This is a genomic window from Phenylobacterium sp., assembly GCF_016124325.1.
Classification (GTDB): Bacteria; Pseudomonadota; Alphaproteobacteria; order Caulobacterales; family Caulobacteraceae; genus Phenylobacterium.
The window spans coordinates 1-56029 of sequence record NZ_WGNY01000024.1 but is presented as its reverse complement, the minus strand read 5'-3'; the positions used below and the strand labels follow the sequence as shown (position 1 = coordinate 56029).

General features: G+C 69.3%; 56 protein-coding genes (1 of these 56 cut by a window edge). 43 read left to right on the top strand and 13 right to left on the bottom strand.

Annotated features, from left to right (window positions below):
* The 7 genes from GC203_RS15045 to GC203_RS15015 all read left to right on the top strand — a co-directional run.
* Positions 1-2255, top strand: the 3' portion of a protein-coding gene (locus tag GC203_RS15045) for a CoA transferase (RefSeq protein WP_293456020.1). The gene continues 37 nt to the left of window position 1, outside the view; the window shows 2255 of its 2292 coding nt (coding positions 38-2292); its start codon lies off the left edge, out of view; it ends in the stop codon at positions 2253-2255.
* A 37-nt stretch (positions 2256-2292) separates the two neighbouring features.
* The gene (gene mce, locus GC203_RS15040) at positions 2293-2715 is read left to right on the top strand and encodes a methylmalonyl-CoA epimerase (RefSeq protein WP_293456018.1); all 423 of its coding nucleotides are present in this window, start codon (positions 2293-2295) and stop codon (positions 2713-2715) included.
* Positions 2715-2978, top strand: coding sequence for a DUF1467 family protein (locus GC203_RS15035; RefSeq protein ID WP_293456015.1), 264 nt, complete (start codon positions 2715-2717; stop codon positions 2976-2978). The genes mce and GC203_RS15035 overlap by 1 nt, the downstream gene beginning before the upstream one ends.
* 90 nt (positions 2979-3068) lie before the next feature.
* Positions 3069-4385, top strand: coding sequence for a proline--tRNA ligase (gene proS / locus GC203_RS15030; RefSeq protein WP_293456012.1), 1317 nt, complete (start codon positions 3069-3071; stop codon positions 4383-4385).
* 56 nt (positions 4386-4441) lie between these two features.
* Positions 4442-5677 carry a lipoprotein-releasing ABC transporter permease subunit gene (locus tag GC203_RS15025; protein ID WP_293456043.1) on the top strand — a complete coding sequence of 412 codons (1236 nt, stop codon included), beginning with the start codon at positions 4442-4444 and terminating at the stop codon, positions 5675-5677.
* Positions 5670-6359 carry an ABC transporter ATP-binding protein gene (locus tag GC203_RS15020; RefSeq protein WP_293456009.1) on the top strand — a complete coding sequence of 230 codons (690 nt, stop codon included), beginning with the start codon at positions 5670-5672 and terminating at the stop codon, positions 6357-6359. The genes GC203_RS15025 and GC203_RS15020 overlap by 8 nt, the downstream gene beginning before the upstream one ends.
* A gap of 110 nt (positions 6360-6469) precedes the next feature.
* The gene (locus GC203_RS15015) at positions 6470-7453 is read left to right on the top strand and encodes an NADP-dependent oxidoreductase (RefSeq protein ID WP_293456006.1); all 984 of its coding nucleotides are present in this window, start codon (positions 6470-6472) and stop codon (positions 7451-7453) included.
* Here GC203_RS15015 and GC203_RS15010 read toward each other — a convergent pair.
* The gene (locus GC203_RS15010; RefSeq protein WP_293456003.1) at positions 7437-8234 is read right to left on the bottom strand and encodes a class I SAM-dependent methyltransferase; all 798 of its coding nucleotides are present in this window, start codon (positions 8232-8234) and stop codon (positions 7437-7439) included. The two genes, GC203_RS15015 and GC203_RS15010, sit on opposite strands and share 17 nt — an antisense overlap.
* A 116-nt stretch (positions 8235-8350) precedes the next feature.
* Here GC203_RS15010 and sidA point away from each other — a divergent pair, with 116 nt between their 5' ends.
* From sidA to lpxB, 18 genes are all read left to right on the top strand, one after another.
* Positions 8351-8440: a cell division inhibitor SidA gene (sidA, locus tag GC203_RS23940; protein WP_366501884.1), complete on the top strand. Its 90-nt coding sequence runs from the start codon at positions 8351-8353 to the stop codon at positions 8438-8440.
* Between the two features lie 26 nt (positions 8441-8466).
* Positions 8467-11895 carry a DNA polymerase III subunit alpha gene (dnaE, locus tag GC203_RS15005; RefSeq protein WP_293456000.1) on the top strand — a complete coding sequence of 1143 codons (3429 nt, stop codon included), beginning with the start codon at positions 8467-8469 and terminating at the stop codon, positions 11893-11895.
* A gap of 97 nt (positions 11896-11992) precedes the next feature.
* A complete protein-coding gene (locus tag GC203_RS15000; RefSeq protein ID WP_293455997.1) occupies positions 11993-12277 on the top strand; it encodes a hypothetical protein in 285 nt (94 codons plus the stop codon).
* A 177-nt stretch (positions 12278-12454) separates the two neighbouring features.
* Positions 12455-13309 carry a 30S ribosomal protein S2 gene (rpsB, locus tag GC203_RS14995; protein WP_293455994.1) on the top strand — a complete coding sequence of 285 codons (855 nt, stop codon included), beginning with the start codon at positions 12455-12457 and terminating at the stop codon, positions 13307-13309.
* A 96-nt stretch (positions 13310-13405) separates the two neighbouring features.
* On the top strand, positions 13406-14344 hold the full coding sequence (gene tsf / locus GC203_RS14990; RefSeq protein WP_293455992.1) for a translation elongation factor Ts: 939 nt from the start codon (positions 13406-13408) through the stop codon (positions 14342-14344).
* Between the two features lie 89 nt (positions 14345-14433).
* Positions 14434-15153, top strand: a complete 720-nt coding sequence (pyrH, locus tag GC203_RS14985) for a UMP kinase (RefSeq protein ID WP_293455990.1) — start codon at positions 14434-14436, stop codon at positions 15151-15153.
* Positions 15154-15248: 95 nt separating this feature from the next.
* Entirely contained in the window at positions 15249-15815 is a 567-nt protein-coding gene (frr, locus tag GC203_RS14980; RefSeq protein ID WP_293455987.1) for a ribosome recycling factor, read from the top strand.
* Between the two features lie 25 nt (positions 15816-15840).
* Positions 15841-16611: a polyprenyl diphosphate synthase gene (gene uppS / locus GC203_RS14975; protein WP_293455984.1), complete on the top strand. Its 771-nt coding sequence runs from the start codon at positions 15841-15843 to the stop codon at positions 16609-16611.
* Entirely contained in the window at positions 16589-17416 is an 828-nt protein-coding gene (locus GC203_RS14970; protein WP_293455981.1) for a phosphatidate cytidylyltransferase, read from the top strand. Before uppS ends, GC203_RS14970 begins: the two co-directional genes overlap by 23 nt.
* Positions 17404-18600, top strand: a complete 1197-nt coding sequence (gene dxr, locus GC203_RS14965) for a 1-deoxy-D-xylulose-5-phosphate reductoisomerase (RefSeq protein WP_293455978.1) — start codon at positions 17404-17406, stop codon at positions 18598-18600. Before GC203_RS14970 ends, dxr begins: the two co-directional genes overlap by 13 nt.
* A 65-nt stretch (positions 18601-18665) precedes the next feature.
* Positions 18666-19832, top strand: a complete 1167-nt coding sequence (locus tag GC203_RS14960; protein WP_293455975.1) for a M50 family metallopeptidase — start codon at positions 18666-18668, stop codon at positions 19830-19832.
* Between the two features lie 28 nt (positions 19833-19860).
* The gene (bamA, locus tag GC203_RS14955) at positions 19861-22305 is read left to right on the top strand and encodes an outer membrane protein assembly factor BamA (protein WP_293455972.1); all 2445 of its coding nucleotides are present in this window, start codon (positions 19861-19863) and stop codon (positions 22303-22305) included.
* A 6-nt stretch (positions 22306-22311) separates the two neighbouring features.
* Positions 22312-22947, top strand: coding sequence for an OmpH family outer membrane protein (locus GC203_RS14950; RefSeq protein WP_293455969.1), 636 nt, complete (start codon positions 22312-22314; stop codon positions 22945-22947).
* Positions 22948-22985: 38 nt separating this feature from the next.
* Positions 22986-24002, top strand: coding sequence for a UDP-3-O-(3-hydroxymyristoyl)glucosamine N-acyltransferase (lpxD, locus tag GC203_RS14945; protein WP_293455968.1), 1017 nt, complete (start codon positions 22986-22988; stop codon positions 24000-24002).
* Positions 23999-24469 (top strand): 3-hydroxyacyl-ACP dehydratase FabZ, encoded by a 471-nt coding sequence (fabZ, locus tag GC203_RS14940; protein ID WP_293455966.1) that lies wholly within the window; start codon positions 23999-24001, stop codon positions 24467-24469. Before lpxD ends, fabZ begins: the two co-directional genes overlap by 4 nt.
* 4 nt (positions 24470-24473) lie before the next feature.
* On the top strand, positions 24474-25283 hold the full coding sequence (gene lpxA, locus GC203_RS14935; RefSeq protein WP_293455964.1) for an acyl-ACP--UDP-N-acetylglucosamine O-acyltransferase: 810 nt from the start codon (positions 24474-24476) through the stop codon (positions 25281-25283).
* Positions 25283-26122 (top strand): UDP-2,3-diacylglucosamine diphosphatase LpxI, encoded by an 840-nt coding sequence (gene lpxI / locus GC203_RS14930; RefSeq protein WP_293455962.1) that lies wholly within the window; start codon positions 25283-25285, stop codon positions 26120-26122. Before lpxA ends, lpxI begins: the two co-directional genes overlap by 1 nt.
* Complete coding sequence (gene lpxB, locus GC203_RS14925; RefSeq protein WP_293455959.1) at positions 26119-27282, top strand: lipid-A-disaccharide synthase; 1164 nt, start codon at positions 26119-26121, stop codon at positions 27280-27282. Before lpxI ends, lpxB begins: the two co-directional genes overlap by 4 nt.
* Here the strand turns inward: lpxB and gltA are convergent.
* On the bottom strand, positions 27279-28559 hold the full coding sequence (gltA, locus tag GC203_RS14920) for a citrate synthase (protein WP_293455957.1): 1281 nt from the start codon (positions 28557-28559) through the stop codon (positions 27279-27281). The two genes, lpxB and gltA, sit on opposite strands and share 4 nt — an antisense overlap.
* Before the next feature lie 51 nt (positions 28560-28610).
* Positions 28611-30020, bottom strand: coding sequence for a glutamate--tRNA ligase (gene gltX, locus GC203_RS14915; RefSeq protein ID WP_293455955.1), 1410 nt, complete (start codon positions 30018-30020; stop codon positions 28611-28613).
* 151 nt (positions 30021-30171) lie between these two features.
* On the opposite strand from gltX, the gene GC203_RS14910 reads away from it, so the two are divergent.
* Complete coding sequence (locus GC203_RS14910) at positions 30172-32208, top strand: ComEC/Rec2 family competence protein (RefSeq protein WP_293455953.1); 2037 nt, start codon at positions 30172-30174, stop codon at positions 32206-32208.
* Positions 32208-32495 (top strand): hypothetical protein, encoded by a 288-nt coding sequence (locus tag GC203_RS14905; protein ID WP_293455950.1) that lies wholly within the window; start codon positions 32208-32210, stop codon positions 32493-32495. Before GC203_RS14910 ends, GC203_RS14905 begins: the two co-directional genes overlap by 1 nt.
* Here GC203_RS14905 and lexA read toward each other — a convergent pair.
* Positions 32476-33165, bottom strand: a complete 690-nt coding sequence (gene lexA / locus GC203_RS14900; protein WP_293455948.1) for a transcriptional repressor LexA — start codon at positions 33163-33165, stop codon at positions 32476-32478. The genes GC203_RS14905 and lexA overlap by 20 nt on opposite strands.
* A 254-nt stretch (positions 33166-33419) precedes the next feature.
* Here lexA and GC203_RS14895 point away from each other — a divergent pair, with 254 nt between their 5' ends.
* Positions 33420-35522, top strand: a complete 2103-nt coding sequence (locus GC203_RS14895) for a DNA/RNA non-specific endonuclease (protein WP_293455946.1) — start codon at positions 33420-33422, stop codon at positions 35520-35522.
* 6 nt (positions 35523-35528) lie between these two features.
* Here the strand turns inward: GC203_RS14895 and trpC are convergent, their stop codons facing one another.
* The 3 genes from trpC to GC203_RS14880 are packed head-to-tail and all read right to left on the bottom strand — an operon-like array spanning position 35529 to position 37918.
* A complete protein-coding gene (trpC, locus tag GC203_RS14890) occupies positions 35529-36305 on the bottom strand; it encodes an indole-3-glycerol phosphate synthase TrpC (RefSeq protein ID WP_293455944.1) in 777 nt (258 codons plus the stop codon).
* Positions 36302-37315 carry an anthranilate phosphoribosyltransferase gene (trpD, locus tag GC203_RS14885; protein WP_293455941.1) on the bottom strand — a complete coding sequence of 338 codons (1014 nt, stop codon included), beginning with the start codon at positions 37313-37315 and terminating at the stop codon, positions 36302-36304. Before trpD ends, trpC begins: the two co-directional genes overlap by 4 nt.
* A gap of 12 nt (positions 37316-37327) precedes the next feature.
* Positions 37328-37918 (bottom strand): aminodeoxychorismate/anthranilate synthase component II, encoded by a 591-nt coding sequence (locus tag GC203_RS14880; RefSeq protein WP_293455939.1) that lies wholly within the window; start codon positions 37916-37918, stop codon positions 37328-37330.
* An 84-nt stretch (positions 37919-38002) separates the two neighbouring features.
* On the opposite strand from GC203_RS14880, the gene GC203_RS14875 reads away from it, so the two are divergent.
* A complete protein-coding gene (locus GC203_RS14875) occupies positions 38003-38170 on the top strand; it encodes a hypothetical protein (RefSeq protein WP_293455936.1) in 168 nt (55 codons plus the stop codon).
* A gap of 101 nt (positions 38171-38271) precedes the next feature.
* Complete coding sequence (locus GC203_RS14870) at positions 38272-39120, top strand: SDR family NAD(P)-dependent oxidoreductase (protein WP_293455933.1); 849 nt, start codon at positions 38272-38274, stop codon at positions 39118-39120.
* Between the two features lie 111 nt (positions 39121-39231).
* Here the strand turns inward: GC203_RS14870 and trpE are convergent, their stop codons facing one another.
* Together trpE and GC203_RS14860 are read right to left on the bottom strand one after the other, a co-directional pair.
* Positions 39232-40767 (bottom strand): anthranilate synthase component I, encoded by a 1536-nt coding sequence (gene trpE, locus GC203_RS14865; protein WP_293455930.1) that lies wholly within the window; start codon positions 40765-40767, stop codon positions 39232-39234.
* A complete protein-coding gene (locus tag GC203_RS14860) occupies positions 40764-42692 on the bottom strand; it encodes a peptidylprolyl isomerase (protein WP_293455927.1) in 1929 nt (642 codons plus the stop codon). The genes trpE and GC203_RS14860 overlap by 4 nt, the downstream gene beginning before the upstream one ends.
* 128 nt (positions 42693-42820) lie before the next feature.
* Between GC203_RS14860 and tpiA the strand changes: the two genes are divergently transcribed.
* Complete coding sequence (gene tpiA, locus GC203_RS14855) at positions 42821-43564, top strand: triose-phosphate isomerase (RefSeq protein ID WP_293455924.1); 744 nt, start codon at positions 42821-42823, stop codon at positions 43562-43564.
* Here the strand turns inward: tpiA and GC203_RS14850 are convergent.
* Both GC203_RS14850 and GC203_RS14845 read right to left on the bottom strand, forming a co-directional pair.
* Positions 43561-43974, bottom strand: a complete 414-nt coding sequence (locus tag GC203_RS14850; protein ID WP_293455922.1) for a VOC family protein — start codon at positions 43972-43974, stop codon at positions 43561-43563. The two genes, tpiA and GC203_RS14850, sit on opposite strands and share 4 nt — an antisense overlap.
* Positions 43975-43998: 24 nt before the next feature.
* Positions 43999-44538 (bottom strand): GNAT family N-acetyltransferase, encoded by a 540-nt coding sequence (locus GC203_RS14845; RefSeq protein WP_293455919.1) that lies wholly within the window; start codon positions 44536-44538, stop codon positions 43999-44001.
* Positions 44539-44687: 149 nt separating this feature from the next.
* Here GC203_RS14845 and secG point away from each other — a divergent pair, with 149 nt between their 5' ends.
* The 3 genes from secG to GC203_RS14830 all read left to right on the top strand — a co-directional run bounded on the left by secG (position 44688) and on the right by GC203_RS14830 (position 47164).
* A complete protein-coding gene (gene secG / locus GC203_RS14840) occupies positions 44688-45125 on the top strand; it encodes a preprotein translocase subunit SecG (protein ID WP_293455916.1) in 438 nt (145 codons plus the stop codon).
* 62 nt (positions 45126-45187) lie between these two features.
* Positions 45188-46825 carry a CTP synthase gene (locus GC203_RS14835; RefSeq protein WP_293455914.1) on the top strand — a complete coding sequence of 546 codons (1638 nt, stop codon included), beginning with the start codon at positions 45188-45190 and terminating at the stop codon, positions 46823-46825.
* A 9-nt stretch (positions 46826-46834) separates the two neighbouring features.
* Complete coding sequence (locus GC203_RS14830) at positions 46835-47164, top strand: MmcQ/YjbR family DNA-binding protein (RefSeq protein ID WP_293455911.1); 330 nt, start codon at positions 46835-46837, stop codon at positions 47162-47164.
* Here the strand turns inward: GC203_RS14830 and GC203_RS14825 are convergent.
* On the bottom strand, positions 47154-47564 hold the full coding sequence (locus tag GC203_RS14825) for an MAPEG family protein (protein ID WP_293455908.1): 411 nt from the start codon (positions 47562-47564) through the stop codon (positions 47154-47156). The genes GC203_RS14830 and GC203_RS14825 overlap by 11 nt on opposite strands.
* A gap of 145 nt (positions 47565-47709) precedes the next feature.
* Between GC203_RS14825 and rpmF the strand changes: the two genes are divergently transcribed.
* The 3 genes from rpmF (at position 47710) to GC203_RS14810 (ending at position 49858) form a co-directional block, all read left to right on the top strand.
* Positions 47710-47892: a 50S ribosomal protein L32 gene (gene rpmF, locus GC203_RS14820; protein ID WP_293455905.1), complete on the top strand. Its 183-nt coding sequence runs from the start codon at positions 47710-47712 to the stop codon at positions 47890-47892.
* 78 nt (positions 47893-47970) lie between these two features.
* Positions 47971-48372: a nuclear transport factor 2 family protein gene (locus GC203_RS14815; protein WP_293455902.1), complete on the top strand. Its 402-nt coding sequence runs from the start codon at positions 47971-47973 to the stop codon at positions 48370-48372.
* 64 nt (positions 48373-48436) lie between these two features.
* On the top strand, positions 48437-49858 hold the full coding sequence (locus GC203_RS14810; protein ID WP_293455899.1) for an alkaline phosphatase PhoX: 1422 nt from the start codon (positions 48437-48439) through the stop codon (positions 49856-49858).
* A 1-nt stretch (position 49859) separates the two neighbouring features.
* Here the strand turns inward: GC203_RS14810 and GC203_RS14805 are convergent, their stop codons facing one another.
* Positions 49860-50633: an enoyl-CoA hydratase gene (locus tag GC203_RS14805; protein WP_293455896.1), complete on the bottom strand. Its 774-nt coding sequence runs from the start codon at positions 50631-50633 to the stop codon at positions 49860-49862.
* Positions 50634-50734: 101 nt separating this feature from the next.
* On the opposite strand from GC203_RS14805, the gene eno reads away from it, so the two are divergent.
* From eno to GC203_RS14775, 6 genes are all read left to right on the top strand, one after another.
* Complete coding sequence (gene eno, locus GC203_RS14800) at positions 50735-52018, top strand: phosphopyruvate hydratase (RefSeq protein ID WP_293455894.1); 1284 nt, start codon at positions 50735-50737, stop codon at positions 52016-52018.
* A 73-nt stretch (positions 52019-52091) separates the two neighbouring features.
* The gene (locus GC203_RS14795) at positions 52092-52388 is read left to right on the top strand and encodes a septum formation initiator family protein (protein ID WP_293455891.1); all 297 of its coding nucleotides are present in this window, start codon (positions 52092-52094) and stop codon (positions 52386-52388) included.
* Between the two features lie 47 nt (positions 52389-52435).
* Positions 52436-53479, top strand: coding sequence for a pyruvate dehydrogenase (acetyl-transferring) E1 component subunit alpha (gene pdhA / locus GC203_RS14790; protein ID WP_293455889.1), 1044 nt, complete (start codon positions 52436-52438; stop codon positions 53477-53479).
* Positions 53476-54855 carry a pyruvate dehydrogenase complex E1 component subunit beta gene (locus GC203_RS14785; RefSeq protein ID WP_293455887.1) on the top strand — a complete coding sequence of 460 codons (1380 nt, stop codon included), beginning with the start codon at positions 53476-53478 and terminating at the stop codon, positions 54853-54855. The genes pdhA and GC203_RS14785 overlap by 4 nt, the downstream gene beginning before the upstream one ends.
* The gene (locus GC203_RS14780) at positions 54852-55256 is read left to right on the top strand and encodes a GFA family protein (RefSeq protein WP_293455884.1); all 405 of its coding nucleotides are present in this window, start codon (positions 54852-54854) and stop codon (positions 55254-55256) included. The genes GC203_RS14785 and GC203_RS14780 overlap by 4 nt, the downstream gene beginning before the upstream one ends.
* The coding region (locus GC203_RS14775; protein ID WP_293455881.1) for a biotin/lipoyl-containing protein at positions 55253-56029 on the top strand (777 nt) is incomplete at its 3' end. The genes GC203_RS14780 and GC203_RS14775, both read left to right, overlap by 4 nt.

Below are 56029 nucleotides of genomic sequence, written 5' to 3'. Positions count from 1 at the left end.
GTCAGGGCGTCGCCGGCCCGATGGCCGCCATGCTGCTGGGCGACTTCGAGGCCGAGGTCGTCAAGGTCGAGCCGCCCGGCGGCGACCGTCTGAAGGACCACCCCGGCTACCTGGCGTGGAACCGCAACAAGCAGGTGGTCACCCTCGATCTGGATGCGCCGGACGGCCTGGCGGCCGCGAAACGCCTGATCGCCGGCGCTGACGTGGCGATCTTCGATCATGCGCCGGGCCGACTGGAGGCGATGGGCCTCGACGGCGCGACGCTGAGCGCCGAACACCCTGGCCTCGTCCACGCCTGGATGCCGCCCTATGGCACGAGCGGGCGATGGAGCCAGCTTCCGCCGCATCACAGCCTGCTCTCGGCGATCTCCACCTCCGCCTTCCGCCAGGGCGCGGATTCCGATGCGCCGATCCATCTGGTCCTGCCGCTGCTCTGGTACGGCCAGGCGGTCATGGGCGCCGCGGCGATCGGCGCGGCGCTCTACGAACGCTCGACCAGTGGCCGCGGACAGCCCGTCGTCGTCAGCGGCCTGCACGGGGCGTCGGAGGTGAATGGCCTCGCCAAGGCCTTCAACAACCCGCCGATCCCGCGCGGCATCCCCCAGGGGGCCAACCCGCGCTATCGCCTCTATCAGTGCGCGGACGGCGAGTGGTTCTTCCTCGGCACCCTGTTCACCAACTTCTACCGCAAGGCCTTCGAGGTCCTGGGCCTCGACGACGCCTTCGACGCCCTCGAAACCGACATGCTGGCGGCGCGCGACCTGCTGATCGAGATGTTCGCCACCCGCACGCGAGACGAATGGCTGGAGGCGCTGCAGGCCAACGACGTGCCTTGCGCGCCGGTGCGCCATCGCGAGGCCTGGTTCGCGGGCGAGCCGGTGGCGGCGGGCGGGATGCGTCTGTCGTTCGGCCACCCGCACCTCGGCCGTGTCGACATGCCGGCGCCGCCGGCCCTGCTGCGAAACGATCCACCGTCGGTCCGCGGCCTTCCGGAGGCGGCGGCGTCGCCGCCGGAGTGGGAGGCTCGGCCCGCGCGGGCCGAGGGGCCGTCGGCGAACGGCGGGCCGCTCGCGGGCGTGCGCGTGCTGAACCTCGGCACGGTGATCGCCGGGGCCTATGCGGGGGGCATCCTGGCCGACCTGGGCGCCGAGGTGATCAAGGTGGAGCCGCCCGAGGCCGACCCATTCCGCTCGGACCTCGCCGGGTTCCAGACCTACAACCGCGGCGGCCGAGGGCTGGGGCTCGACCTGCGCAAGCCCGGCGCGCGCGAACTGTTCCTGGAGATGGCCAAGCAGGCCGACGTGGTCATCGACAACTACCGCTGGGGCGTCCGGAGCCGCCTGGGGATCGACTACGAAGCCCTTCGTGCGGTGAACCCGCGGATCATCTCGTGCTCGGTCAACGCCTACGGCGAGAAGGGTGAGCGCGCGCCACTGCCTGGGTTCGATCCGCTCATGCAGGCCGAGGGTGGCATGATGGCGGCCCAGGGTGGGGAGGGGCCGCCCATCCTCTACACGATCCCGGTCAACGACGTGGCGACGGCGGGCGTGGTGACCGCCTCGGTGATCGCAGCCTTGAACGCTCGCGAGCGGACGGGCGAGGGCCAGGAGATCGTCACCAGCCTGCTGGCGCAGAGCCTGCTGTTCCAACTGGGCGAGATGGTCACCTACGAGGACCGCCCGCCGAACGACGTCGGCGGGGTCGATTGCCTGGGCGTGCGGGCGCTGCACCGATATTACGCCTGCGCCGACGGATGGCTGGGGATCGTCTGCGAAACCGAGGCCGAGGCCGCCGGGCTCGGTCGCGCCCTGGGGATCGATCTGGGCGAACGCGCGCTGCTTGCGCCGCGTGTCGGCGACCTTGCCGAGCGGCTCGAGGCGGCGTTCGCCGGCCTCGGGCGCGACGCGGCGCTGGACGCCCTGTTGGCCGAGGGCGTCGCCGCCGCCCCGGCGCTTCGGGGACCGGAGGCCCTCGACGATCCGTGGCTCAACGAGAACGACTTCTTCCAGCACTGGGAACATCGACGCATCGGGCCGATCGTCGGGCCGCGGGCCTATGCGGATTTCCGGCGCACGGCTGGCGCCTTCACCCGCCCGACGCCGGACGTGGGCGAACACACGGCCGAGGTGCTGGCCGACTTTGGCGTCACGCCGGAACGGATCGCCGACTTCCTCGCCAGAGGTGTCGTCTTCGCGTCGGACGGCATGGGCGGCGTGGCGCGTGCGCCTGAGCCGCAGTCCAGTTCCGCAGCGTGATCTCGCGCTTCGGCGCGGGCGGGCGTATACCGCGCCCATGATCGGCAAGTTGAACCATGTGGGGGTGGCGACGCCCTCGATCGAGCAGTCCGTGGCGCTCTACCGCGACGTCCTGGGCGCGACGAAGATCGGCGAGAAGTTCGCCATGCCCGAGCAGGGGGTGTGGGTCTGTTTCGTCGACGTCCCGAACAGCCAGATCGAACTGATCGAACCCTACGGCGACGCCTCACCGCTGACGAATTTCCTTGAGAAGAACCCGGCCGGCGGCCAGCACCACATCTGCTTCGAGGTCGAAAACATCGAGGCCGCCCGCGACGACCTAGTGGCGAAGGGGGCGACCGTGCTCAATGGCGGCAAGCCGCGCATCGGGGCCCACGGCGTGCCGGTGATCTTCGTCCACCCGAAGAACATGGGCGGGGTGCTGGTAGAACTGATGGAAACGCCGAAAGGAGCCCACTGATGGGTATCGGCACGTCGATCGCGGTCTATTTCGTCGTCTGGTGGACCGTGCTGTTCGCCGTCCTGCCGATCGGCGTGGTCAGCCATGCCGAGGCCGGCATCGACAAGGGCGACGGCGGCGATCCCGGCGCGCCGGTGGACCCGAAGCTCAAGCGAAAGTTCATCACCACCACCTGGGTGTCGGCGATCATCTTCGCGGTGATCTGGCTGGTGGTGTTCCTGGGCTGGGTGCCGCTGCCGCAGGTGCCGGGCGGCCCGCAGTAGGCTCCGGGAACCGGCGCCCGCGCCTCATCGTTGCCAAGGTTCTCGCGCCAAGGGTATCAGGGCGCCTTCGCCACCACTGACGGAATCCCTATGCGCCTTTCGCGATACTTCATGCCCACGCTTCGCGAGGCGCCCGCCGACGCGCAGATCGTGTCGCACCAGCTCATGCTGCGCGCCGGCCTGATCCGCCAGGAGGCCGCGGGGATCTACGCCTGGCTGCCGCTGGGCCTGAAGGTGCTGAAGAAGATCGAGCAGATCGTGCGCGAGGAGATGAACCGCGCCGGCGCGGTCGAGATCCTGATGCCCACGCTGCAACTCGCCGACCTGTGGCGCGAGAGCGGCCGGTACGACGACTACGGCGAGGAGATGCTGCGCATCACCGACCGCCACAAGCGCGACCTCCTGTACGGTCCCACGGCGGAGGAGGTCGTGACCGACATCTTCCGTAGCTACGTCAAGTCGTACAAGGACTTGCCGAAGAATCTTTACAACATCCAGTGGAAGTTCCGCGACGAGCGCCGCCCCCGCTTCGGGGTCATGCGCGGGCGCGAGTTCCTGATGAAGGACGCCTATTCGTTCGACGTCGACGAGGCTGGCGCGCGCCGCTCGTACAACCGGATGTTCCTGGCCTACCTCAACGTCTATGCGCGGCTGGGCCTCAAGGCGATCCCCGTGAAGGCCGATCCCGGCCCCATCGGCGGCGACATGAGCCACGAGTTCATGATCCTGGCCGACACCGGCGAGAGCCAGGTGTTCGCTCACCGCGACCTCGTGGAGATGGGCGCGCCCGGTCCCGACATCGACTGGGAGGGCGACCTGGAGCCCGAGGTGTCGCGCCGCACCAGCCTCTACGCGGCCTCGGACGAGATGCACGACGCGGCCCGCTTCGAGGCGATGCCCGAGGACAAGCGGATGACGGCCCGAGGCATTGAGGTCGGCCACATCTTCTATTTTGGCGAGAAGTACTCGAGGCCGATGAAGGCAAATGTGACGGGCCCTGACGGCAAGGATGGGCCCGTGCAGATGGGCTCGTACGGCGTGGGCGTCTCGCGCCTGGCCGGCGCGATCATCGAGGCCAGCCACGACGACGCCGGCATCATCTGGCCCGACAGCGTGGCGCCCTTCGGCGCGGCGGTGCTCAACCTGCGGCCCGGCGACGCCGGCTGCGATGAGGTCTCGGAGAAGGCCTACCGGGCGCTGGGCGAGCTAGGCCTGGATCCGCTGTACGACGACCGCGACGACCGTCCGGGCGCCAAGTTCGCCGCCACCGATCTCGTGGGCATCCCCTGGCAGGTCATCGTCGGGCCCAAGGGCGTGGCCGACGGCGTGGTGGAGCTGAAACGCCGCGCCGGCGGCGAGCGCCAGACCGTGCCGCTCGAGGCCGCGCTCAAGGCCATCGCCGGGTGAGCGAGGCGCAAGCCGTCACCGGCCGCCGCGCGCCGCCCTTCGGTCTCTGGGAGCGGATGCTCGCCATCCGCTACCTGCGGCCCAAGCGCAGCGAGGGCTGGGTCGCCCTGATCGCCGCCATCGCCTATGTCGGCATCGCGCTCGCGGTCGCCGTACTGATCATCGTCATGTCGGTGATGAACGGCTTCCGCACCGAACTGCTCGGCCGGATCCTTGGATTCCAGGGCCACATCTTCGTCTCGGGCGGCGTGCTGGACGGGCCGGAGCGCGACCTCGCCGCCAAGCGCATCCTGAAGGTTCCGGGCGTCATCCAGGCCGCGCCGATCATCGAGGCCCAGGCCATCGCGATCGGCCCTAGCCAGATCACGGGCGCCATCGTGCGCGGGATCAGTCCGGCGGACCTGAAGGGCACGCCCCTGGTGGCCGACAACGTGTCGGCGGGCGACCTCAAGGGCTATGGCGTGGGCGAGTACGGCGGCGACACCGTGGTGGTCGGACAACGGCTGGCGGAGTCCCTCGGTCTCCGCGTCGGCGACGTCATCACCCTGATCTCCCCCTCCGGCGGCGCAACGGCTTTCGGCGGCACGCCGCTGCAGAAGGCCTACACGGTCGGAGCCACCTTCTCGGTGGGGATGAGCCAGTACGACCAGGCCTACATCTACATGCCCCTAGCTCAGGCCCAGCTCTTCTTCGGGCGGGAGGACACCGCCGACGCCATCGAGGTGCGGGTGAAGGATCCCGACCGGGCCCCGGCCATGAGGGCCGCTATCGCCAAGGCCGCAGGGCCCGCCGCCCTCGTCACCGACTGGACGCAGCGCGACGCCTCCTTCTGGGGCGCCCTGAAGGTCGAGCGCAACGTCATGCGACTGATCCTCATGCTCCTGGTGGTGATCGCCGCGCTCAACGTGATCTCGGGCCTCGTCATGCTCGTGAAGAACAAGGGCCGCGACATCGCCATCCTGCGCACCATCGGGGCCGGGCAGGGCGCGATCATGCGCATCTTCTTCATGGCGGGCGCCAGCGTGGGCGCGCTGGGCACGCTCACCGGCCTGATCCTGGGCGCACTGTTCTGCATCTACATCAGCCCCATCCAGGACCTTGTGGAGTGGGTGACGGGCCAGGCGGTGTTCTCGTCCGACGTCTACTACCTGTCCCACATCCCGGCGAAGATCGACTGGGTGGAGGTGGCCGGCATCCTGGCCTGGTCGCTGGGGATGAGTTTCGCCGCGACGCTCCTGCCGGCCTGGCAGGCCTCGCGCGTCGATCCGGTCGAGGCGCTGCGCTATGAGTGAGCCCGTCCTCGCGATCCGGGGCCTGGAGCGCACCTACGTCACCGCGGCCGGCGCGCTGACCGTGCTGAAGGGCGTCGACCTGACGCTGAACCCCGGCGAGATCGTGGGTTTGGTCGGCCCCTCGGGATCGGGCAAGTCGAGCCTGCTGCACGCCGCGGGCCTGCTGGAGCATCCGAACGCCGGGCGCATCTCGATCCTCGGGACCGACTGCTCCGGCCTGCCCGAGCGCGAACGCACCCGCGTGCGGCTGGCGAAGATCGGCTTCGTCTACCAGTTCCACCACCTGCTGCCCGAGTTCTCGGCCCTCGACAACGTGGCGATCCCGCTGATGATCGCCGGCGCCTCCCGCAAGGCCGCCGAGGCGCGCGCCCGCGACCTGCTGGGCGAACTGGGCCTCAAGGACCGCACGCATCACCAGCCGGCCCAGCTCTCGGGCGGCGAGCAGCAGCGGGTGGCCGTGGCGCGCGCCCTGGCTAATTCGCCGCGCCTGCTGCTGGCCGACGAGCCGACGGGCAACTTGGACCCGCAGACCTCAGGCGCCGTGTTCGACAGCCTCTATGCCCTGGCGCGCAGCCAGGGCGTCGCCGCCCTGGTCGCCACCCACAACTTCGAGCTCGCCCGCCATATGGATCGGGTGCTGGCGCTGAAGGACGGCGGTCTCGAACCCTGGACGCCCGAGTAGGCCACCGGGACTGCCCCATGCCGGCGTGACGGCGGCGGACGCCTCCGATAGCCTTCGCCCCGCGCGCCGGCGCCAGCCGCGCGGCCAACGAGAACAGTAGGGGAGGCATCATGCCCGTCAGCCGGGAAATTCATCTTGTCGCGCGTCCGGACGGAATGCCGACGCCCGACAACTTCCAGCTGGTCGAGACGCAGGTCCCGGACGCTGGCGACGGCCAGGTGCTGGTCGAGAACCTCTACATGTCGGTCGATCCGGCGATGCGGCCGAGGCTCACCGCCGGCCAGGCCCTGAACGAGGCGATGACGGGCGGGGCGCTGGGCCGGGTGGTCCAGTCGAAGCATCCCGACTTCGCCGTCGGCGACCTCGTCTCGAACCGGATGGGCTTCCGGGAATTCTTCGTCTCGGACGGCAAGGGCCTGACCCGGCTCTCTCCTGCCGACGGCCTGCCCTTGACCGTCCACATGCACGCGCTCGGCGGCACCGGATTCACTGCCTACGGCGGCCTGCTGCATATCGGCCAGCTGAAGGACGGCGAGCAGGTGTTCGTCTCCACCGCGGCGGGCGCCGTGGGCTCGGTGGCCGCCCAGATCGCCAAGATCAAGGGCTGCTACGTGGTGGGCTCGACGGGCTCCGAGGACAAGGCCGCCTGGCTGCGCGACGAGGTCGGGCTGGATGCGGTGATCGACTACAAGGCCCAGCCGATCCGCAAGGCGCTGGAGGCCGCGACGCCCAAGGGCCTGGACGTCTATTTCGACAACGTCGGCGGCGACCACCTGGAGGCGGCGCTGCGGCGCATGAACACGCTGGGGCGCATCCCGGTGTGCGGCTTCATCTCGGGCTACAATTCCGGCCACTCGCCGGTGTCGAACCTGTCGAACATCATCTATGCGCGGGTGATGCTGAGGGGCTTCGTGGCCACCGACTTCATGCACCTCTACGGCGACTTCCAGCGCGACATGGCCGGCTGGCTCCGCGACGGGAAGGTCAAGTACCAGGAGACGATCATGGAGGGGATCGCCGCCGCGCCCGCGGCCCTGATCGGCCTGATGCAGGGCAAGAACTCCGGGAAGATGCTGGTCAGGCTCGCGGCGTAGCCCGCGGCCGGCCCCACATGAGATGGGTGGTCACGTCGAAGGCGAGCATGCCGTCGACGGAATGAGGCTCCAGCATTCGACGCAGGTCGTCGTCGAAGGCCCGGGCGGCCTCCATGCCCATCTTGGCGCGCGACCAGGTGGCGCGCGAGTGCTCGCCTTCGATGAAGTCGGCCAGGGGCATGCAATGGCCATGCGTGAACGTCTCGCGGCCTTCGATGTCGATCCAGGCCTCGTGGGCGTTCATCCGCGCGACAAACTCCGGGTGGTTGAACTGGAAGCCCAACTGTTCGATCCACCGCCTGACCAGCGCCCCGTAGTCGCCAAGCCAGGGCGCGGCTGAGGGACCGTCGCCCCCGACCGCCGCCACGCGGCCGTCGCGGCCGGCGCCAATGCGCATGCGCGGGAAGACGACGTCGTGTCGTAGCCAGTGAAGGCTCGCGCCCCCCACGGCCAGATCGAATGGCAGGGTCAGGTCCGCGTCCTCGGCCGCCGCATGCAGCCAACGGATGTTCCGGTGGCCTCCGTCGTCCAGCGCCTGGGCGAGGGAGATCATCGGCCCCGAAGGATCGATCGCGGTGACGGTGTCGAACGTGTCCGCCAGTCCTGTCGCCAACTTTCCGGGGCCGCAGCCCAGGTCCACGGCGTGGCCGTGTCGGGGGGCGATCTCGGCGAGGCGGAGGTAGAGCGCCTCGGGATAGGGCGGCCGATGGACGTAAGCGCGCGCGACATCGGGGTCGGCGAACTCGTCGCCGGTGTTCTCGACGGGGCCGGGCCGGGGCATGGGCCGCACGCTGCCTCGGAATGGCCCGCTTGACGAGGAGAACAAAACCGGAATAAGAACGAAAACGGAACGCATTCGCGGCTGTCCACAGCCGCCCCACAGAAAGGACGCCGTAGATGGTTCGCTTGGCCCGGGAATCGCTGGCCTTTGTGTCGGTGGCGAGTTTTGTCTGGATGGTCTGTTCGGTGGCCGGCCTCGTGAGCTGACCGCCGTGCGAATGGGGGAGGCGGCATTGGCGGAGGGCGCAGACGAAGGGTTCGTCCACCTCCGGGTCCGCTCCGCCTATTCGCTCCTCGAAGGCGCCATCAAGGCCGACAAGATCGGCGCCCTGGCCAAGGCGGGCGGCATGCCGGCGGTGGCCATAGCCGACCGCGCCAACCTCTTCGGCGCCCTGGAGTTCTCGGTCGCCACCAAGGGCGAAGGCGTGCAGCCGATCATCGGTTGCGCCCTGCCGGTGAGCGGCGTGGGCGAGCGGCTTTCCGAGCGATGGGCCAAGACGCCCACGATCACGCTGCTGGCCCAGAGCGAGCGGGGCTATCTGAATCTCTGCGAGCTTTCGTCGGCCGCGTTCCTCGAGGTGGACGCCAGCGAGGAGCCGCATGTGGCGTGGGAGAAGGTCCGCGCGCATTCCGAGGGGCTGATCCTGCTCTCCGGCGGGCCGGACGGGCCTGTCGACCATCTGTTCGCGGCGGGCAAGGCCGACGAGGGCCGCGCGGCGTTGGCTGAGATGAAGGCGGCGTTCGGCGACCGCTTCTACGTCGAGCTGCAACGTCACGAGACGGCGGCCGAGGCGGCCGCCGAGGGCGGGCTGGTGGCCTTCGCCTACGACGAGGACGTGCCCCTCGTCGCCACCAACGACGTCTACTTCAAGGACGCCAAGACCTATCAGGCGCACGACGTGCTGCTGTGCATCGCCGATGGAACCTTCGTGGGCCAGGATGAGCGGCGGCGGGTGACGGCCGAGCACGGCTTCAAGAGCGCGGGCGAGATGCGGGCCCTGTTCGCCGACCTGCCCGAGGCCTGCGACAACACCCTCGATATCGCCCGGCGCTGCGCCTTCATGGTCTCCAAGCGCGACCCGCTGCTGCCCAGGTTCACGGACGGCGAGATTTCCGAGGCCGAGGAGCTGGCGCGCCAGGCGCGCGAGGGGCTGAAGCAGCGGATGGCCGCGGGCCGCGCCAACGTGCGGCCGGTCGAGGAGTACGAGGCTCGGCTGGAGCGCGAACTCCAGGTGATCACCCAGATGGGGTTCCCGGGCTACTTCCTGATCGTGTCGGACTTCATCAAGTGGGCGAAGGCGCGGGGTATCCCGGTGGGACCCGGCCGCGGTTCGGGCGCCGGCTCGCTGGTGGCCTATTCGCTGACGATCACCGATCTGGATCCCCTGCGCTACGGCCTGCTGTTCGAGCGCTTCCTGAACCCCGAGCGGGTGTCGATGCCGGACTTCGACATCGACTTCTGCCAGGAGCGCCGCGAAGAGGTCATCACCTACGTCCAGCAACGGTACGGCCGCGAGAAGGTGGCCCAGATCATCACCTTCGGCACCTTGCAGGCGCGCGCGGTGCTGCGCGACGTGGGCCGGGTGATGCAGCTTCCGCTGGGCCAGGTGGACCGGCTGGCCAAGATGGTGCCGGCCAACCCCGCCAATCCGGTCACCCTGGCCCAGGCCATCGACATCGAGCCCCGGCTGAAGGACGAGCGGGACCGCGACGAGGCGGTGGCCCGCCTGCTCGACGTGGCCCTTCAGCTCGAAGGTCTCTACCGCAACGCCTCGACCCACGCCGCCGGCGTGGTGATCGGCGACCGGCCGCTCACCCAGCTCACCCCGCTCTACCGCGATCCGCGCTCGGAGCTGCCGGCCACACAGTTCAACATGAAGTGGGTGGAGAGCGCCGGCCTGGTGAAGTTCGACTTCCTGGGCCTGAAGACCCTGACCGTCATCGACCGGGCGGTGAAATACCTGGAGCAGCGCGGGGCGGCCGTCGACATGGCCGCGCTGCCGCAGGACGACCAGGCCACCTACGACCTGATGAGCAATGCGCTCACCATCGGGGTCTTCCAGCTGGAAGGGCAGGGGATGCGCGACACCCTGCGCCAGCTCCGCCCCGGCTCGATCGAGGACGTCACCGCCGTCGGCGCGCTCTACCGCCCGGGCCCGATGGACAACATCCCGGCCTTCATCGACTGCAAGTTCGGCCGCAAGCCCATCGACACCCTGCACCCCAGCCTGGAGGGGGTGCTGAAGGAGACCTACGGCATCATCGTCTACCAGGAGCAGGTGATGCAGATCGCCCAGATCCTGGCGGGCTACAGCCTGGGCGAGGCCGACCTTCTGCGCCGGGCCATGGGCAAGAAGAAGAAGGAGGAGATGGAGCAGCAGCGCGCCCGCTTCATCTCGGGCGCCGCGGCCAAGGGCGTCTCGGCCGAACAGGCCGGAGCGATCTTCGATCTGGTCGACAAGTTCGCGGGCTACGGTTTCAACAAGTCGCACGCGGCGGCCTATGCCGTCGTCAGCTACCAGACGGCCTGGCTGAAGGCGAACGCGCCCGTCGAGTTCTTCGCCGCGTCGATGAGCCTCGATATCGCCAACACCGACAAGCTCTCGGTCTTCTACCAGGACGCCAAGCGCTTCAACGTGAAGATCCGCCCGCCGTGCGTGAACCGCTCGGGCGCCGACTTCGAGGTGGAGAACGGCGAGGTGCTCTATGCGCTCGGCGCGATCCGCAACGTGGGCCTGCAGGCGATGCAGCATGTGGCCCAGGTGCGCCGCGAGGGCGGGCCTTTCGTCGACATCTTCGACTTCGTCGAGCGCGTGGATCCCAAGCACGTCAACAAGCGCACCTTCGAGACCATGGCGCGCGCCGGCGCGTTCGACGCGATCCATCCCAACCGGGCGCTGCTGGTGACGGCGGCCGACACCCTGATCGGCTACGCCCAGAGCGTGGCGGCCGACCGGGAGTCGTCGCAGGCTTCGCTATTTGGCGGCGACCAGGCCGAGGCGGCCCGCCCGCGGCTGCCGGCGACCGAGGCGTGGACCCCGGCCGAGCGGCTGGACGAGGAGCTGGCGGCCGTCGGCTTCTACCTCTCGGGCCATCCGCTGGAGGACATGGTCGAGGCGTTGCGGCGGCGGCGCACCGACCTGCTCACCGACGCCATCGCGCGCGCCAGCGCCGGGGCCGAGGCGCTGCGCATGGCGGGCGTCGTGCGGCGCAAGCAGGAGCGGCCGTCGCGATCGGGCGAGAAGTTCGCCTTCGTCACCTTCTCCGACCCCACCGGCGAGTACGAGGTGCTGTTTCCGCCGGAAGCGCTGCGCAAGTGCCGCGACCTGCTGGAGCCGGGCCGGGCGGTGGCGATCAAGGTCCGCGCCAAGGCTAGCGACGGCGAGGTCCGCTTCTTCGGCGACGACGTGGAACCAGTCGAGAAGGCGGTCGAGAACGTGGTGGCCGGCCTGCGGGTGCACGTCACGCCCAGCGCCGAGATCGAGGCGCTGAAGCGGCGGCTGGGCGTATCGAACGGGCGGGGCGGAGAGGTGGTCCTGACGGCCCAGCTCGGTGGCGGCCGCGAGGTGGAGCTGAGGCTGCCCGGCCGCTACGCGCTGGATGGCGCCGTGCGCGGGGCGATCAAGACGGCGCCTGGGGTGGTGTTCGTCGAGGACCTGTAGGCCTTGGCGCTTGATTTTCACGCCTGGGGACGGTCGTAGTGGGCCGGCAACCGGAAGGCAGATGGTGATGATCCGGCAATCGGCGCTTGTTGTCGCATTGAGCGTGGCCCTCGGCGGCGGCGCGGCGGCCCAGACCTATGGCGCGGGCTCGCCGACGGCGAAGTCCTGGGCGCGCGCCTACGGGACGCCGGCCCCGGCCGGCGCGACTCCGGCGCGACCGCCATCGCCGTCGCAACCGGCCGGAACCCCGGCGTTCAAGCCCTACCAGGGGCCGTCGACCTACGAGCACAAGGCCGGGCAGGCGCCCTATCAGGCGGGCCCCAAGCTGAAGCCCTACGGGACCAGCGTGTTCGGCCCCGAAGGCGAGAAGAAGAAGCGCTGAGCCGGCCGGCTCGGGCCGGCCGCTTGATTTTCCGACGCTTTGCGCCTACATGCGCCGCTCCAATCCACACGTGGGCGTGCGGCTCGGCGGGGAGACATCCCGTCCTGTCCGTTCCGGTCCTCCTTCGGGAGGGTTTGCCTGCGGCGGTCCAACCGGAAGAAAGACGAGATACAGACGATGGCTCTGCCTGATTTTTCTATGCGCCAGCTGCTGGAAGCCGGCGCGCACTTCGGCCACCAGACGCACCGGTGGAACCCGAAGATGGACAAGTACATCTTCGGTTCGCGTTCCAACATCCACATCATCGACCTGTCGCAGTCGATTCCGCTGCTGCACCAGGCCCTGGTGAAGGTGCGTGAAGTCGCCGCGGGCGGCGGCCGCATCCTGTTCGTCGGCACCAAGCGCCAGGCGTCGGATCCGATCGCCACGGCCGCGAAGCGCTGCGCGCAGTACTACGTGAACCACCGCTGGCTGGGCGGCACGCTCACCAACTGGCGCACCGTGTCGGGCTCGATCGCCCGCCTGCGCGAACTGGACAACGTGGTTGCCGGCGAGGGCCAGGGCCGTTCGAAGAAGGAGCTGCTGCAGCTGACCCGCGAACGCGACAAGCTGGAGCTGTCCCTGGGCGGCATCAAGGACATGGGCGGCATCCCCGACCTGATGTTCGTGATCGACACCAACAAGGAAGCGATCGCGATCCAGGAAGCGCGCAAGCTCAACATCCCGGTCATCGCCATCCTCGACACCAATTCGAACCCGGACGGCATCACCTATCCGATCCCGGGCAACGATGACGCGGCGCGCGCCATCCAGCTCTACTGCGACCTGATGGCCGACTCGATCCTGGACGGCCTGGCCGCCGGCCAAGTGGCCGCGGGCGTCGACCTGGGGGCTTCGGAAGCTCCGGTCGAACCGGCGCTCGCGCGCGAACTCGCGCCGGAGCCTGCCGCCGAGCCGGATACCACCGCCGCGGAGGTCCAGACGACCGAAGCCGGCGCCGACGCGGCCAACCAGGAAGAACAAGCCGGCTGATCGCCTCCGCGCGATAGGCCGACTGACACAAAACCCTGACGGCGGGCCCTCATACGGGGTCCGTCACGATGCAAGAGATTCCAAGAGGAGCTGACCATGGCGGAAATCACCGCTGCGCTGGTCAAAGACCTGCGCGAACGTTCCGGCGCCGGCATGATGGACTGCAAGAAGGCGCTGCAGGAAAACGGCGGCGACGTGGAAGCGTCGATCGACTGGCTGCGGACCAAGGGCCTGGCCAAGGCGGCCAAGAAGGCCGACCGCGCCGCGGCCGAAGGGCTGGTGGCCGGCAAGATCTCGGCCGACGGCAAGACCGGCGTGCTGGTCGAGTTCAACGCCGAAACCGACTTTGTGGCCAAGAACGACCAGTTCCAGGCGGCGGCGCGTGAGTTCGCCGACGTGGCGCTGAGCGTCGACGGCGACGTCGAGGCGATCCGCAACGCCAAGACCGCCAAGGGCGAAACGGTCCAGGACACGATCACCAACCTGATCGCGACGATCGGCGAGAACATGCAGCTGCGCCGTTCGGCCAAGCTGTCGGTGGCCGAGGGCGCGGTCGCGCTCTACCTGCACAACAAGCAGGGCGACGACGTCGCCAAGCTGGCGGTGCTGGTGGCGCTGGAAGGCGCGGGCGACCAGGCCGCGCTGGCCGAGGTGGCGCGCCGGATCGCTCTGCACGTGGCCGGCACGCCGACCCCGCCGCTGGCGCTGACGAGCGACGAACTCGACCCCGAGGTCGTGGCCAAGGAGCGTGAGATCCAGACCCAGACCGCGATGGAATCGGGCAAGCCCCGCGAAATCGCCGAGAAGATGGTCGAGGGCCGGATCCGCAAGTGGCAGGAGGAAGTCGTCCTCCTGAAGCAGCCCTTCGTCATGAACCCCGATCAGACGATCGAGCAGCTCGTGGCCGAGACCGCCAAGCAAGCGGGCTCTTCGGTGACGCTGAAGGGCTTCGTGCGCTTCGCCCTCGGCGAGGGCGTCGAGAAGAAGACGGACGACTTCGCCGCCGAAGTCGCCTCGATGACCGGCCAGGCCTGATCGGCCGAAACCTTGAGGGCGCGACGCGCGTTCGACGCGCGCCGCGCCCTTGTTGTATCTAAGCGCAGCCAAAGAGAGCTCGAACGCCCATGCCCGACGCACAGCCGCGCTACAAACGCATCCTCCTGAAGCTTTCGGGGGAGGCGGGGGTCGGCGGCGACGGTTTCGGCATCGATCCGGTGACCCTGGCGGCCGTGGCCGACGAGATCGCCCAGGTCACGCGGGAGGGCATCCAGGTTTGCGTGGTGGTCGGCGGCGGTAACATCTTCCGCGGCGCCGCCCTGGCCGAGGCGGGCATGGAGCGCGCCAGCGCCGACTACATGGGCATGCTGGCCACGGTGATGAACGCGCTGGCCCTGCAGGCCGCGCTGGAGAAGATCGGCGTCTTCACCCGCGTGCAGTCGGCGATCCCGATGGATGCGGTCTGCGAGCCCTACATCCGCCGCCGCGCGCTGCGCCACCTGGAAAAAGGTCGCGTCGTGATCTTTGCGGCCGGCGTCGGCGCGCCGTTCTTTACGACCGACTCGGGCGCGGCGCTGCGGGCCGCCGAGATGGGCTGCGAGGCGCTGTTCAAGGGCACCAGCGTCGACGGCGTCTATACCGCCGACCCGAAGAAGGACCCGGACGCCAAGCGCTACGAAACTCTGAGCTATCACGAGGTCTTGTCGCAGAATCTTAAGGTGATGGACGCCTCGGCCGTCAGCCTTATGCGCGAGAACCACATCCCGATCGTGGTGTTCAACATTCGCGAGCGGGGCAACCTCTTGAAGGTGCTACAAGGCGAAGGGGTGTTCACCACCATCGCCTGAGCGCGGGAACGGCGCCGGATCCACATCCGAGGCGGTAGGCATTTCGCCGTAGCGCGCTAGAGTTCAGCCACAAGACCCAGGACGGAGACGCCGCAATGGCCACGACCGAGAAGCCCGTGCTTTCGAAATACAAGGACCGCATGGACAAGGCCGTCTCGGCGTTGAAGGACGAGTTCGGCTCGCTGCGCACGGGCCGGGCGTCGGCCACCCTGCTCGACCAGATCCACGTGGACGCCTACGGCTCGCAGGTGCCGATCAACCAGGTGGGGGCCGTCAGCGTGCCGGAGCCGCGGATGATCGTCGTCAACGTCTGGGACAGGGGCGTCGTGGTCTCGGTGGAGAAGGCGATCCGCGCGTCCGACCTGGGGCTGAACCCGGTCGTGGACGGCCAGACCCTGCGCATCCCGATCCCGCCGCTCACCGAGGAGCGCCGCAAGGACCTCGCCAAGCTCGCCGGCAAATACGCCGAGCAACAGCGGATCGCCGTGCGCAACGTCCGCCGCGACGCCAACGAGGACTGCCGCAAGGCGCAGAAGGACGGCGTCATCAGCCAGGACGAGGAGAAGCGGATGGAAACCGAGGTCCAGAAGCTGACCGACGAGGCCGTCAAGCGCATCGACGAAGCCTTGAAAACCAAAGAACAAGAGATCATGCACGTCTGATCCCGCTCAGGACTCGTTGATCCGCATGGCCGCCGCCGAGACACCGCCGTACGCGGGCGCCCCAGGAGAGCCGGGGCGGCCTCTCCACGTGGCGATCGTCATGGACGGCAACGGCCGTTGGGCGAAACGCCGAGGCCTGCCGCGGACTCTGGGGCATCGCGCCGGGGTCGAAGCGTTGAAGCGCACGGTGGCCGCCGCGCCCGATCTCGGCGTCGGCTGGCTCACCATCTTCGGCTTCTCGACCGAGAACTGGAGCCGCCCGGCGGCGGAAGTGGCGGAGCTGATGGCGCTGCCGAAGCGGTACTTCGAGACCGACATCGCCCGTTTGGAACGGGAAGGCGTCAGGGTGCGGGTGATCGGACGCCGCGAGGGGCTCTCCGCCGACCTCGTCCGCATCATCGAGGACGCCGAGGCGCGGACGGCGAACAACACCCGTTTCCACCTCACCATCGCCTTCAACTACGGCGGCCAGGCCGATATCGCCGCGGCCGCGCGGCGGTTCGCCGAAGAGGTCGCCGCGGGACGCCGCAGCCCCGACGACCTCGACGAGGCCGCGTTCGGCGGTTTCCTCGCCACGGCGGGCGCGCCGCCGCCCGACCTGATCATCCGGCCGTCGGGCGAGCAGCGGCTGTCGAACTTCCTGCTCTGGGAAGCGGCCTACGCCGAGCTCGTCTTCCAGGACATCATGTGGCCCGACTACGGCGAGGAGCCCCTGCGCGCGGCGCTCGCCGAATTCGCCACCCGTGATCGACGCTATGGCGCAATCGTGGCCGATGACGTCCTCGCCGCCGGCTAAGCGGTTCGACTGGACAAACCTCGGCCTGCGCGTGGCGTCGGCCGTGGTGATCGCGCCCGCGGTCCTGGCGGCCGTGTGGTTCGGCGGCTGGGGCTATCTGGTGCTGATCGCCATCGGCGTGGCGCTGCTGGCGATCGAATGGGGCGGGATGAGCGCGCCGGGCTCCCCGACGCGTGTCGCCGCCGTGGTCGCCGCTGCCGTGCTGGTCGCGGTGTTCATCGCCTATCGGGGCGACTTCATCTGGGCCTGGGGCGCGATCGTCCTGGCGGCTGCGGGCGCCGCCGTGGTGGCCCGCGGCGTGGCCGAGCGACCGGCCGACGCGGCCTATGGCGTCTTCTACGTCGCGCCGGCCGCGGTCTGCCTCGTCTGGCTGCGCGCGACCAACCAGGGCGCCTGGTGGACGCTGATGCTGCTGGCGGCCACCTGGGCGGCCGACATCGGCGCCTTCGCGGTTGGCAGCGTGCTGAAGGGCCCCAAGCTGTGGCCGCGTTTTTCGCCGAACAAGACGTGGTCGGGGTTCATCGGCGGTCTGGCGGCGGCCATGGGGGCCGGCGTGCTCATGGCCGCCTTGCCCTATTTCCAGCTCAACGCCTGGGCGGCCGCCGCCGTCGGCCTTGCCGTCGGGCTGGCCACCATGGCGGGCGACCTCTGGGAATCGGCGCTCAAGCGGCGGTTCGGGGTCAAGGATTCCGGCGATCTCATCCCCGGCCACGGCGGGCTGCTCGACCGCGTGGACGGCCTGATGTTTGCCGTGGTGGTCATGGCGGTCGTACGGTTGGCGAACCACTGGGGATGGGGACATTGAGTCTGCCACGCAAGGTCAGCGTCCTGGGGTCGACCGGCTCCATCGGCGTATCCACTCTCGACCTGTTCGCCCAGGCGGGGGTCGAGGTCGAGATCGTCGGGCTCACGGCCGGCCGGAACGTCGCGCGCCTGGCCGAGCAGGCGATCCGCTGGCGCCCCAAGGTGGCGGTGATCGAGGACGAGACCGCGCTGCCCGAGCTGCGGGACCGCCTGAAGGGCACGGGGATCGAGGCCGCGGCGGGCGCCGAGGCCGTACGGGACGTGGCCGCGGCCGACGCCCAGTGGGTGATGTCGGCCATCGTCGGCTTCGCCGGCCTCGCGCCCACCCTGGCCGCGGCGAAGGCGGGCGCGGTGATCGCGCTGGCCAACAAGGAAAGCCTGGTCTGCGCCGGGCCGTCGCTGCTGCGGACCGCCAAGCTGGCGGGCGGCGCCGTCGTGCCGGTCGACTCGGAACACTCGGCGATCTTCCAGGTGCTGGATCCGGCGATCGCCGATTCGGTCTCGCGCCTGATCCTCACGTCGTCCGGAGGCCCGTTCCGCGACGCGACGCGGGCCCAGATGGCCGCGGCGACGCCCGATCAGGCCCTGGCGCACCCGAACTTCTCGATGGGCGCCAAGATTTCGATCGATTCCGCCACCATGATGAACAAGGGCCTGGAGGTGATCGAGGCCGCCTACCTGTTCTCCATGCCTCCCGAGCGGATCGAAGTTCTGGTTCACCCGCAGCAGATCATCCATTCCCTGGTCGAATACGCCGACGGCTCGACGCTGGCCCAGCTCGGCCCGCCCGACATGCGCCCGCCGATCGCCTGCGCGTTTGCGTGGCCCGACCGCCTGCCGTGGCCGGCGCCGAAGCTCGATCTGGTGACCGCCGGCCCGCTGACGTTCCAGCATCCGGATCCCGACAAGTTCCCGGCCCTGGCCATCGCCAAGCAGGCGTTGGCGGCGGGCGGCCAGGCTCCCGCGGTGATGAACGCCGCCAACGAGCGCGCCGTGGCGGCCTTCCTTGACCGAAGGATCGCCTTCCTGGATATCCCGAACGTCGTGGCGGAGACCCTCGAACGCGTGGACAGTGGCTCCACGCGGTCCTGGCGCGACGACGACGCGGTCGAACGCGCCCGTGGCGCCGACGCCGAAGCCCGCCGGGTCGCCGACGATGTCGTCGCCGGCGTGTTTGCGGCCTGATGGAGTAGACCCGCCAGATGCAGATTCTGCAGACCATCCTGCTCTATCTGATCCCGTTCATCATCGTGATCGGCGTGGTGATCACGATCCATGAGCTGGGCCACTTCCTCGCCGCCCGGGCGCTGGGCACCAAGGTCGACCGGTTCGCGATCGGCTTCGGGCGGCCCCTGGCCCACTGGACCGACAAGCTCGGCACGCATTGGCGGATCGGCTGGATTCCGATCGGGGGTTATGTGCGTTTCGCCGGCGATGACAACGCCGCGAGCATCCCGGACGCCGACGACCTGGCCGCGATGCGGCGGCAGTTGGTCGAGGAGGGGAGGGCCGCCGAGATCGGCAGCTATTTCCACTTCAAACCGATCTGGCAGCGGGCGATCATCGTGGCCGCGGGCCCCTTCGCCAACTTCCTGCTCGCCATAGCGATCTTCGCGGCCCTGCTGTTCGCCTTCGGCGAGCCGATCAGTTCGACCCGCATCGACGCCGTTACGGCGGGCAGCCCTGCCGCGCAGGCCGGTTTCCGCAAGGACGACGTCATCCTGAAGGTGGATGGCAAGTCGATCCGCAGCTTCGATGAACTCACCGAGAAGGTGATCCTCAGCTCCGACACGCCGATGACCTTCCTGGTCAAGCGCGGCGACGGTGAGATCACGCTGACGGCGACGCCGCGCCGGGGGGTCGTCTACGACAAGCTGGGCCGGCCCCAGAAACTCGGCAAGCTCGGCCTGGGCCATGTCACCCGACCCGACGAGATCACGATCCGCCGCTACAATCTCCCGGAAGCGATCGTCGGCGGCGCGCAGCGGACCGTCTCCACGATCTCGACCACGCTGGTCTACATCGGACGCATGATCGAGGGGCGGGAGCGGGCCGACCAGCTCGCCGGGCCGCTCGGCATGGCCCAGCTCTCCGGCGACCTAGCCCGGCACGCCGCAGACGTCTCGCCCGACCTCGCCACCTTCGTAGTCAATGGCCTGCTGACCCTGTTCGAGCTGATCGGGGTTATCTCGGTGGGCATCGGCTTCATGAACCTGTTGCCCGTCCCGGTGCTGGATGGCGGGCATCTCCTTTTCTACGGCTATGAAGCCGTGGCCCGCCGCCCTCTTGCCGCCAAGGTTCAAGCGGCAGGGTACCGCGTGGGTCTTGCGCTCGTTCTCGGATTGATGTTGTTCGCCACCTGGAACGATTTGCAGCGCCTCCGTGTGTTCAATCTGTTCGGCCGCCTATTCTCGTAGGCTGTTCGTCCCTCCAACGGCTGATTCGATGTACAAGACCCGCGCCACAAGCGCCGCGCTCGCCTCCGGCCTTGCCCTTCTGCTGGGCACGACCGCTCTCGTCGCGCCTGGTGTCGCCGCGGCCCAGCAGGCCGAGAGCGGCGGCCAGGTTCAGCGCATCCTCGTTCAGGGCAACGAGCGGATCGAGCAGTCGACGGTCGTTTCGTACCTGCCGATCCAGCCTGGCGACACGGTCGACCCGGCCAAGATCGACCTGGCGTTGAAGGCGCTGTTCCGCACCGACCTGTTCTCGGACGTGAAGATCGACTTCCGCAGCGGCGACCTGATCGTCACCGTGGTCGAGAATCCGATCATCAACCGCGTCATCTTCGAGGGGAACCACGGCCTCAAGGAAGACAAGCTGCGCGACGAGGTGACGGTGCGCCCGCGCGGCATCTTCACCCGCGCCAAGGCCCAGTCCGACGTGCAGCGGATCGTGGAGCTCTATCGCCGCTCGGGCCGCATCTCCGCCACGGTGACGCCGCAGATCATCGAACTGCCCCAGAAGCGCGTCGATCTGATCTTCAAGATCGACGAAGGGCCGAAGAGCGGCATCCTTTCGGTCAACTTCCTGGGCAACAAGGCGTTTTCCGATAACGACCTGCGCGACGTGGTCGTGACCGAGGAGAGCCACTGGTACAAATTCTTCTCGTCGCAGAACGCCAACTACGATCCCGACCGGCTCGAATACGACAAGGAACAGCTGCGTAAGCACTACCGCAACCGCGGCTACTACGACTTCCGGGTCTCGTCGGCCGTCGCCGAACTGGCGCCCGACAAGAACGGCTTCGTTGTCACCTACACGGTCGACGAGGGCCCCAAGTACAAGTTCGGCAAGATCGCGGTCGAGACCGAGCTCCAGAAGCTGGACAAGAACGTTCTGGAGGCCCTGGTCCCGATCCGTTCGGGCCAAGTCTACCAGGACGAGGCGATCGAGCAGGCGACCGACGCCCTGACCTTCGCGGCCGGCGCCGCGGGCTTCGCCTTCGTGGATGTCCGACCGCGCTACACGCCCGACCGCGAGAAGGGCACCGTCGACGTGACCTTCCAGGTCCGCGAGGGGCCGCGGGTCTACGTCGATCGCATCGACATCGTCGGGAACAGCCAGACGCTGGACTATGTCATCCGCCGCGAGATGAGCGTGGTCGAAGGCGACGCCTACAATCGCGCCCTCGTCGACCGTTCGAAGCGGCAGATCCGCGCGTTGGGCTTCTTCAAGGACGTGGACATCGCCGAGACGCCAGGCTCGGCGCCCGACCGGACGTCGCTGCAGGTGAGGGTCGAGGAGCAGCCCACGGGCGAGCTTTCGTTCAGCGCCGGCTACTCGTCCGTCGACCAGCTGGTGCTGGACCTGGGCGTCACCCAGCGCAACTTCCGAGGCCGGGGTCAGGACGTCCGCGCCCGCGTGTCGGTCGGCTCGCTCCGCCAGCAGCTCGACTTCTCGTTCACCGAGCCGCGCTTCCTGGGCCGCGACGTGGCCGCCGGCGTCGACGTCTATGGCTACAAGTACGACCTGTCGGATTACTCGGCCTACAAGACGACCACCCTCGGCTTCACGCTGCGCGCGAACTTCCCGCTCAGCATCGATAGCCGCGGCGCCGTCCGCTACACCCTGCGGAATGACGAGGTGAAGATCGACAGCTTCTACTGCGATCCCACCACGGGGCTCGTGCTGTCGTCGGCGATCTGCGATCAGGTCGGCACGTTCGTGACCTCTCAAATCGGCTACGGCCTGCGCCTCGACCGCCGCAACGACTACCTCAATCCGACGCGCGGCTACTACGTCGACTTCAACCAGGACGTCGCTGGCCTCGGCGGCGACGTGAACTACGTCCGCACCGACCTGGAGGCCGGCTGGTTCCACGGCTTCACCAAGGACTTCATCCTCTCGCTGGTGGGATCCGGCGGCTACGTCACCGGCTGGGCCGGCGACTCGGTGCGCATCAACGACCGCTACTACAAGGGCGGCCTGACGTTCCGCGGCTTCGAGACCGCCGGCATCGGTCCGCGCGACCTCAGCCTGACGCGCGCCGACGCCCTGGGCGGCAAGGCCTACGCCATCGGTACGGTCGAATTGACGGTTCCGACCTTCCTGCCCGAGCAGTACGGCATCAAGGCCGCGCTGTTCTCCGACTTCGGCACCCTGGGTCTGCTCGACAAGAAGGATCGCAACTATCGCGTCGGCGACGTGGATTGCCTAGCGCCGACGATCGCCGATCCGACGGATCCGACAAAGACGATTCCCAACTACGCGACCCCCGGAACGCGCAACACGTGCATCCGCGACAACCTGGGTCTGCGGGCGTCCGCCGGCCTCAGCATCTTCTGGAAGTCGCCGATGGGCCCCATCCGATTCGACTTCAGCCGTGTTTTGGCCAAGGAAAGCTACGACAAGACCGAGACTTTCCGGTTCTCCACTTCAACCAGGTTCTAGGAAGACATGACCTTCAAAACTCTCGCGGCCGCGGGCTGCGCTGCGGCCATTTCCGTTTCCGCAGCCGGCGTCGCCGTCGCCCAGGCTCCGGCTCCCGCCCAGACGAACGTTCCGCAGGTGATCCACGGGCCGCCGATCGCGGGTCTTTGCGTGGTGTCGGTGGACGCGGCCATCCTGAATTCCGCCGTCGGCAAGAACGCCAACATGCGTCTGCAGCAGATCGCCCAGCAGGTGCAGGCCGAGCTGAGCGGTGAACAGGCGGCGATCGAGAACGACGACAAGCAGCTCTCCGCCCAGCGCGCCACGCTCGACCAGAACACCTTCGAGCAACGCGCCGCGGCGCTGCAGGTCCGAGCCAACGCCCTCCAGCGGAAGGCCGAGCTTCGCCGCCGCGAACTGGAAGCCACGCAGCAGAAGGTGCGGCAGCGCCTCGGCCAGGAAGTCGAACCGCTGCTGCAGCAGGTCTACCAGTCCAAGCAATGCTCGGTGCTGCTCGACGGCAGCGTGGTGTTCGCCAATCCGGCGATGGACGTGACGGGCCAACTCGTCACCTCGCTGAACGCGAAGGTCACGCAGTTCCCGATCGAGCGTGAGCGGCTGGATCAGGCCGCGCCGGCCGCCCCCGCGGCCGCCCGGAAGTAAGCCGACGCGATACGGGGCCACGGCGGCGGGGACGGACGATGCCCGATCCGCGTTTCTTTGAGGATTTGGGGCCGGTTCGCCTGGGCGAGCTGGCCGCTGCCGTCGGCGCCGAGCCGGGGCGGGCGGACGCTGCCGAGCGCCTCGTCGGCGGTGTGGCGGTGCTCGCCCACGCGGGGCCCGACCACGTCACCTTCCTCGCTGATCGGCGATACGCCGCCGAACTCCGGTCCAGCCGGGCCGGGGCCTGCTTCCTGCCAGCGGGTGCCGCCGATCTGGCGCCCCCGGGATGCGTGGCGCTCGTCTGCGCCAATCCTCAGGCGGCCTATGCGCTGGCGGCCGCCCGGCTCCACCGTCCCCGGGCGGCGGGGACCGTCGCGATCGCCGACGACGCCGTGATCGAGGCCGATGTCGTCCTGGGACCAGGGGGGGTCGTGGGGCCCGCGGCGCAGATCGGCCGCGGAACCCGGGTCGGCGCGAACACGGTGATTGGTCCGGGCGTGGCGGTCGGACGCGATTGCGACATCGCCGCCAATGTCACTCTGGGCTTCGCCCTCATCGGCGACCGCGTGCGGATCTCGGCCGGCGCCGTCGTCGGCGAGGCGGGATTCGGCGCCACGGTCGGGCCCAAGGGCCTCATCGACATCCCGCAGCTCGGGCGCGTGATCATCCAGGACGGCGTGTCCGTGGGCGCAAACACGACCATCGACCGCGGCGCCTTCGATGACACGGTGATCGGCGAAAACACCAAGATCGACAACCTCGTGCAGATCGCCCACAACGTGCGCGTGGGCCGCAATTGCGTGATGGCCGCACATACCGGCATCTCCGGCAGCGTGGCGATCGGCGACGGCGCTCAGTTCGGCGGCCGCGCCGGCGTGGCCGACCACGTCACCATCGGGACAGGCGCGCGCGTGGGCGCGGCGGCCGGGGTGATGAAGGACATTCCGCCGGGCGAAACCTGGGGCGGCATGCCGGCCCGGCCGATTCGGCATTGGCTGAAGGAGACCGCGTGGCTCGCGCGCATGGCGGGCCGGCGGGGCGGGGGAGACGGATGAGTCGCAAGGCGCCCGGGGCCGAGAGCCCTACCGAGATCGACATCACCGAGGTGCTGGCGCGGATTCCGCACCGCTTCCCGTTCCTGCTGGTGGACCGCTGCGAGGAGTACAAGCCCTCGGAATCGATCGTCGGCATCAAGTGCGTGACGGTGAACGAGCCCTTCTTCCAAGGCCATTTCCCCGACTATCCGGTGATGCCGGGCGTGCTGCTGATCGAGGCCATGGCCCAGACGGGCGCCGTCCTGATGTCGAAGTCGCTCGACGTCGACACCGCCGGCAAGGCGATCTTCTTCATGTCGGCCGACAACTGCCGGTTCCGCGCGCCGGTCCGCCCGGGCGACGTGATCCGCATGCCGGTGCGCGTGGTGCGCCACCGCGGCGACGTCTTCAAGTTCGCCGGCCAAGCGATGGTGGGCGACAAAGTCGCGGCGGAGTGCGAATTCGCCGCCATGGTCGTGGAGACCTGACCACTTGTCCGTCGACATCCATCCCACCGCTCTTGTCGCGGACGGCGCCGAACTGGCCGACGGCGTCAGCATCGGCCCCTTCACGATCGTCGGGCCCAAGGTGCGCATCGGCGCGCGCACGCGGATCCTGGCCCATGCGGTCATCGAAGGACGCACCCGGATCGGCGAGGATTGCCTGGTGCGCAATCACGCCAATCTCGGCGGCCCGCCGCATCACGTCAGCTACGCCGGCGGACCGGTCGAGGATCTGCCGCAGGAACTGATCATCGGCGACCGCAACAAGATCTGGGAGCACGTCACCATGCACGTCGCGGCCACGGACGGCGGCGTCACGCGCGTTGGCGACGACGGCATGTTCATGGCGACCAGCCACGTCGGCCATGACTGCGTGGTGGGCGACAACGTCATCCTGGCCCATTCCGCCACCCTCGGCGGCCACGTGCACGTGGGCGATTTCGTGATGGTGAGCGGCCTCGCGGCGGTCCACCAGCACTGTCGTGTCGGGCGCTACTCCTTCATCGGCGGCCTGGCGGCGGTGACCAAGGATGTGATCCCGTACGGCCTGGTATGGGGCAACCACGCCCACCTCGAGGGCCTGAACCTCGTGGGCCTCAAGCGTCGCAACTTCGACCGCGACACGATCGCGGAGCTGCGCTCGGCCTATCGCCTGCTGTTCGCCGAGGAGGGCACCTTCCAGGAACGCATCGAGGATGCCGCCAGCGTCTTCGCCGCCAGCGCGCCGGTCATGGAGATCATCGACTTCATCCGCGCCGACGCCAGCCGCCCGCTCTGCCTGCCCGAACGGGAGGTCTGATGGAAAAGCTGGGCCTGATCGCGGGCGGCGGCGCGCTGCCGGTCGAGATCGCCCAGCACTGCGAGCGCTCCGGCCGGCCGCTGTTCGTCATCCGGCTGAAGGGCTTCGCGGGCGCCGACCTAGCGCCCTACGCCGGCGCCGAGGTCGGCCTGGCCGAGCTGGGCAAGTGCCTGAAAGCGCTGAAGCGGGCCGGCTGCCGGGCGATCTGCCTGGCGGGCAATGTGGCGCGCCCCGACTTCTCCAGCCTCGTGCCCGATCTGCGCGGTCTGATGCTGCTGCCCAAGGCGGTCGCGGCGGCGCGCAAGGGCGACGACGCCCTGTTGCGGCTGCTGGTCGACGAGTTCGAGAAGGAGGGCTTCGCGGTCGAAGGCGCCCACGAGGTGATGGAGGACCTGTCGCTCCCAGCTGGCCTGCTTGGCGCACGCGGGCCGACGGATGACGATATGGCGGACGCCTTGCGCGCACTGGACGTGGCGCGCGCCATCGGCCGGCTCGACGTGGGACAGGCCGCCGTGGTCGCCCACGGTCTGGTGCTGGCCGTGGAGGCCCAGGAAGGCACCGACGCCATGCTGGCCCGTGTGGCCGATCTGCCGGCCCACCTGCGGGGCAAGCCGGGCGCCGGCGCGGGCGTGCTCGCCAAGGCGCCCAAGCCGATCCAGGAAACCCGGGTGGACCTGCCGACCATCGGCGTCGCCACCGTGCAGGGCGTCGCCCGCGCCGGTCTGGCCGGGATCGTGGGCGAAGCGGGCCGCCTGCTGGTGCTCGACCGCGAGGCGACGCTGGCGCTGGCGGACGAACTCGGCGTCTTCATCCTGGGCGTCGAGCACGACGGGACGTGAACGCGCGGCCGCTCACGGTGATGCTGGTGGCCGCCGAGGCCTCCGGCGACGACCGCGGAGCCGGCCTTGCGCGCGCTCTTCGCCGTCGATTGGGCGAGGGCGTCCGGTTCGTCGGGGTTGGCGGCGCGCGGATGGCGGCCGAGGGCGTCCAAAGCCCGTTCGATATCGCCGACCTGTCGATCTTCGGCCTGTTGGAGGGACTGCTCGCCTATCCCAAGGTGGTGCGCCGCGCCGAGGAAACCGCCGCCGTGGCCGCCAGGGAGAAGCCCGACGTCGCGGTGCTGATCGACTCCTGGGGCTTCACCCTGCGGGTGGCGCAGCGGCTGCGGCGGGCGACGCCCGGCCTGCCCCTGGTGAAATACGTCGCGCCGCAGGTCTGGGCCTCGCGGCCCGGCCGGGCGCGGACGGCGGCGCGATGGTACGACCTCCTGCTCACCATCCTCGGCTTTGACGCGCCGGCGTTCGAGCGCGAGGGGCTGAAGACCGTATTTGTCGGGAACTCGACATTGGTAGTCGATTTCGCGACGGCCGATCCGGACCGCCTCCGCCGCGAGATCGGGGCGGGAGCCGACGATCCGATCCTGCTGGTCCTGCCGGGCAGTCGTCCTGTCGAGATCGAGCGCGTCATGCCGGCGTTCGAGGACGCCGTGCGCCTGCTGAAAGCCGAGCGCCCGAACCTTCAGGTCGTGATCCCCGCCGCGTCCACCGTGGCCGAAGGGGTGAAGGCGCGCGTGGCCGGTTGGCCGTTCCGCGCCCACGTTGTCGAGGGCGAAGCCGCCAAGCGCGACGCGATGAAGGCGGCGACCGTCGCGCTCGCTTGCTCCGGCACCGTGACGACCGAGCTTGCGCTGGCGGGCTGCCCGATGGTGGTGGCCTATCGCCTGGGGCCGGTCACCTACGCGGTGCTCAAGCGGATGATCCGCACCAAGTATGTGACGCTGTTCAACATCGCCGCGCAGGACTTCGTCGCGCCGGAGATGATCCAGGCCGACTGCAACGGACCCGACCTGGCGCGCGCGATCGCGATGCGCCTGGATGACGCCGGCCTGCGGGGCCGGCAGGTCGAACGCCAGAATGCGGCGCTTCTCAAGATGGGCCGCGGCGGCCCCGATCCGAACGAGGCCGCCGCGGACGCGATCCTGAACCTGTTGAAGGCCTAGCGCTTGTCGATAGGCGTGTAGGCCCGCTCGGGGGCGCCGGTGTAGATCTGCCGCGGACGGCCGATCTTCTGGGACGGATCCTCGATCATTTCCTTCCACTGGGCGATCCAGCCCACCGTGCGCGCCAGGGCGAACAGCACCGTGAACATCTCGGCCGGGAAGCCTAGCGCCCGCAGCGTGATGCCCGAGTAGAAGTCGACGTTCGGGTAGAGCTTGCGCTCGATGAAGAACTCGTCGCTGAGCGCGATCTTCTCGAGTTCCATGGCCACCTTGAGCAGCGGGTCGTCCTGGTGGCCCACGGCCTCCAGAACCTCATGGCAGGTCTGCTGCATGACCTTCGCGCGCGGGTCGTAGTTCTTGTAGACCCGGTGGCCGAAGCCCATCAGCAGATAGCGCCGGTCCTTCACGCCCTGGACGAACTCGGGGATGCGATCGACCGAGCCGATCTCGCCCAGCATGTTCAGCGCTTCTTCGTTGGCGCCGCCGTGCTTGGGGCCCCACAGCGAGGCGATGCCGGCTGCGATGCAGGCGAACGGGTTGGCGCCCGACGAGCCCGCGAGACGGACGGTGGAGGTCGAGGCGTTCTGCTCGTGATCGGCGTGCAGGATGAAGATGCGGTCCATGGCCCGCGTCAGCACCGGATTGGGCTTCCAGTCCTCGGCCGGAACCGAGAAGCACATCTTCAGGAAGTTCTCCGCGTAGCTCAGCTCGTTGCGCGGGTACACGAACGGCTGGCCGCGGGAGTACTTGAACGCGCGCGCCGCGATCGTCGGCATCTTGGCGATCAGCCGGTGGGCGGAGATCATCCGCTGTTCCGGATCGTTGATATCGGTGCTGTCGTGGTAGAAGGCCGACATGGCGCCGACCGCGCCGACCATGATCGCCATCGGGTGAGCATCCCGACGGAAGCCTTGGAAAAACCGATCGAACTGCTCATGCACCATGGTGTGGTAGGTGATGTTGTGCTCGAACTCGGAGAACTGCGACGCGCTGGGCAGTTCGCCGTGGAGCAGGAGGTAGCAGACCTCCAGGAAGCTGGACCTTTCGGCCAACTGGTCGATCGGGTAGCCGCGATGGAGCAGCACGCCCTTGTCGCCGTCGATGAAGGTGATCTTGCTCTCGCAGGAAGCCGTCGACGTGAAGCCCGGATCGTAGGTGAACACGTCGGCTTCCGCGTACAGTTTGCGGATGTCGATCACCGCGGGGCCGTCCGTGCCTTTCAGGACGGGGAGGTCGACCGACTTGCCACCAAGTTCGAACTTCGCCGTGTCGCCCATAAGGCCCCCTTTCGCGGTTGCGAGATGAAAACTCTCGGCGCTTATACCCCTTTACGCGGGGAGCGAAAGCGCGTCGTCGATACGACCCAGGGACTCCTCCCGGCCGAGCGCGGTCATGGCGCCGGCGAGATCGGGCGCCGGCGATCCGCCGGAGAGCACGGCGCGCAGCTGCGGACCGAACTTTCCAAGACCGACGCCTTCGCTTTCGGCGAAAGCGCGCAGGGCCGTCTCCAGTGAGGGGACATCCCAGGCGCCCACAGCGCCGAGCGCCGCGCGCAGGCGTTTGAAGCGGGCGGCCATCTCGGCGTCGGCGAGTTGAGCGCGGGTCTTTTCCGGCAGCTCGAGCGGACGATCCTTCAGCACGAACAGCACGGCGTCGGCCAGCTCCAGGGTCGTCTTCGCCCCTTCGCGGACGAACGGAATGGTGTGGGCGATCAGGGCGTGATCGGCCTCGCGCACGCGCACCTCACGGCTTTCGAGGATGCCGACGACCAGTTCGGCGAGCCGCGCCGGGTCGGCCAGGCGGATGTAGTGGTTGTTGAGGTGGTTGAGCTTGTCCCAGTCGAGGCGGGCCGGGGCGCTCACCACGTCCTTGATGTCGAACCACGAGATCGCCTCGGCGTCCGAGAAGATCTCGTCGTCGCCGTGGCCCCAGCCGAGTTTGGCCAGGTAGTTGCGCAGGGTCTCGGGCAGATAGCCCATGTCGTCGAATTCGGTGACCGCCTGCGCGCCGTGCCGCTTGGACAGCTTCTTGCCGTCCGGCCCGTTGATCATCGGCAGGTGGGCCCACGCCGGAACCTCCCAGCCGAGGCCTTGGTAGATGAGCGTCTGCCGCGCGGCGTTGTTGAGGTGGTCGTCGCCGCGGATCACGTGCGTGATCTCCATGTCGTGGTCGTCGACCACGACGGCGAGGTTGTAGGTGGGCGTACCGTCCGTGCGGAGCAGGATCAGGTCGTCCAGGGTGCGGTTTTCGAAGCGGATCAGGCCCTTCACCTTGTCGTCGACCAGGGTCTCGCCGTCCTGCGGAGCCTTCAGGCGCACGACGAAGGGGCGGTCCGGCGCGTCGTTGGGAGACAGGTCGCGCCACGGCGAGCGGACGACGCGCCCTTCGGCGCGGGCCAACTCGCGCTCGGCCTCGAGCTCTTCGGGCGTCATGTAGTCGCGATAGGCCGAGCCTCGGGCCAGCATCTCGTCCACCACGGCCCGGTGACGGTCGGCGCGCGCGAACTGGAACACCGGCGGCTCGTCGGCTTCCAGGCCCATCCAGCGCAGGCCGTCGATGATCACCTGGACCGCCGCCTCGGTGGAGCGCTCGCGGTCGGTGTCTTCGATCCGGAGCAGGAACTGGCCGCCGGTGTGGCGCGCGTAAAGCCAGTTGAAAAGCGCCGTCCGAGCCGTGCCAATATGCATCATGCCCGTGGGCGAGGGGGCGATACGGGTGCGGACGGGACGGTCTGACATAGAGCTCGGAGGGGCTGGCGGCGGCGCGGCCTCGGCCGCGGGGGCGCCTCTTAGCACGCGCCTTCCCCGCCGGCCTAGCCTGGGGCGGGTTTGGGGCTGGCTGACCGACCAGGCCGACGCCCAGGCGGATCGCTGGACGCTCTGGACCCCGGTGGCGTTCGGCCTGGGCTGCGGGCTCTACTTCGGCCTTCCGCGCGAGCCGCAGGCCTGGATCGCCTGGGCGCTGCTGCCGGCGGTGGCCGGGCTGCTCGTGGCGGCGCGCGCCAGCCCGTGGCGCGGCCCCGCCATGGCCGCGGCCCTCGTCGCCTGCGCTCTGGGCGGTTTCGCGGTGGCCAAGCTGCGGACCCAGGCGGTGAAGGCCCCCTTGGCGCAGGTCAGCGCCCGGCCGCACGCCGTCGAGGCCTGGGTCGTCGATATCGCCTCGCCAGGGCAGGGCGGCCAGCGGCTGCTGCTGGCGCCGATCCACGTCAGCGGCTGGGCCGCGGGGGAGACGCCGATCCGCGCGCGCATGACGCTGCGGCCCGGGACTCCGTTGCCCGCGCCTGGCCAGGCCATCCGCGCCTTCGCCATCCTCAATCCGCCCCCGCCGCCGGCCAGCCCCGGCGCGTACGACTTCGCGCGTGACGCCTATTTCCAGAGCGTCGGCGCCGTGGGCCTCGCGCTCGGCGAGCCGCGGCCGCTGGAGCCGCAGGCGCGGCCGCCGTGGCGACTGGCGCTGGCCATGCGGATCAACGCCGTGCGCTGGGCGCTCACCCAAAGGATCGTCGACGCGCTCGGCCCCGAGACCGGCGGGCTCGCCGCGGCCATGACCACGGGGCACGAGGCCTTCATTCCCCGCGAGCAGGTCGACAACCTGCGCGCCGCCGGCCTGGCCCACATCATCTCGATCAGCGGCCTGCACATGGCCATCGTCGGCGGCTTCGCCTTCGCGGCCGCCCGGCTCGCCATCGCCGCCTGGCCCTGGCTGGCGCTGCGCATCCACGGCAAGAAGGCCGCCGCCCTCGTGGGACTGGCCGCGGTGGGCGGCTACCTCGTGCTTTCGGGCGCGCCGCCGCCGGCCGAGCGCGCCGCCATCACCGCGAGCGTCGCCTTCCTGGCCATCCTTGCCGACCGGCAGGCGATCAGCCTGCATGCGCTGGCGCTGGCCGCCATGGCGGTAATGCTGCTTCAGCCGGAGGCGGTGACCGAGCCGGGCTTTCAGATGTCGTTCGCGGCGACCGCCGCCCTGGTGGCGCTCGCCGAGATCTGGCCGCGGTCGGTGAAAGAGATCGACGTGCCCTGGCCGATCCGGCTCGTGCAGGGCGCCGCGAGTTGGACGGCCGCCAGCCTGGCGGTCAGCTTCGTGGCCGGCCTCGCCACCGGGCCGTTCGCGATCCAGCATTTCAACCGGGTCTCGACCTGGGGCCTGTTCGCCAACCTGGCGGCCGCGCCGATCTCGTCGTTCCTGATGATGCCCGGCCTCGCGCTCGGCGCGGCGCTGACGCCGTTCGGCCTGGGACGCGCGCCGCTGGAGGTGGCCGGCTGGGCCATCGGCCTGATCAACCAGGTCGCCGCCTGGGCCGCCGCCGCGCCGGCCTCCCAGCTTGTCGTGCCCAGCGCGCCCGACTGGGCGCTGCCGGCGAGTTTCCTGGGACTGCTGTTCGCGTGCCTGTGGCGAGGGCCTTTGCGCTGGGCGGGCGTACCTCTGGCCATGGCGGTGCTCTGGGCGCCCAGGCCCGCGCCGCCGGACATCTGGATCAGCGCCGACGGCGCCGCCGTGGCCGTGCGCGATGGCCACGATGCGGTGCTGCTGCGCCCGGACGTGAAGCTCTTCGGCGCGGAACTGTGGGCGCGGCGGCGTGGGCTGGCGCCGCTTGAGACCGAGGCCGAACGCGACCGGCGTTTCGATTGCGATCAGTGGAGCTGCCGGCCGGGCCCCGACGCGCCCGTGCGCGTGGCGGCGGCCTGGAACCTCAAGCGGCCCCTGCGCCCCGGCCGGCTCGACGCGCTGTGTGCAGGGGCCGACCTCGTGGTCCTGCGCAACGCCTTCCGGCCCGAAAGCTGCGGCGCGCCGACCGTCCTGACCGGCGCCGACTTCGCGGCCGGCGGTTCGGCCGAGCTCTATCGGGAAGGGCAGGGCTGGCGGGTCGTCTGGGCTCAGGACGCGCGTGGGCGCCGGCCGTGGACATGGGGCTACGACCCGCGATGATGTTCGCCAGGTCGCTGCGTCCGCGTGTGATGAGCGGAGAGATCACCTGCAGCGTCCGCGTCTGGCTGACGCCGCGGGTGAGGGTGGGCGGCCGCTATCGGCTGGGCCCGGGGTTCATCGAAGTGACGCGCCTCATCGAGATCGACCTCGCCGATGTCGACGACGATTTGGCGCGCCGCTCGGGCTTCGACGATCTCGAGGCTTTGATGGCCGTCGCCCGCCACGGTCGCGGCGAGCGTGTCTTCGTGGTCGAGTTTGCCTACCGTCCTAGTGATAGCGGCGGATGAGGCCCACCAGCTTGCCCTGCACCGACACCCGGTCGGGGCCGAAGATGCGGGTCTCATAGGCGGGGTTGGCGGCTTCCAGCGCGATCGACGCGCCCTTCTTGCGCAGCCGCTTCAAGGTGGCTTCCTCACCATCCACCAGAGCCACGACGATGTCGCCGGACACGGCGCTGTCCGTCCGGCGGATGACCACGAAGTCCCCGTCGAGGATGCCGGCGTTGATCATGGAGTCGCCCGAAATCTCGAGCACGAAGTGCTCGCCCGCGCCCAGGATCGTCTCGGGCACGGGGATGCGGTCACGCTCCTGCTGGATCGCCTCGATCGGCGTGCCGGCCGCAATGCGCCCGAGAATGGGCAGGTCGCGCGTGTCGTTGGCGACCGCCGGCATGGCGACGCCTGCGTCGACAAGCTGCGGCTTGAAGGGGGCTCGGCCCTTGGGGGGCGCGGCGGCGGTCGCCTGCTGCGGCAGCTTGACCACCTCAAGCGCCCTGGCCCGGTGCGGCAGCCGACGTAGGAAGCCGCGTTCCTCCAGGGCCGTGATCAGCCGGTGGATGCCGGACTTGGACGCGAGGTCCAGGGCGTCCTTCATCTCGTCGAAGGAGGGGGAGACGCCGGTTTCCTTGATCCGCTCATGGATGAACATCAGGAGTTCATGCTGCTTGCGGGTGAGCATTGCGGGGCCTCGCAGAACAAAGCGCTAACGTCTGAAGATGTTCTCTAGGTGTTCTGGGTTAATGTCAAGTTGATGGGCCGCTGTTTGAATTTCCAGCGGAATTTCGACGCTGTCGGGCCGTGGCGCAGGCGAATCGTGAGGTTTCGGTCGCGATTTTCCCAAACTGTCACCGGCGTGTGATTTGAGATGTCACAGCTTTCACGAGTGTATGTGCGCTGTCCGCGAACATCGTTCGCCGGCGCCGGAGGACGACCATGACCACCACATCCGCCAGGACGAAGGCGTTCCTGAGCCAGGTGCTGCCGCCGCCGGCCGCCGAGGCCTTGGCGGCGGGCGCCGGCCTCGGGGGCGCCGAGGCCATGGGCTCGCGGTACGACGACGAAGACGCCAACGCGGCGCTGGCGAAGATCGGGACGGCCGAAGAGATGACGCCCGCCCAGCAGTTCGCGGCCGAGGCGATCATCATCCCGGACCATCGGCCGGCCATCGCCATCGCCAACGGCGACTACGAGGTCACCCAGGCCGACTGGCTGGAGCTGAACCGGGGGCAGGCGAAGGCGAGGATCAAGGCCGCGATCCCGGCGGTCGGCCGGGTCGAACTGCCGAAGCATCCCAGCCTGCCCTACGGCGGCACGGGCTTCGTGGTGGGCGGCGGGCTGATGATGACCAATCGGCATGTGGCCGAGATCTTCACCCAGGGCCTTGGCATGGGCCCGCTGGCGTTCCGATCGGGCCAGACGGCGGCCGTCGACCTCAAGCGCGAGGTGACCAGCACCGCGCCGCACCTGCTGGAGGTGCGTGACGTGCTGATGATCCATCCCTTCTGGGACATGGCGCTGCTGCGTGTCGCGGGGCTCCCGTCGTCGATCGCACCGCTCAGTCTCGCGCTCGCGACGCCCGAGGACATGGCCGGCCAGCCGGACGTGGCCGTCATCGGCTACCCGGCGTTCGATCCCCGCAACGATCCCGAAGTGCAGCGGAGGGTCTTCGGCGGCCTCTACAACGTCAAGCGCCTCCAGCCCGGCAAGCTGAGAGGGCGCGAAACCATCGAGAGCTTCGGACACGATGTCTCGGCGGTGACGCACGACGCCTCGACGTTGGGCGGGGCGTCCGGCTCGGCCGTCGTCCACGTGGCCAGCGGAGAGATCGCCGCGCTGCACTTCGCGGGCGTCTACCTGAAGGCCAACTACGGCGTGCCGGGCATGGAGCTGGCCCGGGACGCCAGGGTCGTCGACGCGGGCGTGAAGTTCGCCGGCGAGCCGAAGCCGGACAGCGCGGCGAAGGCGTGGTGGACCGGCTTCGACGCCGAGCGGTCGCCCGCCGCCGCCGGGCCGGCGCCCGCCTTGGTCACGGGCGGCGACGGCTCGGTCACCTTCACCGCGCCCCTGGAGATCACGATCCGTCTGGGCGCGCCGGTCCAGGCGGCGGCCGTCACCCCGGCGGTCGAGGCCATGGTCGAGCCGTTCCACGATCCCGACCTTGCGGACCGCCAGGGCTACGCTCAGGCGTTCCTCGGCGCCGAGCTGCCCTTGCCGGAACTCAAGGACGAATCGCTGGCCGCGCCGGTGGATGGCGGCGGGCATATCCTGACCTACAGCCACCACTCGATCGTCATGCACAGGCGCCGCCGGCTGGCGCTGTTCGCCGCCTCCAACATCGACACGAGCCAGGATCTGCGGCGGCCCGAGCCGGGGCGGGACTACACCCGCAAAGGCCTGACGGGCCTGGGCAAGAACGACCAGGAGAAGTGGTTCCTCGACGAGCGCATCTCCGAGGCCCACCAGTTGCCCGACCGGTTCTTCACCAAGGACAAGGGCGCCTTCGACAAGGGCCATATCGTGCGGCGCGAGGACGTGGCCTGGGGCTCGACCTACGACGCCGTGCGGGTGGCCAACGGCGACACCTACTATGTCACCAATTGTTCGCCGCAGGTCGCCGGCTTCAACCGCTCGGCCAACGGTGTGGAGAACTGGGGCGATCTGGAGAACTATGTCCTGAAGCAGGCGGGCTCCGAGCGGCTGTCGCTGTTTTCGGGGCCCGTGCTGGCCGATGACGATCCGTTCTTCCTCGGTGTCGACGACCAGGGCCATGTGCGGATCCAGATCCCGCGGGCGTTCTGGAAAGTGGTGGTCGCCGCCAAGGACGGACAACTCCAAAGCTTCGGCTTCCTGCTGGAGCAGGACCTCTCGGGCGTTCCGCTGGAGTTCGTCGTCGATGCGGTCTGGCGCGCGCACCTGAAGCCGATCGCCGAGCTCGAAGCGAAGCTGCAGGTGCGGTTCCCCGACGCCGTGCGGGCCGGCGACCAGGCCGGCCAGCCGGCCGGCGAGGCGGTGCGGATGTCGGCGGGCCTGATCTGACGGCGACTAGGCGAGCAGCGCCCGTGTCGCGGCGGTGACGTCGGTCTGACGCATCAGGCTCTCGCCGACGAGCATGGCGGTCGCGCCGGCGCGTTCCAGTCGAACGACGTCGTCGGGCGTGAAGATGCCGCTCTCGGTGACGAGCAGGGCGTCGGGCGGGGCGGTCGAGGACAGGCGCTCGGTCACGGCGAGATCGGTGACGAAGGTCCGCAGGTCGCGGTTGTTCACGCCCACCAGGTCGGCGCCGAGGTCGGCGGCGCGCGCCATCTCGGCCTCGTCGTGGACCTCCACGAGGGCGTCCATGCCCAGCGCACGAGCGCCGGCCAGCAGATCGGCGGCGAGGACGTCGTCCACCATCGCCAGGATGATCAGGATCGCATCGGCGTCCAGGGCGCGGCTCTCGGCCACCTGCCAGGGGTCGACCAGGAACTCCTTGCGCAGGCAGGGCAGGGCGACCGCCTCGCGAGCCTGGGCCAGATAGGCGTCGGCGCCCTGGAAGCTCGGCGTGTCGGTGAGGACGGAGAGGCAGGCCGCGCCGCCCGCCTCATAGGCGCGGGCCAGCGCCGGCGGATCGAAGTCGGCGCGGATCAGGCCCTTCGAGGGCGAGGCCTTCTTGATCTCGGCGATCAGGGCGAGGCGGCCAGGCGCGTGGGCGCGCTCCAGGGCGGCCCGGAAGCCACGGGCCGGCGAGGCGATACTGGTGTCGACCCGCGGGCGCGCCGCCTTGCGGCCGGCCACGTCCTCGCGCTTGTAGGCGGCGATCTTCTGCAGGATGTCGCTCATCGGCCGGCGATCTCGACCAGCTTGTCGAGCGCGGCTTGCGCGCGGCCCTCGTCGATGATCCGGCCGGCCAGCTCGACCCCCTCGCGCAGGGTCTCGACCTTCTCGCCCACCAGGAACGCCGCGGCGGCGTTCAGCAGCACGATGTCGCGGTACGGACCGGCCTCGCCCTTGAGCAGGCGGCGCAGCGCCTCGGCGTTCTCGGCCGGCGAGCCGCCGGTGAGGTCGGCCAGGGCGGCGCGCTTCAGGCCAACGGCCTCGGGCGTCACGGTGAACAGGCGCACCTGGCCCTCGCGATACTCCGCGACGCTGGTCTCGCCCGTGGTGCTCATCTCGTCGAGGCCGCCGCCGTGGACCACCCAGGCCCGCTCAGACCCGAGCGCGCCCAGCACCTGCGCCAGCGGCGCCACCCAGCGCTCGGCGAACACGCCCACCACCTGGCGCTGCGCGCCGGCCGGATTGGTCAGCGGGCCCAGCAGGTTGAAGATGGTGCGGAAGCCCAGTTCGGCGCGGATGGGCGAGACGTGCCGCATCGCCCCGTGGTGGGCCGGCGCGAACAGGAAGCAGATCCCGGCCTCGTCCAGCGCCTTGAGCTGGCGCTCCATGCCCGGGTCGATGTCGACGCCCAACTCGGAAAGCACGTCGGCGCCGCCCGACTTCGACGACAGCGCCCGGTTGCCGTGCTTGGCCACCTTCAGCCCGCCGCCGGCCGCCACGAAGCCCACGGCGGTCGAGATGTTGAGCGTGTGGAGGCCATCGCCGCCGGTGCCACAGACGTCGATGGTGGGGTAGGGCGGCTCCAGGTGGATCGCCGCGCGCCGCATGGCCCGCGCGCAGGCCGTGATCTCGCCCAGGGTCTCGCCGCGCATGCGCATGGCCGTCAGCGCGGCGCCCACCTGGGCGGGTGTGGGTTCGCCGCGCAGGCAGGCGGCGAAGAAGTCCTGCGCGTCGTCCTCCGAAAGCGTTCCGCCGTCGGCAAGGCGCATCAGCAACGGCTTGAAGGCGTCGGACATCTGCGCGGGCGACTAGACTTGCGCCGTGCGGCGCACGCCCGCGAGGTCGAGGAAATTCGCCAGGAGTTCGTGGCCGCACTCGGTGGCGATCGACTCCGGATGGAACTGGACGCCATGGATCGGGCGCGTCTTGTGCTGTACGCCCATGATCTCGCCATCCTCGGTGCGGGCGGTCACGTCCAGGACCTGCGGCAGATCGTCGTTTTCAACCGAAAGGCTATGGTAGCGGGTGGCCGTGAAAGGGTTCTTCAACCCCGCGAACACACCCGTATTCGTGTGATGGATAAGGCTGGTTTTCCCATGCATGAGGGCGCGGGCTCGGATGACGGAGCCGCCGAAGGCCTGGCCGATCGCCTGGTGCCCGAGGCAGACGCCCAGAATTGGCAGGGATTCCGGCGCTTCGCCGATGAGCCCGAGACAGATTCCGGCTTCGTTTGGCGTACACGGCCCGGGGCTCAGCAGCACCGCCTCGGGGCGCAGGGCCAGCGCCTGTTCGACCGTGATCGCATCATTGCGATGGACGATCGTCTCAGCCCCCAACTCGTTCAGATAATGGACGAGGTTGTAGGTGAAGCTGTCGTAGTTATCGACGACGAGGATCATGGCCCCTCTCTAGGCGCTGCCGCCGCCCGCGCCAAGCGGGATGCTGGGCGATGGGCCGACGGGTCGGCGCTCGACGCCAGGGAGATGTTCCGCGCCCGCGCCCTGCTCGAACCGGAGCCGCGCCGCGACCCGATGTGGCCGGCGCTCGCCGCGGCCATGCTGCTGGCCCTCACCTCGGTGGCGTTCGCGGCGATCTCGGTCCTGGCGCCGCCCGTGACGACCGAGCACACGGCCCAGAGCGCGCCAAGCTGACCCCCTGACCCTGATCTGGGCGCGAAATCGCCGCGTTCAAGAATTGGCAGACGGCGATTTTCCGCAGAGGCTCCGTCCCCTCACAAGGGGGAGATGGCGACATGCGGGATCTGGCGGGCAAGACGGCGTTCGTGACCGGGGCGGCTTCGGGCATCGGCCTCGGCATCGCCCGGGCGCTGGCCCAGGCCGGGGTGAAGGTGATGCTCTGCGACATCGAGCGCGGGCCCCTGGCCGCCGCGGTGGAGGGGCTCCAGCGCACCAACGCCGACGTCGACAGCGTGCTGGCCGACGTTTCGCTGAAGGCCGAGCTGCAGGCCGCGGCCGAGGCGACGACGGCGCGGTTCGGCGAGGTCCACATCCTGGTCAACAACGCCGGCGTCGGCGGCGGCGGCGTCTACGGCAACTGGACCGACGCCGGCTGGGACTGGCTGCTCTCGGTGAACCTGAGGGCGGTCATCTGGGGCGTGGAGATCTTCGGGCCCCTGATCGAAAAGCACGGCGAGGGCGGCCACATCGTCTCCACCGCGTCGATCGCGGGCCTGATCTCGGGGTCGAGCAGCCCCTACAGCGTGACCAAATACGGCGTGGTCGCGCTCTCCGAAGCGCTGCGGCTGGAACTGGCGCCGCGCGGGATCGGCGTGTCGGTGCTGTGCCCCGGGCTGATCCGCACCAACATCATGGATTCGGCCCGCAACGTCCCGAGCCGGTTCGCCGGCGACCAGCCGAAGCCGCCGTCTGAAGGCCCGGCCGCCGAAGGGCTCAAGGCGTTCCGCGAGGCGCTGGCCCAGGGGATCGATCCGAACTACGTGGGCGAACTGGTCCGCGAGGGGATCGAGGGCGACTGGCCCTACATCTTCACCGACACCCAGTTCGAGCCGAACGTCGACGCCCGCTTCGCGGCCATCAAGCAGGGCTTCGACCGCATCCGCGATCGCAAGCCCAGCCACTAGAGCCTTCCCGGATCAAGTGGGATCACCTGATCCGGGCAAGAAGGCTCCATCTTCAAGCATGTGGAGCCCGTCCGGGCTGGTGAACCGGTATCCGCTTCACCCTGACGGGCTCTAGACGAAGCGCCAGCTCTCCTCGGCGGCGTCGCGCAGGGCGCGGGCCTTGTGCAGCGTCTCTTCGTACTCGGCGTCAGGGTCGCTGTCGGCCACGACTCCCCCGCCGGCCTGGACGTACATCGTCTGGTCCTTGAAGAGGGCGGTGCGCAGGACGATGCAGGTGTCGACCGAGCCGTCAGAGCCGAAGTAGCCGACGGCCCCGGCGTAGGCGATGCCGCGCTTCTCGATCTCGAGTTCGTCGATGATCTCCATGGCGCGGACCTTGGGCGCGCCCGAGAGCGTGCCGGCGGGCAGGGCGGCCATCACCACGTCCACCGGGTCCAGGCCATCCGGCGCATCGCCCTCGACGTTGGAGACCAGGTGCATCACGCGCTTGTAGCGCTCGACGAAGAAGCTGTCGGTCACCCGCACGCGGGGCGTGCGCGGGCCGGTCTGGGGCGACTCGTTGGCGCCGGCCTGCTTCAGCATCGCGACCCGGCCCACGTCGTTGCGGCCGAGGTCCAGCAACATGAGATGCTCGGCCCGCTCCTTGGGGTCGGAGATCAGCTCTTCCTCCAGCCGGCGGTCCTCCTCCGGCGTGGCGCCGCGCGGCCGGGTGCCGGCGATCGGACGGATGGTGATCTTGCCGTCGCGGAGACGCACCAGGATTTCGGGGCTTGAGCCGGCCAGCTGGAAGTCGCCGAAGTTCAGGAAGAACAGGAAGGGCGAGGGATTGCTGCGGCGAAGCGACCTGTAGAGCGCGAACGGGTCGCGCGTGAACGGCGCCCGGAACCGGTGGCTGGGCACCACCTGGAAGATGTCGCCGGCGCGGATGTACTCCTTCGCCTTCTCCACCATCACCTTGTAGGCCTCGCGGCTGATCGGGCTGGTGAAACGATCGGGTTCGGGCTCAGCGGTTCCCGAGAGCGGCGGCGCAGGACGCTTCAGGTCGGCGGCGACGGCGGCCAGCCGCGCCTGGGCGGCGGCGTAGGCGTCCGCGGCCGAAGCGCCCTCCGGCCGTACCGGCGTCACCAGCAGGATCTCCTGGGCGATGGCGTCGAAGATGGCCACGATCGAGGGGCGCGCCAGCACGCCGTCGGGCAGGCCCAGCGGGTCGGGATTCACGTCGGGCAGGTTCTCGACCAGCCGGATGGTGTCGTAGCCCAGCGCGCCGAAGACGCCGGCCGCCATCGGCGGCAGCCCGGCCGGCAGCTCGATGCGGGAGGCCGCCAACACGTCGCGCAAGGAGTCGAGCGCGCCGCCCGCCTGCGCCTCGAACCGCTCGGCGGCGACACCGGCGCCCCGGGCGATCTCGGCCTGGTCGCCCCGGCAGCGCCAGACGAGGTCGGGGTTGAGCGTGATGATCGAGTACCGCGCGCGGAAGGCGCCGCCTTCGACGGACTCGAACAGGAAGGCGTACGGCTTGCCGTGGCCGATTTTCAGGAACGCCGAGACCGGCGTTTCCAGGTCGTCCACCAGACGGGTCCAAACGACCTGGGGGGCGCCGCCGTCGTAGGTCGAACGGAAGGCCTCGAACGGCGGCTCGGTCTTCACCCCTTCTTCTCCGGCGTAGGCGTCTGGTCTTCGAGCGGGGCGAACCCGAGCGCGGAACGGGCGCGGTCGGGGTGGACGACCACCTTCATCTTGGAGCGCGCATAGGTCCGCGCTGTCTCATCGAGGTCGCGCGCCAGCGCCATCGTGAGATCGCGGCGGCCGGCCTCGGCCAGCTGGGCGGCGGTCGGACCGGCGTCCATCTTCACGTTGCCGACCTGGGCCACGATCAGGCCTCCAGCGCCGGGAGCCGACCACGCCTCGCCGGCCTTGGCCGAGAAGGTGCGGCCGAGGACGTCGCGGCCCAGCTCCTGGTGCTGGCCGGCCGTCTGCCGGGTGAGGCCTTCGACGCGGGCCACCGTGTAGTGTTCCGACTTGGCCACGGCTTCCAGAGACTCGCCCTTCTCGATGCGGCCGATGAGCGTCTTGGCGCGGGCGTCCATCTGCCGGATCAGCTCGCGCTGCATCCAGAAGCGGGTCAGCTGCGGGCGGATCTCGTCAAGCGGCGGCACGTGCGCAGGCTCGATCTTCTCGACGCGCACGGCGTAATAGGCCCCGTCGCCCAGCTCGGTCACCTCGCTCTCGCCGCCGGCGGGCAGGGCGAAAGCGGTCTGGAGGATTTTCGGGTCGAGTTCCCCGAAGCGCTGGCCCTTCTCGTCGACGCCCTGTTCGTTGACGGCGGGATAGGTCTTGGCCTCCACGCCGGCCTTCTGGGCGGCGTCGGTGAGGTTGGCGCCAGCCTGGTGCGCGTCGTCATAGGCCTGGGTCTGGGCGTAGACCTTCTCGGCGATCATGTCCTTGCGGATTTCGGCCTCCAGCATCGGACGCGCTTCTTCCAGCGTGACCTCGTGGCCGGGGTTGATGCTGGCCACCTTTACGGCGGCCAGGCCCAGGTCGCCCTGAACCGAACTCACTTCGCCCGCCTGCATCTTGAACGCCGCCTGGCCGACCTTGTGGTCCGAGATCGCGGTGAGTGGCTTGTCGGTGAAGGTGATCGCCTGCACGCCCAGCGACTTGGCGATAGCGTCCGGATCGTCGCCCTGGCGCAGCCGCTCGACCGCCTTCTGCGCCTCGGCCTGGGTCTTGGCCGGGATCTGGATGACCGTACGGGTCTCAGGCCGCGAGAGCGTATCCTTTCGGAAGTCGTAGCGCTTCTTCAGTTCGGCGGGATCGATCGGCGCGGCGCTGACCGCAGCGGCCGCGGCCTGCTGCGAGAACTGGACGACGGTCAGCACCCGCAACTCGGGCACCGTCAGCTGCGACTTGTTCTCGTTGATGAACGCCTTGAGCTGGGCGTCCGTCGGCGTCGGCGGCTGCGGCACGCTCTGGGGCGTGATGGTGAAATAGGTGAGGTCGCGGGCCTCGAGGGCGAAGATGGCCGCGAGCGCGCTATAGGTCCGCGGAACCGCAAGGCCGTGCTGGATCGCCGCCTGCCACTGCTGGCCGGCCATCTCGTCGCGGAGGATCGCGTCGAACGCGGCCGGCGTCAGGCCGTTGTCGCCCAAGCGGCGCTGGTAGGTGGTCTTGTCGAAGCGGCCCGACACCGGATCGAAGAACGCGGGGATCTTCTCGATTTCGCCGACGATCTGCTTGTCGGACGGCCTGATCCCGATCTTCGTCATCAGCGCCGCGAAGGCCTCGCGCGTCGCCAGCCCGTTCATCACCACCGCGTCGAGGTGGTTCTGCTCGGCGATGTCCTGGGTGATCGTCTGGCCCGACTGCTGCTCGAAGCGCTTCTTGTAGTTGTCGTACTCCCGCCGGAACGCGAGGGGATCGACCGTGCGCGAGCCGGCCTTGATGACCTCGTTGCCGCCGACGGCCTGGAATCCGTAGCGGGTGATGCCGAAGCCGGCCATCGCCAGGATCAGGAGCGCCAGGAGCGCCTTGGCGGCCCAGGACTTCGCAAAGTTGCGGGTGGCGGAGAGCATTCGGGTCCTTTCCCGGGCGCGAGCGTGCGCGCCGGTATAGTGGAGGGCTGTTCTTTCCCGCAAGCGCGTGACATGCGCGGCGGCTTGGCGTAACCGCGCTGACCTGCGAACGGAGTTGGGGAGGGGCCATGACGACGCCGCGGCCGCTGATCGCCGGAAACTGGAAGATGAATGGGCTCGCCGCGTCCCTGGACGAGGCGATCGAGGTGGCGGGAAGCGTGCGCCCCGTCGACGCGCGCGTGGCGATTTGCCCGCCCGCCGTCCTCATCCACCGAATGAGCGAGGCGCTGAAGGGCACGTCGGTGCTGGTCGGCGGCCAGGACGCCCACTGGGACGACCGCGGCGCATTCACCGGTGACGTCTCGGCCGAAATGCTGGCCGACGCCGGCGCGCAGATGGTGATCCTCGGCCACTCCGAGCGGCGGGCGGCCTACCGCGAGACCGACGAGATCGTGGCCCGCAAGGTCGAGGCGGCCGTCCGCGCGGGGCTGGAGCCCATCGTCTGCGTCGGCGAGACCCTGGCCGAGCGCGAGGCGGGCGACACACTCGACATCGTCACGCGCCAGGTGCGCGGCTCGCTGCCGCCGGTGCTGGCCGGCAAGCCGTTCTCGGTGGCCTATGAGCCGGTGTGGGCCATCGGCTCAGGCCTGACGCCCACGATCGACCAGATCGAAGAGGTGCACCGCGCCATCCGGGACACGCTGGAGAAGATGTTCGGCGACCACGGCCGGACCATCCCGATCCTCTACGGCGGATCGGTGAAGCCCTCGAACGCCGCCGAGATCCTTCACGCCTCGGAGGTCGGCGGCGCCCTGGTCGGCGGCGCATCGCTGAAGGCCCAGGATTTTCTCGCGATTATCCGCGCCCTTTAGGCGCTGGGCCCCTTGAGCTCGACCCGGTTGCCCTCGGGATCCTCGACGTAGAGCGAGAAGCCGTCGCCGTCGGCGCCGTAGCGGTCGCCTTCCTCGACGACGTCCACGCCATGCGCGGCGAGGTGGGCGCGGATCGCAGTCTCGTCGAAGGGCCGCACCTGCAGGGCGAAGTGGTCGAGGTTGCGGCCTTCGGCGCCAGGCCCCGCGCCGCCCATTCGGCCCAGCCGGCCGTCCAGCGTCACCAGATCGATCATCTGCGGGCCCGCGCGGACGTGGGTGAGGCCGAGGTCGGGCCGGTCGCGATCCACGCTCAGGCCGAGGACGCCGCAGTAGAACGCCAGCATCCGCTCCTTGTCGCGGACGCGCAGCACGATGTGGTCGAAGCCCTGGACGGCGATCGGATGGCTCATGCAAGCCAGATAGGTGGTCACGCCTCAGAGCAGAAGACCGAAGACGTGGCAGTCGCGCCGCTTGCCGTCGCGCAGGATGTGCCCGCGCAGCAGGCCTTCCTCCTCGAACCCCAGTTTCGCCAGCAGGGTCTCCGACCGGCGGTTACCCAGGTGGGTGCGGGCGGTCAGGCGGCGCAGGCCGACGCTGGCGGCGAAGGCGACGATGGTGCGCATGGCCTCCAGCGCGTAGCCCTGGCCCCACGCCTCGCGCCCCAGCATGAACCCAACCTCCGCGCGCCGGTGCCAACGGTCGATCTCCGAGAGGTCGCACGCGCCTACGAAGGTGTCGTCGGCCAGCCGGCGCATGGCCCAGTGCAGCGCGCGGCCCGCGGCCATGGCCTGCACCTGGGCGGCGATGATCTCGTTCACCAGGTCGGGGTCGTCGATCTCCGAGACGTCCCAGTAGGCCATGACCTCGGGGTCGCCCATCAACGGAAACATGTGTCCGGCGTCCGACGCCACGAGCGGCTGCAGCCGGAGCCGCTCGGTCTCCAGGATCGGCGGGCGCCGAAAGTCGATGTTCATAGTCGCCCCCGCGCACCCCTTTGACGACGGGGTGCGGCGCACTAGCTATGGCCTTGGCGCGGTCGCGGTGATAGAGCGCCCGCTTTATTTCCTCCGGGTGTGTCCGCCTGAACCCACTGGCCCCCCGAAGATGCCGGAAAGACGCCTGGATGCTGCTCAATCTGCTGCTGGTGATCGAGGTCATCGTCGCCTTCTTCCTAATCGTGGTCGTGCTTCTCCAACGATCCGAAGGCGGCGCGCTCGGCATGGGCGGCGGTCCGTCGGGCTTCATGACGGCGCGCGGCGCCGGTGACCTGCTCACCCGGACCACCTGGATCCTCGGCGCGGTCTTCTTCGCGCTCGGCCTGCTGCTGACCATCGTGGCGGGACGCGAGAGCGGTTCGGCCTCGGTCGTCGACCGGCTGAAGGTGGACGCGATCAATCCGGCGGAACTCAACAAGGAAATGCAGCCGGCTCCGGCCCAGCAGGCGCCCGCCCAGAACGCGCCGGCCCCGCTGGAGGCCCCGACGCCGACCGTCAACAATCCCTTCGGTTTCGACGCCGGCGAGACGCCCGCACCGGCTCCCGCGGCGCCCGCCCGGAAGTAATCCCCAATTTTCCGCGAATCACACGGCGCGCCGTCATCGAATCGCGGCTAATCTGAACGCCCATGGCCCGGTACATTTTCATCACCGGCGGCGTGGTCTCATCCCTTGGCAAAGGTCTCGCGTCCGCCGCTCTCGGCGCGCTTTTGCAGGCGCGAGGCTACAAGGTCCGCCTCCGTAAGCTCGACCCCTATCTGAACGTCGATCCGGGGACGATGAGCCCCTACCAGCACGGCGAGGTCTTCGTGACCGACGACGGCGCGGAAACCGACCTGGATCTCGGCCACTACGAGCGGTTCACGGGGGTCAACGCCACCAAGAACGACAACATCACCACCGGCCAGATCTACAAGAAGATCATCGAGAAGGAGCGCCGGGGCGACTATCTGGGCGCCACCGTCCAGGTGATCCCGCACGTCACCGGCGAGATCAAGGACTTCGTCCTGGCCGATCCGGGCGAGGGGGTCGACTTCGTGCTCGTCGAGGTGGGCGGCACCGTGGGCGACATCGAAGGCCTGCCGTTCTTCGAGGCGATCCGCCAACTCGGCCAGGAGTTGCCCCGGGGCCATGCCTGCTTCATCCACCTGACCCTGCTGCCGTTCATCAAGACGGCTGGCGAGATGAAGACCAAGCCGACCCAGCACTCGGTCAAGGAGCTGCGCTCCATCGGCATCCAGCCTGACATCCTGCTCTGCCGCTGCGAGATGCCGATACCCGAGGGCGAGCGGAAGAAGCTGGCCTTGTTCTGCAACGTGCGGCCCAGCGCCGTCATCCAGGCGATGGATTCCGCCAACATCTACGCCGTGCCGCTGGACTACCACGCCGAGGGTCTCGACACCGAGGTGCTGGACGTCTTCGGCCTCAACGACGCGCCCAAGCCCGACCTGGCCAAGTGGGAGGGGATCTCCCACCGCCTCAGCCACCCGGACGGCGAGGTCAACATCGCCATCGTCGGCAAGTACACGGCGCTCACCGACGCCTACAAGTCGCTGGTCGAGGCGCTGGTCCATGGCGGCGTCGCCAACGACGTCCGTGTCAGGCTCGACTGGATCGAGGGCGCCGCCTTCGAGAAGGAAGAAGCGCTGATCGGCGAGCGACTGACCAACGTCCACGGCGTCCTGGTGCCCGGCGCCTTCGGCGAGCGCGGCTCGGAGGGCATGATCCGGGCGGTGCAGTTCGCCCGCGAGCACGACATCCCCTATTTCGGAATCTGCTTCGGCATGCAGATGGCGATGATCGAGGCGGCGCGGAATCTCGCCGGAATATCAAAAGCCTCGTCGACGGAGTTCGGGCCGACGTCCGAGCCGATCGTGGGCCTGATGACCGAGTGGGTGCGCGGCAACGAGAAGGAATTCCGCGCCGAGGGCGGCGAGCTGGGCGGCACCATGCGCTGCGGCGCCTACGAAGCGGTGCTGGCGCCGGGCAGCCGCGTGGCCGACATCTATGGCGGGGCCAATATCTCCGAGCGCCACCGCCATCGCTACGAGGTCAACATCGGCTATCGCGACGCCATCGAGCGGACGGGGCTGAAGTTCACTGGCCTGTCGCCCGACGGCGTGCTGCCGGAACTTTGCGAACGCCAGGATCACCCATGGTTCGTCGGCGTCCAGTTCCACCCGGAGCTCAAGAGCCGGCCCTTCGACCCGCACCCGCTGTTCGCCAGCTTCATCGGCGCGGCCAAGGAGCGCAGCCGTCTGGTGTAGGGTAGGGCCATGCTCACCCACGACGACATCCGCAGGGTCGCGCTGGCTCTGCCCGAGGCCTACGAGGCGGCGCACTTCGACATCCCGTCGTTCCGGGTGAACGGGAAGATCTTCTGCACCATCCACCTCGATCGCCCGCGGATCATGCTGAAGCTGGATCGCGAGGATCAGCTCAACCTTTCCGATGGAGAGGTGATCGAGCCCGTTCCCGGCAAATGGGGCGAGCACGGCTCCACCTTCGTGTGGTTCGAGAAGCTGGCGCCCGAGCGCCTTCCCGGACTGATGCGCATGGCCTGGGCCAATGTCGCGCCGAAGCGGCTCGTCCGCGCTACGGGATGAAGAATTTCACCCAGATGGCGATCAGCAAGAAGTTCGAGATCGCGAACGGGATCAGCCGATGGCGGACGTTGTTGTAGCCGATGTGGATCACCGAATGGACGATCCGTAGGGCGACGTAGGTCCAGGCCAGGGTCAGCACGACCGCGTCCACCTTGTCGGCCACGTAGTACATGAGCCCAACCACGTAGAAGAGCATCGGCAGCTCGAGGAGGTTCATGTAGTTGCGGTTGGGAATCGCCACCTCGGGCGGCACGCGAGCCGATTCGCCCAGCTTGAAGTCGCCGGCCTCGATCTGGCCCGATCCGACCGCGCGGAAGCGTCGGATCGGAATGAAGCCCAGGACGACGAAGGTAAGGAGCGCCAGAACGCCCATAGGGGCGAAGATCAGTTCGTGCGGCATTTTGTTCCCGCCATTATCCGCTGACGCTGTAAGCTAGCCCAGATAGCTTGATCGCGCGCGGGGTTTCATGCATAAGCCCGCGCTCACGTCGGCCGCCCAGGGATCGCAGGGTCCGAGGCGGCCGCAGTCATTTCGAGATACTTCCATGGCCGTTCCGAAACGAAAAACCTCGCCGTCGCGCCGCAACATGCGCCGGTCGCATCACGCCCTGAGCGCCAACGCGTTCCACGAGGACAAGGAAACGGGCGAGCTGAAGCGCCCGCACCACGTCGATCTCAAGACGGGCATGTACAAGGGCCGCCAGGTTCTGACCCCCAAGGAAGACTGAACGCATCCAAGCGCGCGTTCGGTACGTAATTCGAGACGCCGGCCACGTGCGGCCGGCGTTTTGCGTATGGGAGGCAGCGTGGCTCTGGACCCGCTTTCCGTCGTGCAAGGCGCCTATTCGGCGTTTGCCTGCGGCGACACGCCCGGGCTGTTGGAACGCCTTGGCCAGAACGTGGTGTGGGAAGTCGCCGGCCAGCCGGGCGCGCACCCCACCTTCGGCGTCCGCCGCGGCCGCGAGGGCGCGCTGGAGTTCCTGCACGCGCTCGACGCCGCCGAGACCTTCGAGGGCTTCGCCCCGCAACGCTTCCATGAAGCCGGCTCGACCGTCGTGGTCGAAGGCGCGGCCACGGTGACCTTCAAGGTGAGCCGCCGCACGATCCATTACGACTGGGTCCATATCTGGACCGTCCGCGACGGCGTGATCGTCGGTTTCCGCGAGTTCTGCGACACCGCGCGGGTCGCCGAGGCCTTCGCCGCCTGACCGCCCGCCGTCGGGAGGCGGCGCCTGTCATCATCCGGTCATGGCGAATGAGGATTAAGGGCCCATGTCCCTGTCCCGCCGCCACGTGATCACCGCCGCCGCTGCCGGCGCGGCGTTTTCCGGCTTTGCGCGCCTTGCCGACGCGGCCTCCGACACCCACGCCCAGGTCGAGGCCGACCTCTACCACAGCGAGGTCGCCGGCTACGGCCCCCTGAAGACCGATCCGTTCGGCCTCTTCGACCTGCCGGAGGGCTTCTCCTACACGGTCGTCTCGCGCGCCGGCGATCCCATGAGCGATGGCCTGGTCACGCCCCGCAAGGCCGACGGCATGGGCTGCTTCGGGCTCGGCGGAAGCCGGGTGGCCCTGGTGCGCAACCACGAACTCAAGGCCTACGACGCCGACTTCGGCCCCTTCGGCGTCGGCCACGGCCTGGCCGGCAAGCTGGACGCGGGCCTGGCCTACGACCGCTACGGCGACGGCCGCGCGCTGCCCGGCGGGACCACGACCATGGTCTATGACCTCAGGGCCCGGCGGTTGGAGACGGTCCACCTCAGCCTGACGGGCACCTCCACCAATTGCTGCGGCGGGATCACGCCCTGGGGTTCGTGGCTGAGCTGCGAGGAGATCATCAGCGGCGCCGGGGGCCAGAAGGACCATGGCTGGGTCTTCGAGGTGCCGGCGAGCCATCGCGGCGTGGTGGAGCCCGTTCCGCTCAAGGGCCTGGGTCGCTTCAGGCACGAGGCCGCCTGCATCGATCCGACGACGGGCGTCGTCTATCTGACCGAAGACGAGGGCGATGGGCTTTTCTATCGCTTCCTGCCGAACGACCGGCGCAGGCTGGGGCAGGGCGGCCGCCTCCAGGCGCTGGGGTTCAAGGACGGCGGCGGCGACGCCCGCAATTGGGACGCCGTGGCCTGGGCCCCGGTCCAGTGGCGCGAGGCCGTCTGGATCGATCTCGAGGGCGTCGACAATCCGCACGGCGACCTCAGGGCCCGCGGCCAGGCCGCCGGCGCCGCGCGGTTCGCGCGGGGCGAGGGGGTCTTCTTCGGGCGCGGGGAGCTCTACTTCACCTGCACCAGCGGCGGCCCGGCCCGCTTCGGCCAGATCATGCGCTATCGCCCCAGCCGCTTCGAGGGCGACGCGCGCGAGACGGACGAGCCCGGCCGCCTGCAGCTCTTCGTCGAGTCGGCCGACCGGCGGCTCATGAACATGTGCGACAACCTCTCGGTCGCGCCCTGGGGCCACCTGATGGTCTGCGAGGACAAGGCCGAGCCCGGCGGCGTCAACTACCTCAAGGGCGTGACGCCCGAGGGCAAGGTCTACACCATGGGCCGGCAGGCCCAGCCGGGCCGCAGCGACGTGGGCGCCAACACCGAACTGGCCGGCGCCTGCTTCTCTCCGGACGGGTCCACGCTCTTCGTCAACGTCTACGAGCCCGGCATGACGGTGGCGATCGTGGGGCCCTGGGGCCGGTTCGCCGCCTGATCTACTGGCTGCGTCCGCGGGCCTGCACCGCCGATCGGCGCGCGGCGACCATCTCGGGCGTGACCTCGGCGTTGTGGGCGACCGAGCGCTCGTGCTCCAGTTCGAGGCCGTCGCCCATGGCGAGCGCGTAGCCGTCGTCGATCATGGCCTTGTAGGTCACCAGCATGTCGCCATCGATATCGGCCATCTCGCGGGCCAGCTTCAGCGCCTCGGCCATCAGCTCGCCCGGCTCCACCACCCGGTTGATGAGGCCCCAGTCGTAAGCTTTGGCCGCGTCCAGGAAGTTGCCGGTCAGTGACAGCTCCTTGGCCCGATACGGCCCGAGCGCGCGCGACAGCTTCTGCGACAGGCCCCAGCCGGGGGTGATCCCGACCCGCGCATGGGTGTCGGCGAACCGGGCGTTGGTGGAGCAGATCAGCACGTCGCAGGCCAGCGCCACCTCGAAGCCCCCGGTGATGGCGACGCCGTTGATCGCCCCGATCACCGGCTTGCGCGAGGCCAGCACGGCGCGGGCCGGGTTCTCGGACGGGTCGGTGGCGTTGGCGGCCCCCATGCCCAGCGGGTCGGTCGACAGCTCCTTGAGGTCGAGGCCGGCGGTGAAGGCCCGGTCGCCCGCGCCGGTCAGCACGATCACCCGCACCTCCGGGTCGGCGTCCAGCTCCAGCATCGCCTGCCGCAGCGCCGCGCGCAGGGCCTTGGAGAGTGCGTTCATCGCCTCCGGGCGGTTGAGGGTGACGACGGCGACGCCCGCGAAGGGCTTCTCGACCAGCAGCATGGGCGACTCCTTTTCGGAGAGGCGGCATGAGCCGTCGCCCTTGCGTCCGTCAAGGCGGCGTTGCTAAGGCTCCGGCCCCGCTCCGCGTCCAGAGGCCCCGAATGACCGAGATCGTCGACATCAACGCCCGTGAAATCCTCGACAGCCGGGGCAACCCGACCGTCGAAGTCGACGTGATCCTCGAAGACGGCTCCATGGGCCGCGCCGCGGTGCCCTCCGGCGCCTCCACCGGCGCCCACGAGGCGGTCGAGAAGCGCGACGGCGACAAGGGCCGCTACGGCGGCAAGGGCGTGTTGGCCGCCGTCGAGGCGGTGAACGGCGAGATCTACGACGCGCTCTCGGGCTCCGACGCCGAGGACCAGCGCCGCGTCGACCGGCTGCTGATCGAACTGGACGGCACGCCGAACAAGAGCCGCCTGGGCGCCAACGCGATCCTGGGTGTCAGCCTGGCCACGGCGAAGGCGGCGGCCGGCTCGGCGGCGCTACCGCTCTACAAGTACGTGGGCGGCGTCTCGGCGCGCGTGCTGCCGACGCCGATGATGAACATCATCAACGGCGGGGCCCACGCCGACAATCCGATCGACATCCAGGAGTTCATGATCCTGCCGACCGGCGCCGACACCTTCGCCGAAGGCCTGCGCATGGGCGCGGAGATCTTCCACGCGCTGAAGAAGGCGCTGTCCGACGCCGGCCACAACACCAACGTCGGCGACGAGGGCGGCTTCGCCCCCAATATCGACTCGGCCGAAGAGGCTCTGGCCTTCATCGTCAAGGCGGGCGCGGCGGCCGGCTACAAGGCGGGCGACCACTTCCACCTGGGCCTCGACGCGGCCTCCACCGAGTTCTTCAAGGACGGCAAGTACGTGCTGGCCGGGGAGGGCAAGACACTCGATCCCGCCGGGATGGCCGACTACCTGGCCGGCCTCGTCGACAAGTTCCCGATCGTCACCATCGAGGACGGCATGGCCGAGGACGACATCGAGGGCTGGAAGCTGCTCACCGACAAGCTGGGCGGCAAGATCCAGCTGGTGGGCGACGATCTCTTCGTGACCAATCCCGCCCGCCTGGGCGAGCTGGGCGTCGGCAAGGGCCTGGCCAATTCGATCCTGGTGAAGGTCAACCAGATCGGCACGCTCAGCGAGACCCTCGACGCCGTCGATCTGGCCCATCGCAACAGCTACACCGCCGTGATGAGCCACCGTTCGGGCGAGACCGAGGATTCCACGATCGCCGACCTGGCCGTGGCCACCAACTGCGGGCAGATCAAGACGGGCTCGCTGTCCCGCTCCGACCGGATGGCCAAGTACAACCAGCTCCTGCGCATCGAGGAGGAGCTGGGCGATCAGGCCGTCTACGCCGGCAAGGGCGCCCTGCGGAACCTCTGAGCCTCCCGACAGGGTTAGCGGCGCGTTAATCATCGGGCGGCGACAACGGAAGCTCACCCATCCGGGATTCGCCGTGTTCGCTCGCCTGCGCCCCTATCTGTCGACCGCCGCGCTGGCCCTGCTGATCTTCTATTTCGGCTTCCACGCGTTCACCGGCGACGGCGGACTGCTGTCGTCGGGCGAACGAGACGCGACTCTGATGGCCAAGCGGGCGGAACTGACCCGGCTTACCGCCCAGAGGCAGGACCTCGAGGTTCGCGCCCGTCTGTTGCGCGACACCAGCCTTTCCGCCGATCTCCTGGAGGAAAGGGCCCGGTCCCTTCTAGGCTTCGCCGACCCAAGGGATTATGTGATCCGGATGCAGCCTTAGGCCGCTTCGGCGGTTCTAAAAGGGTTCACCAGATCACGGAGTGACGCATGGCGCGCGGGCAGACCGGCACGACCGGTCGGCGAAAGGCCAATGGCGCGGGGGCGCCCTCGGGCAAGGCCGCGGGCGGCAAGGACGAGCTGCTGAAGTATTACCGGGCCATGCTCCTGGTGCGGCGCTTCGAGGAGCGCGCCGGCCAGCTCTACGGCATGGGCCTGATCGGCGGCTTCTGCCACCTCTACATCGGCCAGGAGGCCATCGCCGTGGGCGTCGAGGCCGCCAAGCGGCCCGGCGACCAGATCATCACGGGCTACCGCGACCACGGCCATATGCTGGTCTGCGGCATGGATCCCAAGGAGGTCATGGCCGAGCTCACGGGCCGGATCGGCGGGTCGTCGAGGGGCAAGGGCGGCTCGATGCACATGTTCTCCACCGAATCGGCCTTCTACGGCGGCCACGGCATCGTGGGGGCCCAGGTGCCGCTGGGCACCGGGCTGGCCCTGGCCAACTGGTACCGCGAGGACGGCAAGGTGGCCTTCGCCTTCTTCGGCGACGGCGCGGCCAACCAGGGGCAGGTCTACGAGGCCTTCAACATGGCCGAGCTGTGGAAGCTGCCGGTGGTCTACGTCATCGAGAACAACCAATACGCCATGGGCACCGCGATCACGCGGTCCTCGGCCGAGACCCATCTCTACCGGCGCGGCGCGTCCTTCGGGATTCCCGGCGCCGAGGTCGACGGCATGGACGTGCTGGCCGTGAAGGCCGCCGCCGAGGAAGCCGCCGAACACGCCCGTTCGGGCAAGGGGCCCTACATCCTCGAGATGAAGACCTACCGCTATCGCGGGCACTCCATGAGCGACCCGGCCAAGTACCGGACGCGTGAGGAGGTCGACGAGGTCCGCAAGACCCGCGACCCCATCGAGCATGTCGAGCAGATGCTGGAGAAGAACGGCTGGGCCGACGAGGCCGCGCTGAAGGCCATCGACGCCGAGGTCAAGCGCATCGTCGCCGACGCCGCCGAGTTCGCCCGCACCAGCCCCGAGCCCGAGCCCTCCGAGCTCTACACCGACGTCTACACGGAGGCGCAGGCGTGACCGACATCCTGATGCCGGCGCTCTCGCCCACCATGGAAGAGGGCACGCTGGCCAAATGGCACGTGAAGGTGGGCGACAAGGTCAGCTCGGGCGACGTGATCGCCGAGATCGAGACCGACAAGGCCACCATGGAGGTCGAAGCCGTCGACGAGGGCGTGATCGCCGAGATCCTCGTGCCGGAAGGCTCCGAGGAGGTGAAGGTCAACACGCCGATCGCGCGCCTGGACGGGGAGGGCGGGGCGGCTGCGCCTGCGCCGCCGGCCCCGAAGGCCGAGCCGGCGCCCGAGCCCGCATCCCGCGCGGAGGCCAAGGGCGACCCCGTGCGCGCACCCGAGCCGGCCAAACCCGCCCCGGCGCCCGCCCTGAAGGACCCGGAACTGCCCGAGGGCGTGAAGCTGGTGAAGCAGACCGTCCGCGACGCCCTGCGCGACGCCATGGCCGAGGAGATGCGGCGCGACGACGCCGTCTTCCTGATGGGCGAGGAGGTGGCCCAGTACCAAGGCGCCTACAAGGTCAGCCGCGGCCTGCTGGACGAGTTCGGCCCCAAGCGGGTGATCGACACCCCGATCACCGAATACGGCTTCGCGGGCCTGGGCACGGGCGCGGCGATGGCGGGTCTGAAGCCCATCGTCGAGTTCATGACGTTCAACTTCGCGATGCAGGCCATTGATCATATTATCAATTCCGCCGCGAAGACGCTCTATATGTCGGGCGGGCAGATCAAGGCGTCCATGGTTTTCCGAGGGCCCAACGGCGCGGCCGCCCGGGTGGCGGCCCAGCACAGCCAGGACTACGCCTCCTGGTACGGTCACGTGCCGGGCCTGAAGGTGATCGCGCCCTACGACGCCGCCGACGCCAAGGGCCTGCTGAAGGCCGCCATCCGCGACCCGAACCCCGTGGTCTTCCTGGAGCACGAGATGCTCTACGGCCAGGAGTTCGACGTGCCGGAGGACATCGACTGGGTCGTGCCGATCGGCAAGGCCAAGGTCCGCCGCGAGGGCTCGGGCGTCACCCTGGTGGCCTATTCCCGCATGGTGGGCCTGTGCCTGCAGGCCGCCGAGGAACTGGCCAAGGACGGCATCGAGGCCGAGGTGGTCGACCTGCGCACCATCCGGCCGATGGACATCGACACCGTCGTCGAGAGCGTGAAGAAGACCAACCGCCTCGTCACCGTCGAGGAAGGCTGGGGCCCCATGGGCGTGGGCGGCGAAGTCTGCGCCAAGGTGACGGAACTCGCCTTCGACTGGCTCGACGCGCCGCCCATGCGCGTCCACCAGGAGGACGTGCCGCTTCCCTACGCCGCCAACCTGGAGGCGCTGTCGCTGCCCTCGGTGGACCGCATCGTGAAGGCGGCCAAGGCCGTGAGCTACAAGTGACTGAGGCCCACACCTGGCGCGGCGGCGGCTGTCACTGCGGGGCCGTGCGCTTCGAGGCGGCCCTGCCGGCGACGGTGGAGGCCCAGAGCTGCAACTGCTCGATGTGCCAGAAGGTGGGCTTCATCCACGTGATCGTGCCCGAGAGCCGCTTCCGCATCGTCCAGGGCGAAGGCCGGCTCACCGAGTACACGTTCAACACCGGCGTCGCGAAGCACCTGTTCTGCAGCGTCTGCGGCGTGAAGAGCTTCTACCGGCCGCGCTCCAACCCCGACGGCTGGAGCGTCAACGCCCGCTGCCTCGACGAGGCCGACGGCCTGACTTTCGAAATCGAGGCTTTCGACGGCCAGAACTGGGAAGCCCACGGGCACACCCTGGCCCACCTCTCCAAGGAAAGCGCATGACCGACATCCTCATGCCGGCGCTCTCGCCCACCATGGAGGAGGGCACGCTGGCGAAGTGGCACGTGAAGAAGGGCGACAAGGTCGTCTCCGGTGACGTGATCGCCGAGATCGAGACCGACAAGGCCACCATGGAGGTCGAGGCCGTCGACGAGGGCGTGGTCGAGGAGATCCTGGTGCCGGAAGGGACCGAAGGCGTGAAGGTCAACGCGCCCATCGCCCGGCTGTCCGGCGAGGACGGCGCCGCTGCTCCGCCGCCGCCGAAGCCGGCCGAAGCGCCCAGCTCCTCCCCCGCGAGCGGGGGAGGTGGCGTCCCGGACCCGGTCCGGGGCGACGGAGGGGGCGCGGCTCCGGCGGCCGCCCCCACCACCGCTTCGCGGTCCTCCTCCCCCGCGAGCGGGGGAGGAGCCCAAGGCGCCCGCATCTTCGCCTCGCCGCTGGCCAGGCGGCTGGCCGAGCAGAAGGGGATCGACCTTTCGGCGATCGCGGGCTCTGGCCCGCACGGGCGCATCGTCAAGGTCGACATCGAGGCCGCCAAGCCCGGCCAGGCCAAGCCCGCGCCGGCGTCGGCCGGCGCCGCTCCGGCCGCGGCCCCGCGCCAGGCCCAGAGCCTGGAGCAGATGGGCATAGCCCCGGGCAGCTACGACCTGATCCCGCTGGACGGCATGAGGAAGACCGTGGCGCGGCGGATGACCGACAGCTTCCGCGACGTGCCGCACTTCCCGCTGAACATCGACATCGAGATCGATGCGCTGCTGGCGGCCCGGGCGAAGATC

Bases quoted from the DNA above. Each gene is read 5' to 3' on its own strand.
- GC203_RS14805 (WP_293455896.1), bottom strand. From the start codon at position 50,633: ATGCTGCTGGTCGAGAAGCCCTTCGCGGGCGTCGCCGTCGTCACCCTC.
- GC203_RS14825 (WP_293455908.1), bottom strand. From the start codon at position 47,564: ATGCCGCACGAACTGATCTTCGCCCCTATGGGCGTTCTGGCGCTCCTT.
- secG (WP_293455916.1), top strand. From the start codon at position 44,688: ATGCTGCTCAATCTGCTGCTGGTGATCGAGGTCATCGTCGCCTTCTTC.
- pyrH (WP_293455990.1), top strand. From the start codon at position 14,434: ATGCCCGACGCACAGCCGCGCTACAAACGCATCCTCCTGAAGCTTTCG.
- GC203_RS14850 (WP_293455922.1), bottom strand. From the start codon at position 43,974: ATGAGCCATCCGATCGCCGTCCAGGGCTTCGACCACATCGTGCTGCGC.
- GC203_RS15020 (WP_293456009.1), top strand. From the start codon at position 5,670: ATGAGTGAGCCCGTCCTCGCGATCCGGGGCCTGGAGCGCACCTACGTC.
- trpC (WP_293455944.1), bottom strand. From the start codon at position 36,305: ATGAGCGACATCCTGCAGAAGATCGCCGCCTACAAGCGCGAGGACGTG.
- GC203_RS14875 (WP_293455936.1), top strand. From the start codon at position 38,003: ATGTTCCGCGCCCGCGCCCTGCTCGAACCGGAGCCGCGCCGCGACCCG.
- gltA (WP_293455957.1), bottom strand. From the start codon at position 28,559: ATGGGCGACACGGCGAAGTTCGAACTTGGTGGCAAGTCGGTCGACCTC.
- tsf (WP_293455992.1), top strand. From the start codon at position 13,406: ATGGCGGAAATCACCGCTGCGCTGGTCAAAGACCTGCGCGAACGTTCC.
- proS (WP_293456012.1), top strand. From the start codon at position 3,069: ATGCGCCTTTCGCGATACTTCATGCCCACGCTTCGCGAGGCGCCCGCC.
- frr (WP_293455987.1), top strand. From the start codon at position 15,249: ATGGCCACGACCGAGAAGCCCGTGCTTTCGAAATACAAGGACCGCATG.
- fabZ (WP_293455966.1), top strand. From the start codon at position 23,999: ATGAGTCGCAAGGCGCCCGGGGCCGAGAGCCCTACCGAGATCGACATC.
- GC203_RS14835 (WP_293455914.1), top strand. From the start codon at position 45,188: ATGGCCCGGTACATTTTCATCACCGGCGGCGTGGTCTCATCCCTTGGC.
- GC203_RS15035 (WP_293456015.1), top strand. From the start codon at position 2,715: ATGGGTATCGGCACGTCGATCGCGGTCTATTTCGTCGTCTGGTGGACC.
- sidA (WP_366501884.1), top strand. From the start codon at position 8,351: ATGGTTCGCTTGGCCCGGGAATCGCTGGCCTTTGTGTCGGTGGCGAGT.
- rpsB (WP_293455994.1), top strand. From the start codon at position 12,455: ATGGCTCTGCCTGATTTTTCTATGCGCCAGCTGCTGGAAGCCGGCGCG.
- GC203_RS15015 (WP_293456006.1), top strand. From the start codon at position 6,470: ATGCCCGTCAGCCGGGAAATTCATCTTGTCGCGCGTCCGGACGGAATG.
- dxr (WP_293455978.1), top strand. From the start codon at position 17,404: ATGGGGACATTGAGTCTGCCACGCAAGGTCAGCGTCCTGGGGTCGACC.
- bamA (WP_293455972.1), top strand. From the start codon at position 19,861: ATGTACAAGACCCGCGCCACAAGCGCCGCGCTCGCCTCCGGCCTTGCC.
- GC203_RS15010 (WP_293456003.1), bottom strand. From the start codon at position 8,234: ATGCCCCGGCCCGGCCCCGTCGAGAACACCGGCGACGAGTTCGCCGAC.
- pdhA (WP_293455889.1), top strand. From the start codon at position 52,436: ATGGCGCGCGGGCAGACCGGCACGACCGGTCGGCGAAAGGCCAATGGC.
- GC203_RS14950 (WP_293455969.1), top strand. From the start codon at position 22,312: ATGACCTTCAAAACTCTCGCGGCCGCGGGCTGCGCTGCGGCCATTTCC.
- GC203_RS15025 (WP_293456043.1), top strand. From the start codon at position 4,442: ATGCTCGCCATCCGCTACCTGCGGCCCAAGCGCAGCGAGGGCTGGGTC.
- mce (WP_293456018.1), top strand. From the start codon at position 2,293: ATGATCGGCAAGTTGAACCATGTGGGGGTGGCGACGCCCTCGATCGAG.
- GC203_RS14905 (WP_293455950.1), top strand. From the start codon at position 32,208: ATGTTCGCCAGGTCGCTGCGTCCGCGTGTGATGAGCGGAGAGATCACC.
- tpiA (WP_293455924.1), top strand. From the start codon at position 42,821: ATGACGACGCCGCGGCCGCTGATCGCCGGAAACTGGAAGATGAATGGG.
- lpxD (WP_293455968.1), top strand. From the start codon at position 22,986: ATGCCCGATCCGCGTTTCTTTGAGGATTTGGGGCCGGTTCGCCTGGGC.
- eno (WP_293455894.1), top strand. From the start codon at position 50,735: ATGACCGAGATCGTCGACATCAACGCCCGTGAAATCCTCGACAGCCGG.
- GC203_RS14970 (WP_293455981.1), top strand. From the start codon at position 16,589: ATGACGTCCTCGCCGCCGGCTAAGCGGTTCGACTGGACAAACCTCGGC.
- uppS (WP_293455984.1), top strand. From the start codon at position 15,841: ATGGCCGCCGCCGAGACACCGCCGTACGCGGGCGCCCCAGGAGAGCCG.
- GC203_RS14810 (WP_293455899.1), top strand. From the start codon at position 48,437: ATGTCCCTGTCCCGCCGCCACGTGATCACCGCCGCCGCTGCCGGCGCG.
- gltX (WP_293455955.1), bottom strand. From the start codon at position 30,020: ATGTCAGACCGTCCCGTCCGCACCCGTATCGCCCCCTCGCCCACGGGC.
- lpxI (WP_293455962.1), top strand. From the start codon at position 25,283: ATGGAAAAGCTGGGCCTGATCGCGGGCGGCGGCGCGCTGCCGGTCGAG.
- GC203_RS14880 (WP_293455939.1), bottom strand. From the start codon at position 37,918: ATGATCCTCGTCGTCGATAACTACGACAGCTTCACCTACAACCTCGTC.
- GC203_RS14860 (WP_293455927.1), bottom strand. From the start codon at position 42,692: ATGCTCTCCGCCACCCGCAACTTTGCGAAGTCCTGGGCCGCCAAGGCG.
- GC203_RS14870 (WP_293455933.1), top strand. From the start codon at position 38,272: ATGCGGGATCTGGCGGGCAAGACGGCGTTCGTGACCGGGGCGGCTTCG.
- rpmF (WP_293455905.1), top strand. From the start codon at position 47,710: ATGGCCGTTCCGAAACGAAAAACCTCGCCGTCGCGCCGCAACATGCGC.
- GC203_RS14830 (WP_293455911.1), top strand. From the start codon at position 46,835: ATGCTCACCCACGACGACATCCGCAGGGTCGCGCTGGCTCTGCCCGAG.
- lexA (WP_293455948.1), bottom strand. From the start codon at position 33,165: ATGCTCACCCGCAAGCAGCATGAACTCCTGATGTTCATCCATGAGCGG.
- trpD (WP_293455941.1), bottom strand. From the start codon at position 37,315: ATGTCCGACGCCTTCAAGCCGTTGCTGATGCGCCTTGCCGACGGCGGA.
- GC203_RS14895 (WP_293455946.1), top strand. From the start codon at position 33,420: ATGACCACCACATCCGCCAGGACGAAGGCGTTCCTGAGCCAGGTGCTG.
- GC203_RS14845 (WP_293455919.1), bottom strand. From the start codon at position 44,538: ATGAACATCGACTTTCGGCGCCCGCCGATCCTGGAGACCGAGCGGCTC.